Source organism: Xenorhabdus thuongxuanensis, from assembly GCF_001908095.1.
Classification (GTDB): domain Bacteria; phylum Pseudomonadota; class Gammaproteobacteria; order Enterobacterales; family Enterobacteriaceae; genus Xenorhabdus; species Xenorhabdus thuongxuanensis.
This window is the reverse complement of sequence record NZ_MKGR01000002.1, coordinates 235564-292896: the sequence shown is the minus strand read 5'-3', so window position 1 is coordinate 292896 and position 57333 is coordinate 235564. Positions and strand designations below refer to the sequence as shown.

Below are 57333 nucleotides of genomic sequence, written 5' to 3'. Positions count from 1 at the left end.
AAGTTAAGTATCTAAACCGTCAGTTGGATAAGGATCTTGATACCACTCTAAAAGCAGCTTGATTTAAATATAATAAAGCCCTCCCCCTCGAGGGCTTTTCCCATCACGTCCCCACCTCCCCCTGCCTCACATTCCACACCGAATCTGCCGGCATCTGGACACGGACAGATATAGACCGACCAACAGGGACATCAATCGGGTCACCGTCAGCGTAGCCATCCCGTACATTTCTGGCGAATACCGGTGCGTCTGCGTGCTCTCGATGATACGTCATGATTTTGATGGCACCATCGGGTAGCACTTTGTAATCCACCCAAATCAACGGTAATTTATTTTTGCACAGGGGTATCTCAACCCCGCCATCGACCCCGCCCCATGCGGCGTCGGCATTAAATCCCAGCACGTTTTTGATGAGGTAAACCCCCTCTGATAAACGTTCAACGGTAGCGCCCTCGGATTCGTCGTTGGTGGTAAATTTACCATCGGCGTAGATCTGAATAATGGGGGACGCTTTTTTTAGAAAACCGTCGACGACGGTGGTGTTACCGGTATGCCAAATCCTCCACCATGGATTCCATGACTGATTATCACCATTATGCGTCCTAAATATCAATTGACGCCCCCCATTATAATACTCGGCTTGCATCATGAGGTTATAACTATTGTTTAGACTAGCAAAATGTATCCCTGGTCCAGTAACGCCGCCTGCGTTTTTTCCATGGATATAGCCAAAAAATGTCTGGTTAATTGGCAAATTATCATAATCAGAGTTTAGTACATTATTCCGCCCTTTTTCTGGCGCATTAACAATGGCGTTATTGTCTATTAACGCACCAATATTCTGTGCAAATGCCAATTTATCCAGAATATCCGCCCCGTTCTTGGATTTTTCGAGGCGGTTATTGACATCCGTCTGTTCGGCCTTTGTTCCTAATTCTTTCCTGATATGGGTAATGCCGTCATACAGCGCCTTAATCGACTGCAACGATACCGTCTGACCATTCGGCAATGTCACATCAACTACACCATTCTGTGACAGCATGGTTAGGCTCTTTGGCCTGTACCTGCATAATGATCACGTCACCCACCTGCAATTCACCCCTGCACTCCACAAAGCCAGCCGCCGCATAGTTCGTCATATACAGGTTTTCGCCACGTTCCCACCAGCCATCTGAGCGCTCAAAATTAGGAATATCTATGTTACGTTCCAGTCGATACCAATCGCGCACGATGGAATAGCAGTCCCAAATACCATGTACAAACGGGCGGCCCAGCAAAGGCTTGATACCCTCCGTTGGCATGATGGTACGAATATCCCCCTCCGGCCACGACACGATAACCCACGGAATTTGTGATAGGTCACACTGCGCAATATCTAATTGGCTGGGTTGCGTTGTTGCATCGGGATGACTGTGGACAATAGCAACAATAGTGCCCACATCCTCAGCATTGGCATAATCTTCGGGGTGAATGCTGAATTGCTCTGTGGGTGAAGGCGCGGTATTACGACAGGGGATATATTGTTGCTTGTGGCTATTTTGAATCACCAAACCGCAACATTCATTGGGGTATTCTGATTTGGCGTGTTCCATGATGGATTGGGTAATACGGGGGCGCATATAGGCTCCTTCATATAACAAAAAACCTGCCGAAGCAGGTTAGGTTATATTTAAATTTTAATTAATTTCTTAGAATCGATAACCAACACCGATCACCCATGTGCCAACCTTGACCTCACCGATTTTTGAATATTCATATGATGCATCAATGGCCATATTAGGAATTGGGTTAATCTGTAAGCCTGCGGCATAAGCAAGTTCAGTTTTGCTTTCACTATGTGAATATCCACCTGATTTAGCTTCTGCTTTACCATGAGCCGAGCCAATTAAGCCGTAGGCGCTCACATATTCATTAATACGGTATGCAGGACCGGCAGTCAAAGAGTAATAATCTAAATCAATAGTAGCCGTTTTGTATCCATCATAATAATATTCATACCCTTGGTGAGTGTATACGAACGAACCAATCACACTCCAATCATTATCGAATTCATAACGATATTTGACGTTGAAACCTTTTGGATTTTCGTCTAGCTTATCGCCCGTAATCTTGACATGACTCTGCGCATAGCCTACTGAAATAGTACTTTCGCCAGTGGCATACACGTTCATAGATAAGGCTGATATTCCTACTGTAATCAATGTTGCTAAAACTAATTTTTTCATAAAAAACCTTTAGTAATTAAAAAAGCATAAAAAGTATAGGAAAATTATTTTTTTTATCCTTTTGTGTTTCCTAAAGCTTGATCTGAGTCACTATGGATTTTTCACCGTCTCAGCAACGCCGACCCCGGAAAACCCCCGAACGGTAATTGAGCGTCCTCTCCATGTCGAGCCTTGCAGTCGCTCATTAATCCACCACATGCATCTTTAGATGGATCATCGGTTGGGTTGCCCTCTTCATCAAAATACTTCGTTCCTGTGTAGTTGCAGGGGGATTTGCGATACAACCCCCGCATACACCATGTACACAGGCTGTGAATTTGACGAGTCGGGATCTGAATACCCTGCAAATCAGCCGGGGAAGATAAAGCAAACTGGACGCTTTCATTGTCTTCATGTGTTTTGCTGTCGATGTAGAAAACGTCTATTTTTTCCTGTGTCGGGTCAGCCTCTGGATTTCCTTCCGGGAAGTTACGCGCATCCAGATAATGCGCAAATGTCATATGGATAGTGACACGTGCCTGCACCATATTTTGGTAAGCCAGACACAATGCACTGATAGTTCCGTCCAGATTAGCAACCCGGAGTTCGGGTGATACCGTTCTGCCGTCACTGTTAACTTCCAGTCCTTCAATTCTGACAGGCCACGGCTTATACTCTACGCCCTGCCACCAGATAGATTTAATCGGTAAATTACCTATATCATCTTCCAGTTCCTTTTCTGTATAAGGAATCGGGTGGTTATGAAAATACAGCTCTGGCCCACCAAATACTGAACCATCAACAGTAAACAACAAAATTTTATTTCCTGCCTCCAACGCTTGGAGGTCTGCATTAATTTTCATGCGCTATGTGCCTGTTCAAATACGGCTGATATTCTCATGACTCCACCAGACATCGGGATCATGGTTATTGAGTCCGCCTTGACTCGATATAAGCCTTTCTCTCCATATGGAGTTGTCCAGATAAATGATTTCAACGTGTGATTGCGAATAAACTGAAAGATGGGCTTTACCTCTTCTTTTATGCCGGTATTTAACCACCTCAGGCGGCAGTGGTTTCTCATGTACCCCTACAGTGAGAAATCGGTTAGAATAAATTCCCCACCTCAATGAGAATGAAATTTAATCAATGAGTAAGAAACGTCAGAAAAGAATGAATTTTGATGAGAAAATTAATAAATTTGCTCAGTCATGGGGAATCGTTCTGGTGATTCTATTTTTTCCTGAGTCACTCAAATTATGGCTTAGCCAGCATACTCCCGATTTTTTACCTGTATTTGTAATTCAATGTGCTGCATTTATCCTGATTCACATGATAGTGATTGTTATGCCATTAAAACTGATCAATCATCTGAAAAAGAAAAATACTAACCCCTCGCACTAACCCCGCCCGATTCCAGTCTACGGCGGGATTTGGTTTTGGTTGAAATTGGTTTTTTCGATGGGGCGCTATTTACTGTCGTAATGAATTTGGTTAATGCGTTAACAGTGTCGCGCTCCTGCGCGGTCATGCGTTGTTTGGGTTGGCGGTTATTTCTAAAATTCTCGCATTGTTTCTGCCGAGACTGAAAAAAGAAATTGTCGAGAGTATTTTCCAGCCAGTAATCTTTATCGTTCATGAAATTTCTCCGTTAATTAACTCACCATAGGCCACTCATTGAATGACCTACAGTCAATCAACCACACTCTCGCAGTGGTCGCGCTCATGCCCTTGAGTCCGTAGTCAGGGGTATCTCCGCGAATCCCTCACCTCTAATCCCCGTGAACGCGGAACATTGCTCTGTTTAATTCACTCCGAAATCAGTGAGGCAATGGAGGGGGAACGTAAAAATCTGATGGATGATCATTTGCCTCATCGCCCTATGGCTGAGGTGGAACTGGCTGATGCTGTCATTCGTATTCCCGTTGGCTAATGGGACTGCCAACAGAGTGGGACGATTGCGCGCCTATGGAAATGCCATCGTCGCGCCGGTCGCGGAAGAATTTATAAGGGCATATGCAGGAGGTTTAGGTGAGTAATAAAAATGATGATGTATTCCCTCTCTACCGCCACCCCAACAAATAGCGAGAAATAACATGGATATTATCGACGCAGCGAATGAATTAAATGAGCTGAATATATCTCATGCCCTCCTCTGCCACCCGCACCCAAAGTGGCAGAAATAAAGATAACACCAATAAAGAAAGGTAACAGCGTAAGACGGGGTAAAAAATATGAAAGGTAAATTACTACCTGTGGTTGTCGGTGTTGAGATTCCTCTTGATGAATTCGGGCGTTACAACCTGAACACACTGCATAAAGCCAGTGGAGAGAACGAAAATAAAGCACCTAACCAATGGTTGAGAACCAAGTACGCAAAAGAGCTTATCGCAGAACTGGAAGCTAAGTTATTGAAAAACAATCAGACGGCATATTTGCAGTCTGGTCAAAAAGCAGTCGATATAAATAATGGTGGTTCTTCACCGGGCACTTACGCACATGAGCTGATAGCCGTTTCTTATGCGGGATGGATTCGACCTGACTTTCAACTTGACGTGAACCAGGCATTTATCGATTTCAAATCGGGAAATTCAGGTATCGGGATTAACGCTCTTCCTTCTCTCGATCACATGGTTGGAAGATTTGATGAGTTACGCCACCAGCTCGCACGGGATGAAAAAAACGAAGCTGAGTTACTTTCTGTATGAACGCACGAAAAAAGACCAAAGGGAAGCGCCAGAAAATGATTAGCGCACTGGAAGAAGCAGGCCAGATGGCTATCGACCTTAATAGCGGAGAAGAACAATGATCAGCATCGATAACGCACAGAATGAAATGGGTTTATCGGAACGTTTGTACCGCGAACAGGGCGTCGATACAAAAACATTACTCGGTCATAAGAGCCAGTCAATGACAGATAAATACCATGATGATAGAGGTAAAGATTGGATTATTTTGGCGGTGAAATAACGGTCAAATTATAACCGGTTTTGCAGAAGAATTTTCATATCGTTAAAAACAACGGGAACCATTAAGCCCCCGTTATCTATTTTAATCAGTGACTATTACATGTGAGAAATAATAGCATCACCGAATTCGCTACATTTCAGTAGTTTAGCACCTTCCATCAGGCGCTCAAAATCGTATGTGACAGTCTTAGCAGCAATTGAACCTTCCATCCCCTTAACGATAAAGTCTGCGGCTTCGAACCATCCCATGTGGCGTAACATCATTTCAGCGGAAAGGATCACAGAACCAGGGTTGACTTTATCCTGACCCGCATATTTAGGTGCAGTACCGTGTGTTGCTTCGAACAGCGCGCATTCGTCGCCAATGTTTGCGCCTGGAGCAATACCGATGCCACCTACCTGTGCAGCCAGGGCATCAGAAATGTAGTCACCATTCAGGTTCATACAAGCGATAACATCATACTCAGCCGGACGCAGCAGGATCTGTTGCAAGAAAGCATCTGCAATGACATCCTTAATGATAATATCTTTGCCATTTTTAGGATTCTTGATCTTAACCCACGGGCCACCATCCAACAATTCTCCGCCGAACTCAGTGCGAGCCAGTTCATAACCCCAATCTTTGAAAGCACCTTCGGTAAATTTCATGATATTGCCTTTATGAACCAGAGTGACTGATTCACGGTCATTATCAATGGCATATTCAATCGCGGCACGTACTAAACGTTTAGTACCTTCTTCTGAACAAGGTTTTACACCAATACCACACTGTTGAGGGAAACGGATCTTATTAACACCCATCTCATCTTGCAGGAATTTAATTACTTTGTCCGCTTCCGCTGAACCCGCTTTCCACTCAATACCCGCATAAATGTCTTCAGCGTTTTCGCGGAAAATCACCATATCGGTCAGTTCAGGCTGCTTAACAGGACTTGGCGTGCCTTGATAGTAACGAACCGGACGCAGGCAGACATACAGATCCAATTGCTGACGCAGTGCGACGTTCAGCGAACGGATACCACCACCTACTGGTGTTGTCAGGGGGCCTTTGATAGCAACACGGTATTCACGGATCAAATCTAACGTTTCATCTGGCAACCAAACATCTTTACCATAAACATGCGTGGATTTCTCACCTGTGTAGATTTCCATCCAGGAAATTTTGCGCTCACCGCTATACGCTTTCTGAACCGCAGCATCAACAACTTTTAGCATGACCGGCGTAACATCAACACCAATGCCATCCCCTTCGATATAAGGGATAATAGGGTTATTCGGAACACTTAATTTACCTTTGGCATCAATAGTAATTTTTTTACCTTCCGCCGGAACAACTACTTTGCTTTCCATTAACCTCTCCTTTCAAATAAGCGCAATGCCTTGTTAATTTTTTGTAAGGGACGTGTCAATACTACTTGAATATTCTGCAAACGCCAACGGTCACAGATTTAAGGTATAATACGCACCCTAATTTTTAACTATGGCTTATCATGACAAATATCTCTTTTAAAAAACGTAAACTTAACCGATTCAGCCAGAGAAAAAATAACAGAACCATAAAAAAATCAATCGGCCCTCGTCGCGTATTGATTTTTAACAAACCTTATGATGTCTTACCCCAATTTACCGATGAGATGGGAAGAATAACGTTAAAAGATTTTATCCCGTTTACTGATGTCTATGCTGCCGGTCGTCTGGATCGTGATAGTGAAGGTTTGTTGGTGTTAACCAATGATGGAAAATTGCAAGCCAAATTGACTCAACCCAATAAAAAAACCGCTAAAGTTTATTATGTTCAAGTCGAGGGCATTCCTGATGAAACTGCTCTGAATAAACTTCGTAGCGGCATTTTATTGAAAGATGGCCCGACTTTGCCCGCCGGAGCTGAATTAGTGGAAGAGCCGGAATGGCTCTGGGGGAGAGTCCCCCCTATCCGTGAACGAAAAAACATTCCAGTCAGTTGGCTTAAAATTACGTTACATGAAGGACGTAACCGGCAGGTACGTAGAATGACCGCCCATGTGGGTTATCCTACACTGCGCCTAATCCGTTTTAGTATGGGTTCGATGCAATTAGACTCACTATCCCCTGGAGAATGGAGAGAAATTAATCTTGTTTAGTCCACATGTTACAGTTGCCTGCATTGTTCATGCAGAAAATAAGTTTTTAGTTGTAGAAGAGTTGATCAACGGCAAGCCTCTGTGGAATCAACCCGCAGGCCATCTTGAAGCTGATGAAACATTACTGGAAGCTGCTGAACGGGAATTATGGGAAGAAACTGGAATTCGTGCGCAACCACAAGCATTTTTAAAACTGCACCAATGGATTGCACCGGACAGAACCCCATTTATCCGTTTTCTATTCTTGGTTGAAATGGAAAAAATCCTGAATACCAATCCACAAGATAACGATATCCATTGCTGCCACTGGTTAAGTGCAGAAGAAATCCTTAATAGTTCACAGTTACGCTCTCCGTTGGTCGCCGAAAGTCTTATCTGCTACTTAGAGCACAAAACTTATCCACTATCGATACTGGATTATTATGGTTCACCTTTCGTCAAATGAAGACGTTAGGTGCACCTTGGTTGCCAACGTGCTAAAGTATTGCGTTTGTTTTTTTCCGCAGTGAGATATATCCATGTCAGATAACAGCCAGAAAAAAGTCATTGTCGGCATGTCCGGCGGTGTTGATTCATCCGTTTCCGCCTACCTTCTGCAACAGCAGGGCTACCAGGTTGCTGGCCTGTTCATGAAAAACTGGGAAGAAGACGATAGTGAAGAGTATTGCTCGGCTGCCACCGATCTTGCCGATGCCCAAGCCGTTTGTGACAAACTGGGCATAGAGTTGCATACCATCAATTTTGCAGCCGAATATTGGGATAATGTATTCGAACATTTTCTTGCTGAATATAAAGCAGGCAGAACCCCAAATCCGGATATTCTTTGCAATAAGGAAATCAAATTCAAAGCATTTTTGGAATTTGCCGCAGAGGATTTAGGGGCTGACTATATCGCAACCGGACATTATGTCCGTCGTCGGGATGTGAACGGCACTAGCCAATTGCTCCGTGGCCTGGATGACAACAAAGATCAAAGCTATTTCTTATATACCTTAAGCCACCAGCAAATTGCCAAGAGCCTGTTTCCTGTAGGGGAGTTGGAAAAACCCGAAGTACGCCGCATTGCCGAAGAAATTGGCCTGGTCACTGCAAAGAAAAAAGATTCGACGGGCATCTGCTTTATTGGTGAGCGTAAATTCCGTGATTTCCTTGGGCGCTATTTACCCGCCCAGCCTGGCCCAATTATGACCGTGGATGGACAAACCATCGGCCAACATACTGGCTTGATGTACCATACACTCGGCCAGCGCAAAGGATTAGGGATTGGGGGAACGAAAAATGGCAATGAAGAACCCTGGTATGTCGTTGATAAAGACGTCGAGAACAACATACTAATTGTTGCCCAAGGCCATGAGCATCCTCGCTTAATGTCTGTCGGTTTGATTGCTCAGCAACTTCATTGGGTTAATCGCCAATCCCTGCAAACAGAAATGCGCTGTGTAGTCAAAGCACGCTACCGTCAGCATGATATTCCCTGCACTGTCGTCCCTCTGGGCGAAGATAAAATTGAGGTTCGTTTTGATAGCCCTGTTGCCGCTGTCACCCCTGGTCAATCAGCCGTGTTTTATCAAGGTGAAGTCTGTCTCGGTGGTGGCGTGATCGAACAACGTATACAGGAGTAGTTGTGGCTAAAAATTATTACGATATTACACTGGCTCTGGCAGGTATCTGTCAGTCAGGCCGTCTGGTACAAAAACTTGCCCACGAAGGTCAGTGTGATACTGATGCTTTTGAGATCATGATCAACAGTATCCTGAACATGAACCCAACATCCACACTGGATGTCTTTGGCAATAATGCCTGCAACCTGCGTATTGGCCTTGATGCCATGTTGGGAATGTTCAATGGTTCACATAGTGGCGTTTCTGCCGATCTTACCCGCTATATGCTGAGTTTGATGGTATTGGAACGCCGCTTGAATAAAAATCAATCTGGCATCAACCAATTGGCAAACCGCATTGAACAATTAGAACGTCAGCAAGCCTATTTTGAACCTATGTCAGAGGGAATGCTCAACGCCCTGGCTGGAATTTATGTCGATGTCATCAGTCCGTTGGGGCCACGCATCCAGGTGACGGGTTCACCTGACGTATTACGTAATACATTGACTCAGGCAAAAGTCAGATCTGTGTTACTGGCCGGTATCCGCAGTGCCGTTTTATGGCGACAAGTTGGTGGTGGCCGCCTGCAAATCATGTTTTCGCGTCAGCGCCTGATCCGACAGGCAAAAGAGATCCTTGCTAATTGTTAGATAAAGACCATTAGCTAAAAACTGTTAAACCAAAGCTGTAAAGCATAAATTGTTAAATAAAATCCGGGAGTTGCTACCAATGGAATTATCCTCACTGACCGCTGTTTCTCCAATTGATGGCCGTTACGGCGATAAAGTCAGCGCACTACGCTCTATTTTTAGTGAGTTCGGCTTACTAAAATTCCGTGTGCAAGTCGAAGTACGTTGGCTGCAAAAACTGGCCGCAACAACAGAAATCAAAGAAGTTCCTGCCTTTGATGCCAACGCAAACGCTTACCTTGATGAAATTATTGCAAATTTCAATGAGCAGGATGCATTGCGTATTAAAGAAATTGAACGCACAACCAACCATGACGTTAAAGCTGTTGAGTATTTTCTGAAAGAAAAAGTCGCGCATATCCCTGCCCTGCATCAAGTTGCAGAATTTATTCACTTTGCCTGCACATCAGAAGATATTAATAACTTGTCACATGCATTGATGCTTAAAACAGCCCGTGAGGAAGTTCTGCTGCCTCAATGGCGCCAAATAATCGATACTATGACACGCATGGCACATGATTATCGCGATCTGCCACTGCTATCACGTACCCACGGTCAACCTGCCACACCTTCGACTATCGGCAAAGAATTTGCTAATGTGGCCTATCGTATGAAGCGTCAATTCCGTCAGCTTGAGCAAGTAGAAATTCTGGGTAAAATCAACGGGGCGGTCGGTAACTACAATGCGCATTTATCAGCCTATCCACAAGTTGACTGGCATCAATTCAGTGAGTCATTTGTGACCTCTTTAGGTATTCAGTGGAATCCGTATACCACTCAGATTGAACCCCATGATTACATTGCAGAACTGTTTGATTGTGTGGCACGTTTTAATACCATCCTAATTGATTTTGATCGCGATATCTGGGGCTACATCGCCTTGAACCATTTCAAGCAAAAAACCATTGCAGGGGAAATTGGTTCTTCTACTATGCCACATAAAGTCAATCCGATTGATTTCGAAAACTCAGAAGGAAACCTGGGCCTGGCAAATGCGGTTCTGGGGCATCTTGCCAGCAAACTGCCTATTTCTCGCTGGCAGCGTGACCTGACAGATTCAACGGTATTGCGTAATCTGGGTGTAGGTCTGGGATATGCACTGATTGCTTATCAATCCACTATGAAAGGGTTGAATAAACTGGAAGTCAATGAACAGAACTTACTGGGTGAACTGGATAGCAATTGGGAAGTACTGGCAGAGCCTATCCAGACTGTTATGCGCCGTTATAGCATTGAAAAACCGTATGAAAAACTGAAAGAACTGACTCGTGGTAAACGTGTTGATGCTGAAGGAATGAAAACGTTTATTGATGGCCTTGAACTTCCTGAAGCGGAAAAAGAACGTCTCAAATCCATGACGCCAGCAAATTACATTGGATACGCTATTTCGTTGGTTGATCAGTTAAAATAATATCTGTTTATTCATATAAATGGGCGGGCTCTGTCCCGCCCATATGCGATTTTCAGGCTACAATTTCACACCAACTGTGTAGTCTCAACAAACTTCTTGCTACCTCGTAGCAACTTGAATGTTATTAATTATATGAACTTATATAGAAGTTAAATAGATTGTAAATTTATTTACTATTTCAACCTAACTATTTGTTTTTAAATAGACCAATCATTAATATACCAACAAAAGCTAAATAGTTACTATACTTAGTTTACTCATAATTATATATCTATAATTTTACCTAATCTTTATTGACGAAATTGATTACTTAGCTATTTTAAATTTATTTGATAAACATTACTGATTAGCATAAGGAATCATTATGCGGATATTGATCGTTGAAGATAACGCGCTACTTCGCCATCACTTAACCGTACAATTGCGGGATATCGGACATCAAGTTGATGCTGCGGAGAATGCTAAAGAGGCAGATTATTATCTTAAAGAGAGTCACCCTGATATTGCTATCGTTGATTTAGGGTTACCGGGAGAAGATGGCCTTAGCATGTTACGGCGCTGGCGCAGTGAGCAAATTAATTTACCTATTCTTGTCCTCACCGCCCGTGAAAGCTGGCAAGAAAAAGTCAACGTGCTGAACGCGGGTGCAGATGATTATGTTACCAAGCCCTTTCATCTGGAAGAAATTAATGCCCGCATACAGGCATTAATGCGGCGCAATAGTGGTTTGGCATCACAACTAGTTGAGATATCACCATTTTTAATCAACCTCTCAAGAAAAGAGTTTTCTATCCATGATACTAATATTAAGTTGACCGCCTTTGAATACATTATTATCGAAACCTTAATGCGCAATAATGGTAAGGTTGTCAGTAAAGAAACACTAATGCGCCAATTGTACCCAGACGCTGAATTACGCGAGAGTCATACAATTGATGTATTAATGGGGCGTTTGAGGAAAAAAATATTGCATGAATGGCCGGAAGAGGTCATTGTCACTGTTCGTGGCCAAGGGTATCGCTTCGATGTGAAATCTTATGATGCTTAAGTTTTCTGAAAAACCTTTTTCCTTGAGAACGCGATTTCTCATGGCTACGGCTGCTATTATTCTTGCACTGACGCTATCATATGGAATTGTTGCTATCGCCGGATATTTAGTAAGTTTTGATAAAACAAGCTATTCCATACTCCGTAGCCAAAGTAACCTATTTTTTACCTTAGCCAGATGGGAAAATAACAAGCTAGAAATTCTTGTTCCTAAAGATTTTTCCATGAATTACCGCTCATTAGCACTGATCTATGATAATGATGGGAATATTCTTTGGCGCCAGAATAATGTACCTGAATTGGAAATAATGATTGATCCTGATTGGCTGAAAAAAGATGGCTTATATACACTAGAAGCGTATTTTAAAGAAAAAGGGGATTTTTTCTATAATCCAACAGCAACACCAAATCAAGATAATTCAAAAAAGGCAGAAAACAGTAATGACGTGTTATTAACCTACTCAGTTGCTGTAAATATTTATCCTGCCACTGACAAACTACCTGCCATGACCATTGTTATCATTGACACCATTCCACAAGATGTACAGGAATCAGCAAAAGTATGGGAATGGTTTGGATATGTACTAATTGCTAACTTGCTTCTAATCATTCCGTTAATCTGGCTTGCTGCTGACTGGAGCCTTAGGCCAATAAAATCCTTAATTACCCAGATCAGTTCACTAGAAAATGGCGAAAGGAAAGAACTGGACGAGAATCCTCCTACTGAGTTAAAAGGACTGGTCAGAAACTTAAACAACTTGCTATCCAATGAACGTAAACGCTATGCAAAATATCACACGACACTCTCGGATTTGACGCATAGCCTGAAAACACCTTTAGCGGTATTGCAATCAACTCTGCGCTCTCTACGCCCCCCTCAAAAGCTGACCATTGAACAAGCTGAACCCATTATGCTTGAACAAATTGACCGAATATCTCAACAAATCGGCTATTATCTACACAAAGCCAATATGCGCAGCGACCATAGCTTACTCCTAAGACAGATTTCTTCTGTCCCAATCTTGCTGGATGGCCTAATCAGTGCCCTAGCCAAGGTATATCAGCATAAGAGCATCAAAATTATGCTAGATGTCTCTCCAGAAGTGACATGGCTGGGAGAAAAAAATGACTTTCTGGAAGTGATGGGAAACATTCTGGACAATGCCTGTAAATATTGCCTGAAATTGGTCAAAATCACCGCCACAATGGGAGAAAATTCAGTCACTATTATTGTCGATGATGATGGATTAGGTGTTCCCCCTGATAAGCGAGAAATGATTTTTCAGCGTGGCTTACGAGCTGATACATTGCGATCAGGTCAGGGCCTTGGATTATCGATAGCCTCTGAAATTGTCGAAGAATATGAAGGTGATATCAGCGTTAGTGATAGTCCACTTGGTGGTGCCAGAGTGAGAGTGATATTTGGCACCCAACACACTAATTAAGTAATTGCTAGCACACCCTCGAAATATTTCAACCAAATCTGATATCGTCATTGACTATTCGTTATAATAGCGCGAAATTCACTTCTCACTTCAGGATGTCACCATGGATTATCAGCTAAATCTGGACTGGCAGGCGTTTTTGCAAAACCATTGGCAAAAACGACCATTGCTGATTAAACAGGGTTTCCATCAGTTTATTGATCCCCTTTCCCCCGATGAGCTGGCGGGACTGGCGATGGAAAATGAAATCGATAGCCGTTTGGTCAGTCAGAAAAATGGGCGCTGGGAAGTTTCCCACGGACCATTTGAAACCTACGACCATTTAGACGAAAAAAACTGGTCTTTGCTTGTACAAGCTGTTGACCATTGGCATCTCCCCTCTTCTGCGCTTATGAAACCATTCCGTGTACTGTCTGATTGGCGCATGGATGATTTGATGATCTCTTTCTCAGTACCCGGCGGTGGTGTTGGCCCACATCTTGATCAATATGATGTTTTTATTATTCAAGGAAAAGGGCGCAGACGCTGGCGGGTAGGTGAAAAAATTCCTATGAAACAACATTGCCCTCATCCTGATTTATTGCAGGTTGACCCCTTTGAAGCAATTATTGACGAAGAGATGTTACCGGGCGATATACTCTATATTCCACCAGGTTTCCCACATGAAGGTTATGCTATTGAGGATTCACTGAACTATTCAGTAGGGTTCCGTGCTCCCAATGCCCGTGAATTATTCAGTGGATTTGCAGATTATATTCTGGCAAACGAGCTAGGAAGCCATCGCTACAGCGATCCTGAACTGACATTCCGTGATAACCCAGCCCTGATTCAGGCAAACGAGCTAGACACACTGCGTTCAATGATGCGTGAATTGTTAGAACAACCAGAAACTTTCCAAAATTGGTTTGGTGAATTCATCTCCCAATCGCGCCACGAATTAGATTTGGCACCACCAGAACCCCCTTATGAGAGCGACGAGATTTATGATTTATTGAAACAAGGCGAAGAATTAAGTCGATTGAGTGGCCTACGCGTCCTGCGGGTTGGCGATCAATGTTTCGTCAATGGGGAGTTGATGGATACTCCTCATACCCATGCCACTGATGCCCTTTGCCAATATGACAAAGTCAATGCTGAGCTTCTAGGTAATGCTATCGATGATGTCAGATTCGTCAGCCTGCTCACGGCTTTAGTTAATAGCGGTTATTGGTATTTTAATGATTAATTTGAATAAAGGGGCATTTTTTCTATGCCAGTCAGCTTAACTGACTGGCATGAAGTATCTTTATTTCTTTTTGAATCTGCGGATTGTTACTTAAAGACTCGCCGCGATACCAGATAATGAATTTCCCCAGCGAATAATACTCTTTCTGCTGGGGAAGCCAAAAGCTATACCACCCTATCTGCAATATCCCAAAAAAGCTATTTCTCTGTCCAGTTACCATGAATCCTTTTTTGCAGCCTTTGTGGTATACATAGTCAGTATCCTAAAAATTTTTATCTCTTTATCGTGCTATCGTGCATTTCTTCGGATTTAAAATAACCATCTTTATTCCTGTCAGCAATAATCACACTTATACCTGAGCTCTTTGCTAATCCAGAAATGATAATGAACATATATGAATTTCCTTTTCTGACCAATTCGTATATTTTATTCATGGTAAATACCGTGTAAAACTGACCAAGGATTCAGAAGCAGGAATTTCATAAATCTAATCAATAAAAAGCAGCACAATGAACTAGCACAATAATTAATTTTTGCTATTCTTAAGTCATTTCTGATACTAAGGAGATATTCTTCACGTGCTACCTGACTGAATTCTGGACGGCGATACAGCTCATTGATTTCATCAGTTTTAAGGATTTGTATCCGGCTTTGGCGCATTGGCTACATGGTTTTCCTCTGATAGAGCCTTTTTCCAAAAAAATTTATCGAAATAGTTCACGGTGAATACTGATAGTATGTACTCATACGGAATAACAGACAAACAGCAGGACTAAAATTTCATTATCGTTTAATGTGAGCACAGATGTTTTTAAATTTGAGCAGTTACAACTATTATTAATCAATATATTGGTATAAGTGATGCTGAGTTAACAACTGGTATGAATCCTTATGAGGTATTTATAAATGTTTTCATATGTAAGAAAAATCATTGTTTTTTACACGTTATTTATGATTATCTCAATGAGTAATGCTTCCGAAGTGCATAATATAAATCCAGAGAAGCCGGATGCACATTTAAAACAAACGCATAATACCACCGAAGCTGATATATCACATATCCTTGCTGGTAATATCCAAACATTTGGGAATGTTTTATCATCACCTTCAAACCTTGCAGAACAAGCAAAATCCTATGCATTGGGTAAATTTAACAGCACTGTATTTTCCGAAGCTCAAAAATGGCTATCGCAGTATGGGACAGTGAGAATTCACTTTGGATTAGACAGGAAATGGACTCTGAAGAATAATTCAATCGATATCTTACTGCCAATTTTTGATAACAAAGCAGATTGGCTGCTTTTTTCCCAGTTGGGTTATCGTAATAAAGACAGTAGAAATACGATTAACCTAGGTGTAGGTGGTCGCTATTTTTATCAGAATTGGATGTATGGATTAAATACTTTTTATGATCATGACATTACTGGAAAAAATCAACGTTTGGGGCTGGGAGGAGAAATTTGGGGCGACTATATCAAACTTACCGCTAATACCTATTATCGTCTAAATGACTGGCAAGAATCACAAAACTTTCAAGATTATTATGAACGCCCCGCCAACGGTTATGATATTAATGGAGAGTTTTTCTTGCCTGTTTACCCTAATCTGGGAATGAAACTGACATATGAGAAATATTTTGGTGATAACGTAACTTTATTTAACCATGACACCAAACAGAAAAACCCCAGCTTGGCTAAATTAGGCCTGACTTATACTCCGATCCCACTATTCACCATGGGTGTGGACTATAAACAAGGGAAAAGTGGCCATACTGAAACACAGTTTTTGGCAAACTTAAATTATAAATTTGGGGTTCCCTTTAGTACTCAATTGTCACCCGTTAATATAGCTTCGATGCGGACATTAGCAGGTAGCCGTTATGATCTAGTGGAAAGAAATAACCATATTATTTTAGATCACTTAAAAAGAGAACAAGAAATGTTGATCGCGTTAGAGCCTATTGTTGGATATGGACAGCAAGAGATACCCGTTAATGCACCTATCCAGTCTGATACAAATATTAAACACATTCGCTGGATTGTGACAGATAAGGCATTTACAGATAATCACGGGAAACTCTCTTCTGATTCGGGAAAAAGCATTGTTATTACACTTCCCAGTTATCAGGAAACACATAAAAGCGATTACAAGTTGGATATATTAATCACCTATAATCAAGGAGGAACCAAAGTTATTCAGGTTCCTATAAAAGTCCTTCCTTTTTTGATCAATGGAAAAGTAAATATTATTCCACCTGAATATCCGGTAACAACAGGCCATGAAGAAAATGGGTATACATTCAGCGATCCCATTATTACTTATCAGGGTTTACCCGCTGGAAAGTTTGTCAAGAATGCCAAAATTGATAAAGTAACTTGGACAACTGAACCCGCTTTAGGCGATGAATCTGGCTTAAGTTTCAAATGGAATGATTTGCCGGCCCAAACGAATGAAAAAGGAGAATTAACAAATAAAAAAGGGCAATTAATGCCCAACATTTTAGTCAGTAAAAAAATACACCAAGAGGTCGTTGTTTACATACAGCTAGATGGTGCTCCACGGCAGAAAATAGGTAAGGTGACATTTAGTGACTATAAAATAAAAGGCAACGCACTGAATGTGATGCCCGATCTTAAAAAAACACTGATTTCTGATGGTATTCAAAAGTTCACTTACACGGCAGAGATCACGTTCAGTAACAATTTACCGGTGGGGGAAGTGAATATTAATCATGTGAAGTGGAACGCGGTTGGCAAAGATTCTATAGGAAATGAAATGAAAGATATTTTTGTCGATGGCCCAACCGGTACGGTTAAGACGAATCAAGGGAAATTAGAAGCAACATTAAGTAGCAAAATTCAATTAACTGATGTCGTGGTAACACTTTCTATTGAAAATAAGGAATCAGCCTCAGCCAAGGCGGTTTCTTTTGTGTCTGAACCGAAAAGGTTCTATGTCAGCCAAATCGCAATTGATAAGCCAGGCCCGCTGATAGCCAATGGAGAAAATGCCTACACCTACACGGCCTATATCGTAGATCAGGATGGAAAGGCCGTTCCCGAAGACCAGGAAATTTCCAGTATTCGCTGGAGCCTAGACGATAAGAATAAGGGCAATAAAAACCTTGAGTTTAAAGCCAAAGGGAATACTGCCGGAAAAGGCGGCACACTGACTGCCACACTGGACAGTATCGACGCGGTGAAGGATGTCGTCGTTTCGCTGGCGGTGGAAGGACAAGAAACACCCAAGGAAGCCAAGGCGGTTTCTTTTGTGGCTGATCCGAAAAGGTTCTATGTCAGCCAAATCGCAATTGATAAGCCAGGCCCGCTGATAGCCAATGGAGAAAATGCCTACACCTACACGGCCTATATCGTAGATCAGGATGGAAAGGCCGTCCCCGAAGGCCAGGAAATTTCCAGTATTCGCTGGGGCCTGGACGATAAGAATAAGGGCAATAAAAACCTTGAGTTTAAGGCCAAAGGGAATACTGCCGGAAAAGGCGGCACACTGGCTGCCACACTGGGCAGTATCGACGCGGTGAAGGATGTCGTCGTTTCGCTGGCGGTGGAAGGGCAAAAAACACCCAAGGAAGCCCAGGCGGTTTCTTTTATACCAGATATACAAGATTTAGATATAAATATCAGCATATCTCCGACAGGATCATTAATGGCTAATAATTCTGATACATATATTTATACAGCTACAATTACTAATAAGAAAACAAATAGTAACGTATCAAATTATACGTTTGATTCAGTAGAATGGGCTGTGCCAGAAAATATAGCAGATATGACTGTAACTAAAGATTCAGACGTTACTGATATACAAGGGAATTTAGTTGCAAGGGTAAAAAGTGATGTAGGTATTGATGATTTTAGCGTAACGTTGACCCTCAATAAAAAAATAAGCAAAACTAGCGATAAAAGAACTTTTAATCCTGTTCCCAAAAAAGCAGAAATATTTCTATATAATAACCAGAATCCCTCGGTTAATAGTGATAATAAAAACATAATCTTTTCTAATTCACCTGCACCTGTTAATGCCTTTAGTTCTTTAAGTGGGGTATTAAGAAATTCGAATGGGGAAAAAATTACCAAATCAAACAATCACTCAGTTATTTTTGCTTCAACCAATCCTGATATAACTTCTATTGATGTAGATACTGGTGAAATATCTTTTTATAAGCCAGGTAACGCGACATTGTCTGCGACAATAACAAACACAAGCAGTGGCATAAAAAAGTTATATGTTTATACGACAAAAGTTAAAAGATATTTCGAACAAGATCAAAACAATATGGATTTACAATGGGGTGGTAGGAAAAACTGTGAAAATAATGGCCTTATTACACCAAACTTAAAAGCAGACATTTTTAATAATAATGACGCCACAGTGTTATCGACAGAATTTCCAGATATTAGTATATGGAATTTGCTACTAACGAGTGATGACATTAATAATCCTACAGGTAGTCATACTACAGTCTTTTTAGTTTTGGATGATTATAATGATTATCTAATCTATAACTCGTTGGATCATAGTACAAATCCGGTTAGTTTAGGAGGAGGATACCTACTTTGTGTAGTTAAGTAATGTTGATAGTTTGTTGCACTAATGAAACATATCATTAGTGCAACAAAAGCTAAATATATCTATCTTTAATACTGTAGAATCTGTCATTAATTTATATTAACCTGATCATCTTGGTCATAAGTAAAACGAACATCTTCACTCTTATCCCTGGGGAAGATTATTTTTATGATAGGTAGCAGTATACCGGTAGATTGATAATAATCTTTTTGATCATGCTGTGCATCTTGTAATCCATCATTTTGATAAAAAAAAGCTTCTATAGGTAATTTTTCAGGAATATCTTGGTCCCAGACAGCCAAAAGTAATTCATTGTTTAATGGCAAATCAATAAGTGAGTTAACTTTTATAGCCTGCATAAATATATCTGCACTGTTATCACCAGTCACATCAAAACCACATTGAGCATTACGATCAAAATGATTAACATTTATGTAATTATTAACCCATTGTTCTGCTGTAGTGATATTTTGTTGTTGACAAGATCCACTATTAAGATACCCTGAATAAGAACCACATCCTTTATCATTTCTAGCATCGGTGCCTCCATCCGTAGGAAAATAACAGAGGATTTCAGGATTAATTTTAGGGTTATTTGTATTATCAAAAATTTCAAGATAGGGAGAAAAAATGTAACCATTATGATGTTCAACGGCTAATTCAACAATTTTAACGTCAGATCTTAGATAAGAAAATGAAACACTTCCCTTTCTTTGAGAAGTTGGGCTAGGATTCCATGAGTGATATTTATCTGACGCAACAGTTCCCCTTATTAATACTCCTGAGCATAAAAATACCGGAAGCCCATCATCCCCACAATATATTTGATTATCAAAATACCTTTGAGTTATTTTTTGCGCAACATCGTACCCTGTATCTGAATTAGCATTAGCGATAGGTATAATAAATGCCATATACAAAAATATTCTAATAATTAAGTTTACTCTTTCCATAACATTCGCCTATGTTTTTTCAATTCTGATGAAATAAGTCAATATTTTAAAAAGACATTGGCGCATAGGAATATAGATAATTAAAGCAATAATTATGTCTATCAATCCCAATATTTCCTTTATTATGCACCAACGTCTTATTAAAAATATTATTTTTTAAAAGTATATTACTTGTTATAGAACTTGCCTTAATACCTCAGAAAAATCATACTCTACTCCCGGATAAATGCTTCCTACTGCATAATCAACCAGTACAATTTGTCCCTTATTTTCTTCTACCCAATCAGCTGAAAGCCGTGCACCCATTTGTTGTACATCATCAACGGGTTTATAAGAAGTTTGTATCATTGTTTTTCCAACTGCACGTATTTCTACTGTTTGATCTGGTGTCATATTAGGGTATTCAATGATTACGTGAACAGTTCCATCACCTCGATAGAAAAGTCTGGGAGGCGGTAAATTAAGTTTTTGCCCTGCAATATCCAAGGATAAAGTCCCTGAGTATACAGAGGCATTTTGGTTTAATCCACCAACTTTAAACCGGATTTTTGCTGTACTACCAATACTATTAATAAACTCCATCCGGGGAATATGAAATTTCAGCGGAATAATTTCATCTATTTCTTGTGATGCTGTTGAGTAAGGTGGTATATTATTACGACCTTGCCACAAAACTTGAACAATTTGCCCTGAAGTCATGCCGGTATAGACGGGTACAATTACCTTTAAATTATCCAACCTATAATAATCGCTTTTTTTTAATAGTGTCCCATGATTACCTGTGGCTTCTGGAACGGCAGGAAAATAATCAGGCAAACTGGATAACACTGTTTCAATATTTACCGCTGCTATTTTAGATTGTGCCGTATTACCCGATAGTTTTGTTACAGTATAATGTCCTGTATATTCTCCATCTGTTGAAAAATCATCTATAGAAAATACAACTTCAAAGAAATTAGAGGGAATAATATTAATATTAACAGAATAAGGAAATGAAGGTATAGTATTACCTTTGTTGTCTGTAAAGTAACCAACAATTCTGTCGCCAGATTTTTCATCACCATAACCTGGAATTAGCATTGTTATGTATCTAGCCCCTTCAGTTTTTTGAGCATCTATATCAATCACACCTCCTGACGCTTGTGGATAGGAGGGTGGATTTAATTTATATTCATATGTCATATTTAGTATGTAAATGCATCCCATTTATATGAATTTTTCCATAATTTTCAGCATTTACCCTTTTTTCAGTTATTGGAAGTATTTTATTAGCCGTCTATATTTATTAAAAATGATAGACGGACTGGTTTATAATTAAAAAGAATAATTTATATTTAAATGTCAATTAATTCCTCCTCCAGGCAGAACAGTGTCTATATATCCCTGCCAATTATGACTGTATTTAACATTATCTACATCCACTTTATAATATAAAATATAAATAACAGCGCTCCCGCCGGATATCCTTGAATCAACATCTCCTGTTATAAAAATAGGGATAGATATATGCCCTTTCGATGTTGTAGCAGGAGAAGTTACTTTAGGTAATTGAATTGTCTTCTTATAGGATATATCACCTCTATTTGAGGACTTAATGAATACCTCAATCTCAACAGTATCTCCAGGATTTACTTTCTGATTATCTGCTGAGTCAGCTTCAATTTCCACATAAAGGGTATCTCCCCCATTAAATCTATATTGATTAATTGTAGTGAAATTAATCCCATACCCTGGGTTTAAAATAGATTCTGGATTAATTCCATAGCTTGAATATATTTTAGGAAGATCAAAAACTCTATTCTTATCGGAGTCTGGTGGACCATACTGATAACCATCATACTTAAAAAGAATACCATCTGAATATCTAATATTTGAGTTTTCCCTTGCAATAATATAACTAAATTTAATTTCCTTTGATATGGGTAATATTGAGAATGGCAACTTATAAGAATAATTATCTAAGTTTGATAAATCCGAAACTTCAATATAGTTTCCCACTACGTTATCATTAATGAGATACAAGATAAAATCTGTTTTTCTTATACCATCATAAGGAGGAATTTTTATATTAAAATCTTCTTCATTACTTAATGGTTTTAAGGTATCACCATATAATTCTGCTATATCAGGAGCTACTAGATGTTCTTCAAACTCAGCACTTACTAAATCTAAAATAAATAAAGGATTTTTAGATTTTCGTTCAACAGATAAACCTTCTATTGAACTATAGAAAGCTAATACAACTGGCTGATTTTCTTGAGGAAATACATAAAACTTCAAATTACCCTGAGAATCCGTGGTTAATGTAAATTGTTGATATTTTTCAAAATTATTAGTATTAAGCTGTAATGGATGACCATCAGCATCCATTACAGCAACTTTTGATAAACTGTCTAGACTATTTGCTGATATATTAACACTTAAATTTGGAATTACTGTTCCTGTACTGTTTTTCACAGTTGTTGTTATTGTTACCCTATTAAGATTTGTCTGGACTGGCTTGTTTTCACCAGAAGGTGTTTCGATATAAAATTTATCTGTTGTTAGTGATAAAGTATCCTGATTTATATCTGAGACTTTACAACTGAAATTCTGAGGTTTATAACCTGTATTTGATGTTTTTACCGTAAAAGATTGTGAAGTATTGAAAAATTTTTTGTCTTTACTAACTTTAATAAAAACCTCAACACTAGCATGTGTAGGCATAATTGTAACTTGACCTTCTCTAATAACTGTTATCCAATCATCAGTTGGATTAAGCGTTATCGTATCTGTATCTTTAAAATCTTTCTCTCCTCCTGATAAATTAATTGTTAATTTCAAATCTTGATCAGAAATTAATGTTGGATTTTTAGATAGGTCTGTTCCATTATCTTTTGTTACTGTTATTTTTTGATTGTTAGATGGCATTTTTTAATTTTCCTTCTTATCAACGTGGTTTAGATTTTGATTTTTAAAATATCACTATCAACAACAAACTTCATAATATCCCCATCAAAATAGAATAGATGTTTACTTTATCATAACGTTACTTTTCACAATCAATTGTATTTTTTACCCATCACATTGGTTGATTTTTATTTTTATGTTATCATCTCAATGAGTAATTACCTTACCCCTAATTTTTAGTTTAAAATCCTATTTGTTTATTTTCTGACAGTATCTTAGATTAAAATCATAAATGCAATATATACATTAAAAATGTGACTTTATACTAAAATAACCATTTTATAGTATATTTACTCGCTTTTTATTGGCTATTTATTATTAATTTTGTTTTTTGTATTATTTTTTACTGAAAAATCAGGTTATGATCCCAATTTATTGATCTTGATAAGTATTTCAAATAATATCCAATGATTCTGTCATACATTTCAACGTATTTTGAAAAAGATAGCGTTTTGCAAGTGAACCTTGCTAAGAGCTGACGAAGGTTGGAGAGTATAAGCGAGACTTCTTTAGAGGCTTTTCACTATATCATTCAGATCGCTTAAGGATGGCATGATTTTACATATCTACTCGCATATTTATTAGAAAATCACTAATTAAATTATATTTAATTATGGAATTCCCTAAAAAATCAAAATAACCGAAATAATCCAATTTTTTATTATGTCATAACTTGTTAATAATACATTATTTATTATGACCATTAACCTAACAGATATATTGTATTTATCGTTCTCTGTTAGGTTTATTTAGGTGTACTAGCCGCAACTCGAGCTAACAGTTACTCATGACTCCCGTGACTTACTGTCAGTTCAGCAATCCGCATAATTACATTAACTGCCTGTTCCATACCTTCCAGTGAGATAAATTCGTGCTTGCTATGGTAATTATATCCACCTGTGAAAATATTTGGACAAGGGAGGCCACGATAAGATAACTCTGCGCCATCAGTCCCACCACGGATCGGCTGGATTATCGGCTCAATGCTACAATCCAGCATTGCTTGTTTAGCAATGGCAATAACATGGGGATATTTAAGTATTTCGCTATGCATGTTGTAATAATCATCTTCAATCGCCAGATCAATGTAGCAGTCTGGATGCAATCCTTCTCCGACATTTTCCGCAATGGAAATAAGTTTTTTTTTGCGCTTTTCAAAATTAGCCCTGTCAAAATCCCGGATAATGTAGTGCATCTCGGCACGCTCAACGGTACCTTTCATGCTATACAAATGATAAAAACCTTCATAGCCTTCTGTCTGTTCAGGTGTCTCTTCAACAGGCAAGGCATGGTGAATGCGCATAGCTAATGTCAATGCGTTAACCATGACTCCTTTGGCACCGCCCGGATGAGCCATATTACCCACAATCTTGATGACCACGGATGCAGCATTGAAATTTTCAAATTCCAATTCCCCCACACCACCTCCATCAACGGTATAGGCCCATTCTGCGCCGAAAGCTTCTATATCAAAATAGTGCGCTCCCTTGCCAATTTCTTCATCTGGCGTAAACGCAATCCGAATATCGCCATGTGGAATATTTCCCTGTTTTAAGCGCACCATTGCGGTAATGATTTCAGCGATCCCAGCTTTATCATCGGCACCCAACAGTGTCTTCCCATCGGTCGTAATTAATGTTTTTCCTAATAAGCTATGTAATGCAGGGAACATGACTGGTGACAACACTTCATCCCCTATCCCTAATGCAATATCACCGCCACGATAGTTTTCCACAATCTGGGGATTAACATGTTTACCAGAAAAATCCGGTGAGGTATCAAGGTGGGCAATAAAACCAATGACAGGAACTGGCGTTGCAACATTTGATGGCAATGTTGCCATAACACATCCCCGTTCATTGAGAGTAACATCGACAAAGCCAAGCTGGAGCAGCTCCTCGTATAATACCTTAGCAAGATCCAATTGACCGTTGCTACTGGGAATAGTTTTTGCGGATAATTTTGATTGGGTATTAAATGCAATATATTTAAAAAAACGCTCTAATAATCTATCCATCTTCTCCTCCCTAATTCAGGTAAATGTATTATGAAAAAGATGGATAGCGTAGGCATTGCGTCAAGTCAGCTTTTTTCTGCCTTCATCTGCTGAATTATTAAGGATTGAACATATTGCGTAACTATTTTACTGGCATGACCATAATGTTTTTCATCAAACAGATTTTCGACCTGGCTAGGTTCAAGATTCAACTCAACAGTATGTGCGCCAGACAATTTAGCTTCATATACGAAACCTGCTGCCGGATAAACATGGCCCGATGTTCCGATAGCAATAAAAATATCGGTATCAGCTAAAGCAGAATAAATCTGTTCCATCCCCAATGGCATTTCCTCAAACCACACTACATGAGGACGCAATGGAGACGGGAACTGGCAACAATGACAACGATCTTCTATCGTTAGATCAGTTTTCCACTCAACGACTTGTCCAGATTGACAACACCGAGCTTTCAGTAATTCACCATGCATATGCAGAACACGATGACTTCCCGCACGTTCATGCAGATCATCAATATTCTGTGTCACCAATAAAAAATGGTCGCCAAGCTCATGTTCGAGTTCGGCCAGAGCATAATGTGCAGCATTAGGCTGGATAGCCGGTTGCTGTAGTTGCTTTCGACGTGCATTATAAAATGCCTGAACCAGATCAGGATCACGCTGAAAACCTTCCGGCGTCGCAACATCTTCGACACGATGTTCTTCCCACAGGCCATCAGAAGAGCGAAATGTTTGAATACCTGACTCAGCAGAAATTCCTGCTCCCGTCAGTACCACCACATAAGGTTTTTCTATTTTATTTGCCAATCGAATATCCCTGTAAAAATTTTGTCTATGTGATCGTTGACGTCGTAATCGCCTAATTCGGTAAAATTTGCTGTGCCGATGAAGAACCCGCATAGATGATTTCCTTAATGTGTTTTAAGTATGTTCTTTCAGCCGATCCATTTTACCGATTAAACGCTATACAATAGCGTGCCTGGATACGCGTTGATACCCCGATATACTATTGTCCACTCAAAATTCGCGCTGGATCAAGTTTACTGGCCCGACGAGCAGGATACCAACTAGCCAACAAGCTTAATACTAATGCCGTTAACAGAACATAAAACACATCCATAAGATGCAACTCTGACGGCAGAAAATCGATAAAATAGATATCTCCTGAAAGGAGTTGGTGTCCAAGCAGCTTTTCTAACCCTTTAATGATAGCCGTCAAATTTAATGATATGAAAATCCCAACAACGGCACCGATTATGCTGCCTATCATGCCAGTCAGTAATCCATACCATAAAAAAATTGCCCTAATATGGCTATCCTTAGCTCCCAGTGTACGCAGAATAGCGATGTCACTGCTTTTATCCCTCACAGCCATAATCAATGTTGAAATAATATTAAAGCAAGCAACACCAATCACCAGAACCATCGCCAAGTACATAATGCTACGTACCATCTGGATATCGTTGTACATATAACCGTAATCTTTTATCCATGTGCTGATATATACATATTTTCCTGTCGCGTTACCTGCATCCCACACACGCTGCTCTGCGGCAAAAACCTTATCTGCTTTAATGGCAATACCTGTGATTGCATTACCGTAATCCAGATAGTTCTGGGCATCAGGCAAGGGAACAAGAGCCAAACTGTGATCCAACATGCCACTCAACTGGAAAATACCCGCAACGTGTAAACGAATACGTTTAGGCTGCAAAAGTTTTAGGCTTGCATCATTATTGGGGATCATGACAGTCACCCAATCGCCTTGTTTAACGCGTAGTGAATTAGCCACCCCCTGCCCTAAAATCACCTGATTTTTTCCCGCCCTGAACGTTTTCCAGGCCTCATTACGCACAAACTGCGGCAGAGTACTCACATTCATCTCGGTATTCAGATCGACTCCACGTACCTGTATAGCATGAAGTTTTTCACCTCGTTCCATCAGACCAGTAAACTCAATATAGGGAGAAGCTCCTACAATACCTGGTGTCTGTCTTACCTGTTTAAGGGCAGTTTCCCAATCCTGAAAAGGTTGCTCCACAGCATAAATTTGCCCATGTGGAACAACAGAAAGTATCCGATTTTTCAGTTCTCGTTCAAAACCGTTCATGGCACTCAGGCCAATAATCAGTACCGCTACACCCAGCATAATGCCCAGCGTTGAAATGACAGAGATCAGGGAAACCATTCCTGAACGACGTCGACCACGACTAAATCGTAATGCGGTAAATAATGCAAGGGGCGGATTTACCATTACATCTCCCCCGCCGTCAGGGTTAATTCATCCTGTAAATATCCATCACGCATTTCTACCTGACGTGCCAGTTGATTCGCTAATTTCAGATCATGGGTGACAACAAGAAATGCAGTACCTTGCTGTTGATTCAATTCTTGTAAAAGCTGAAACACACTGTCTGCATTTCGTTGGTCAAGGTTACCCGTTGGCTCATCTGCCAATACCAAAGAAGGTTCGTTTACCAATGCGCGGGCAATTGCGACACGTTGGCGTTCTCCCCCTGACAGTTCAGATGGCCGATGATGCGCCCGATTTTCCAGCCCAACCGCCGCCAGCATATCCAACGCTTTTGGTTGAGCACGGCGTTTCTGGCCACCAATCAGGAGTGGCATCGCAACATTTTCCAATGCCGTAAAATCAGGCAATAAATGGTGAAACTGATAAATAAAACCAATTTCTCTGTTACGTAATTCTGCCCGTGCCGATGAAGACATTTGGTTGAGTGATTGCCCTTTGAAAAGGACTTCACCAGACGTCGGTGAATCCAGACCACCAAGCAAGTGCAAAAGCGTACTTTTACCAGAGCCAGAACTACCGACAATGGCCATTATTTCTCCTTGTTGCATGGAAAAAGTGACATTCTTAAGTACTTCTGTAGAAATTTTTCCTTCCTGATATTTTTTGCACAGTTGATGACACAGTAATAAAGGGTGATTACTCATAACGTAAAGCCTCAGCAGGTTGGGTAGCAGCCGCGCGCCAGGAAGGGTATAGCGTCGATATTAAGGAGATCAGCATGGCACTGATGGCGATCAATATGACTTGCGTAGTATCAATCGCAACAGGTAATTGAATACCCTCAGACAACAAACCGATAATTGGCATGAGGTTATTTAACTGACTGGAAAGTAATATTCCCAATCCCGTTCCCAGTACAGCGCCAATAATACCGGCTCCCGCTCCTTGGATCATAAAAATGGTCATTACCTGGCGACGGGTCAGCCCTTGTGTTTGCAAGATAGCAATTTCGCCCTGTTTTTCCATCACCAACAAAGAGAGAGAGGTAATAATATTAAACGCAGCGACAGCAATGATCAGGCTCAACAATAATCCCATCATGTTTTTCTCCATGCGAACCGCCTGAAAGAATTCCCCTTTGCGTTCACGCCAATCTTTCCATATCAGCCCTTTTGGCAGGGTTTGCTGGCTCAACTCATCTACTAATAATGGCTTATTAAGAAACAAACGCCAGCCCGTAATATTACCAACGGGATAGCGCAACAATCTGGCCGCATCCTGTTGATTAACCAACATTTCTGTACTATCAACTTCACTGTTGGCGAAAAATGTACCCGCTACAGTAAATAAACGCTGGCTGGGAATTCTGCCCATTGGTGTTAACTGGCTAGCACTCGGCACGATAATACGGATTTGATCACCACGTCTTACCCCTAATTTGGCCGCCAATTTTTCTCCCAGAATGACAAAATAACGTCCGGGTTGTAGTTGGCTTCGATCAATATTAACAAGATGTTCTGCTAATGGTGCATATTCGTCATGGTTAATACCTAACATGACACCAACTCCAACATTATGGGAGCTTTGTAACACAACATCCCCTTGTACGATGGAGGTCATGCGATTAACGCCCTTTAATCCCGCAAGCTGGCTACCCGGATGTTCAACTGGATTAATAGAGCCTTTTTCCGATGTAATGATAGCCTGCGGCATAAAACCCAAGATGCTACTTTCTAATGAACGCTCAAAACCGTTCATTACTGACAATACCGTGATCAATGCTGCCACGCCTAGCGTAATGCCAATCGCTGACAACCATGAAACAAAACGGCCAAATTTATCGACCGCCCGCCCGCGCATATAGCGCAATCCTATAAATAATGAGACAGATTGAAACATGAAATCTGTTACGCCCCTGTTGCCAAAGCAAAGTGTTCGGGGATAATAAAGGGTAGCAATACTTTATGGAACCACCCGTATCCCGGTTCTGTGGTTTTTTTTACTTTCTCTCAACCTGCCAACGTATTTATTGTAAGGCTACTGGGTCAAAAATGTGTTGGGAATGGACTGAATCTTAGAGAACACATCAAACGCTTATGTCAGCAAAATATCGTTATCAACTTCCTGAAAGCCGCGGTGATACCCGCTACTTAGGCCATTTGACAGGCGCAGCCTGTGCCGTTGAGTGTGCCGAAATCATTGAACGTCACCCAGGGCCAATTCTGCTGGTGACCAAAGATATGCAAAATGCCCTACGATTGCGTGATGAAATTCAACAGTTCACCGACGCACCAATAAATATCATGTCAGATTGGGAAACTTTGCCTTACGATAGTTTTTCCCCTCACCAAGAAATCATCTCCAACCGCCTGTCCACGCTTTATCACTTACCATATATGACGAAAGGTGCATTAATCCTTCCCGTCAACACCTTGATGCAACGTGTCTGCCCACACGATTATCTCAAAGGACATGCTTTGGTCATGCATAAGGGGCAACGTCTTTCACGTAATAAACTGCGGGCAGAATTGGAACAAGCTGGTTATCGCAGTGTTGAACAGGTACTTGAACATGGCGAATTTGCGACACGCGGAGCCTTGTTTGATCTATTTCCTATGGGCAGTGAATACCCTTATCGCATTGATTTTTTTGATGATGAGATAGACAGCTTGCGCACTTTTGATGTGGATACCCAACGAACATTGGCAGAAGTGGAAAAGATCAGTTTATTGCCAGCACATGAATTCCCAACCGACCAAGATGCGATTGAGCTGTTTCGCAGCCAATGGCGCGAACAGTTCGAAGTCCGTCGTGATGCTGAACATATTTATCAGCAAGTCAGTAAAAAAATGCTACCTGCTGGCATTGAATATTGGCAGCCGTTGTTCTTTGAACACCCTTTGCCAGCTATCTTTGAATATCTGCCCGCGAATACCCTGTTGATTACCCAGAATTTGGTCAGTGCAGCGGAGCGTTTCTGGCAAGATACGAAACTACGCTTTGAAAGCCGCAAAGTTGATCCCATGCGCCCGTTACTCGCTCCTGAACAGCTCTGGTTGCCTGTCAATAAGCTGTTCTCGGAATTGAAAAATTGGCCTCGTATTGAAGTTGATAATGAACCCCTTCCCCAAAAAGCAAGGAATACCAACTTAGCCTATCATCCTCTGCCTGATTTATCAGTTGCTGCACAGCAAAAAGAGCCATTGGATAAATTACGCCGTTTCATAGAACAATTCAGCGGCAAGATAGTGTTTTCAGTGGAAAGCGAAGGACGCCGAGAATCCATACAAGAGTTATTATCTCGCATCAAAGTCAAACCGAAAAAAATAAACCAGCTAACTGACGCCAATAATTCTGGTCAGTATTTGATGGTTGGAAACGCAGAGCATGGTTTTGTTGATGCAGACAACAATCTCGCCCTGATTTGTGAAAGTGACATGCTTGGCGAACGTGTTATCCGTCGTCGTCAAGATAATCGGCGTACTATCAATACCGATACATTGATCCGTAATCTCGCTGAATTACGACATGGACAACCTGTTGTGCACCTTGAACATGGCGTTGGGCGCTATCAGGGGCTAATAACGCTAGAGGCGGGTGGCATTAAGGCAGAATACCTTATCCTGACTTATGCCGGAGAAGACAAATTATACGTGCCTGTTTCTTCCCTTCATCTCATCAGCCGCTATGCTGGTGGTGCTGAGGAGAGCGCTCCCTTGCATAAATTGGGAGGTGAGGCATGGAGCAAAGCACGCCAGAAAGCGGCTGAAAAGGTACGTGATGTTGCTGCCGAACTCTTGGATGTTTACGCACAACGTGCCGTTAAACCAGGTTTTGCTTTCAAAAACGATCGCGAACAGTACCAACTGTTCTGCCAAAGTTTTCCATTTGATACAACGCCGGATCAAGAACAAGCCATCAATGCAGTACTTGATGATATGTGCAAACCCATTGCTATGGATAGGCTGGTATGTGGCGATGTCGGGTTTGGGAAAACAGAAGTAGCGATGCGTGCCGCGTTCCTGTCCGTCATCAACACTAAGCAAGTTGCAGTCCTTGTGCCAACGACCTTATTAGCACAGCAACATTATGATAATTTCCGCGACCGCTTTGCAAATTGGCCTGTGCACATTGAAGTAATGTCACGCTTTCGTAGTGCAAAAGAACAACAACAGGTCATTGATATGGCAGCAGAAGGCAAAGTGGATATCATTATTGGTACTCATAAACTCCTGCAAAGTGATCTGCGCTGGAAAGATCTCGGTCTGTTGATCGTTGATGAGGAACATCGCTTCGGGGTTCGCCATAAAGAGCGTATCAAAGCTATTCGGGCAGATGTCGATGTTCTGACTCTGACCGCAACCCCGATCCCTCGTACGCTCAATATGGCAATGAGTGGCATACGCGATCTCTCCATTATTGCCACTCCTCCTGCCCGTCGTCTGGCAGTAAAAACTTTCGTGCGGGAATATGATAGCCTCGTGGTACGTGAATCTATCCTGCGTGAAATTTTACGTGGTGGGCAGGTTTACTATCTATATAACGATGTTGAAAATATTGAAAAGGCAAAAGCCCGACTAGAAGAGTTGGTTCCCGAAGCCAGAATTGTTGTGGGGCATGGGCAAATGCGTGAGCGTGATCTGGAACGCGTTATGACGGATTTTCATCGCCAACGTTTTAATGTTTTGGTGTGTACCACTATTATCGAAACGGGTATCGATATTCCCAGTGCCAATACCATCATCATCGAACGTGCCGATCATTTTGGTTTAGCCCAATTACATCAATTACGTGGGCGTGTCGGGCGTTCTCATCATCAGGCCTATGCTTATCTGTTAACACCCCATCCAAAAGCCATGACCAGCGATGCGCAAAAACGGCTGGAGGCTATTGCATCTCTCGAAGATCTGGGTGCTGGTTTTGCATTGGCTACCCACGATTTGGAAATTAGGGGGGCTGGCGAATTGTTAGGTGAAGACCAAAGTGGGCAGATGACTAGCATCGGTTTCACTCTCTATATGGAATTATTGGAAAGCGCCGTTGATGCCCTTAAAAATGGGCGGGAGCCTTCGCTTGAAGATCTTACCAACAACCAGACTGAGATAGAATTGCGTATGCCTGTGCTTTTACCTGATGACTATATCCCAGATGTCAACATACGCTTATCTTTCTATAAGCGCATTGCCAGTGCGCAAAATAATCTCGAATTGGATGAATTGAAAATCGAACTTATTGACCGATTTGGTACTCTACCCGATTCAGGACGCCAACTGCTGCAATCTGCTTCTATTCGCCTGAGCGCCCAACAACTCGGTATCAAACGCATTGAAGCACATGAAAAAGGCGGTTTCATTGAATTTGGTAGTAATAATAAAGTCGATCCGAATTATCTAATTAGTTTGTTGCAAACGCAACCCAATGTTTACCGATTGGATGGCTCCTATAAATTGAAATTTATTACTGAATTAACTGAGCGAGCTACTCGTTTATCGTTTATCCAGCAATTATTAGAGAATTTCGATCTGCACAAGAACAAGCCACTTAAGTGATAAAAAGGCAATGCCATGATTGCACTATTTTGCCCAGTTCGCCAATATGCAACTTTATGTGAACGACAAGCGAAACAGTGCAATCATTTTTACCTTCAGTCTTCTACTAAGTGGTTAGAGAAACTCATTATTGTGAGTACGATTTCAGGATCAATTGTCCTTTCTCATTTAAAGGGATAGTGTCATCAGGTTTGTACGCTATCCTGACTTTTCCTGGTTGCTCGCCAATGACATAACTTACGTCATAGGCAACGACACGTGGTTTTTTAAAACTAAATTCTATGCAATTTTTTAAAACCGAGTGGATTAAAGCAGGATATTTCCTACTAGCTTTCAAGTGGTTAAGGAGAGTTAGAATACGATATTCATATTTAATCAAATGATTATGCGTAATATTTTTTACTGTATCAGGAATGGGAAATACTGCGATATGACAATAGGATTGATGAAAAACAACCGTTGATCTGATAGGGTCAGAAGATAATACATGCGCAACGCTGGGACGTGGGGATTCAAAATAAAACGTTGCGGCTGCCCCAATGATGGCAATAGTGATAATAGTCATTATAGAACTAATTACATACTGTCTTATCGTTAGCTTAACCACATAGCACCTTGATATATTAATAGTTTTCCACACAATTTTATTAAAAGAATATTTTGCAACTATTTTAAGTAAGCTAAAAATGCGTTAAGTTCATTATTGAGAAAAATCCTATTCTATTAAATCAGTAAATTCGTTAAGCACTTATCCATGTGGTCATCTATTATTGTGAATAGTTTCAGTATTGACTTTACGAAAAAAACAGCTTCTATACCTATTTCATTAAGAGTTAGTACATGAAGATTTATGTGGTATTTTCTCTATTCATATCACATAAGAATTTTTCACAATAAAAGTTTCCATGTAAAAAGTACACACAATACAAAAAATAAAAGATATATCTCCTAACACCATGATCCTACAAACTAAGCAAATTTGTGATGCCAAAATAACCTAACTAAAGCCGGCTTTATTATAACGATTAATTAAATCTGCTGATAAATTATTTGATTATCTATTAGGCAGTTATGCATAACTCAGTCAATTAAATTTATTTTGTATAACATATCAATATAATTACAGACCATTATTTTAAATAAATTACCACATATAACAATAATGGATTAATTAAAATGAAACCTGAATTTAGTTCAAATAATTTTTTATTCATTATAGTAAGTCACCAGAATAACTTTTATGATATGTATAATAATAAATATAAAGAGTAGATAAATGACTCACCTCAATAAATTACCTCAAGATGAGCCATTTTTTGGCTAATTAATGCAACTTCAAGCGTGGACGAATAACACGGTTAATTCCTCCAACCAGCATCATCAAACCTGTTTTAATATATCCATGCAGAGCTACCTGATGCATACGATACAAAGAGATATAAACCATACGAGCAATACGGCCTTCAACCATCATTGAACCACGCATCAAGTTCCCCATCAGACTACCGACAGTACTGAACTTGGATAATGAAACCAATGAACCATGATCTTTATAAACATATTCTTTCAATGGTTTTTCATTCAACAATGCCAAGATATTGTCATAGCAACGGCTTGCCATCTGGTGAGCAGATTGCGCACGAGGAGGAACAAAATCACCCTCTTTTTTCGGACATGATGCACAATCTCCAATAGCAAAAATATGATCATCCCGTGTGGTTTGCAAAGTTGGCTTCACAACCAATTGGTTGATACGGTTTGTTTCTAACTCACCAATATCTTTCATAAAGTCAGGTGCTTTAATTCCCGCAGCCCATACCATCAAGGAAGCTTTGATCTGCTCACCCTCTTTGGTATTCAACCCATGCTCATCAGCACTGGTCACCATTGTCTTGGTTAATACCTTAACACCCAGCTTAGTCAACTCTTGATGGGCTGCACTGGAAATGCGTGTCGGCAATGCAGGCAGGATACGCTCCCCCGCTTCAACCAAAGTCACATTAAGGGCATCTGAATTCAGGCTTTCAAAACCATAACTGTTAAGTTGCTTAACTGCATTGTAGAGTTCCGCAGAAAGTTCTACGCCAGTCGCACCACCGCCAACAATCGCGATATTCACTTTTTCTTCTGCACAGTGATTTGCAGAATATTTCAGGAACAGGTTCAACATTTCATTGTGGAAACGATGTGCCTGTTGCGGGTTATCAAGAAAAATACAATTTTCCTTCACACCAGCCGTGCCAAAATCGTTAGATTGGCTGCCCAATGCCATGACAAGAATGTCGTAAGCCAGTTCACGCTCTGGTACCAACAAATCACCAGTTTCATCACTGATCCCAGCCAGAGTAATTGTTTTTTCTTCACGATTGATATTCGTGAGTGTACCTAGCTGGAAATTGAAATAATGGTTACTTGCATGAGCCAAATAACTCAACGCATCAACGCCATCATCAAGAGATCCTGTTGCCACTTCATGCAATAGTGGTTTCCATAAATGGCTATTATTGCGATCTACCAAAGTAATTTCGGCTTTTTTCTTACGCCCTAATTTGTGTCCCAAACGCGTTGCTAGCTCTAAACCACCAGCGCCCCCACCAATGATGACAATTCTTGTCTTTGGCGTTGTCATGAATACCCCACTGAAAATACAACATAATGTTATGTAAGGCGCTAAGTTCGTTTCTTTGAGTAAAAAACCTTAAATAACGTCCTTAAATAACTTCAAGCTAAACAAATTTCATATTGCAAATATCTCCAGAATATCATGGCAGGTCAGTTGGTCATACCAAAAATAATCACAACCAAACTCTTTTGATTAATTAGACATCAATCACAAAAATTGCATGCTGATTTTCAATAAATTAGATGTGAATCAGATTTATGAGTAAATAATCCAATGATTATTCGCATCTTAGCCACTTTTCACACAAATCATGTAACGCCTGGTTAGCCTTTTGCCAACGTTCAGACTTTTGTAATTCTTCCAAACTAAGTTGTTTGCCTTGATGGTATAACTGTTTAACTTTAGGTGATTCAATTATCGGGAGGTTGTCCAACACACTGACCGCTCCTTCTCGATTGTTGCACACTAAAATCATGTCACAACCGGCATCTAATGATGCTTTAGCCCGTTCAGCATAACTGCCCATCACTGCTGCGCCTTCCATCGACAAATCATCGGAAAAAATAACGCCTTTAAATCCTAATTGCTCACGAAGTATGGATTTCAACCAATAGGGTGAACCACTTGCAGGACGGTGATCTATCTGAGGATAAATAACGTGAGCAGGCATAATGGCATCCAGCAGATTACGCTGGATAAAATCGCGGAAAATCACCATATCATGGCAACTAATAGCATCCATGGGACGGTTATCCCTTGGCGTTTCTTTATGAGAATCTGCCGTCACTGCCCCATGTCCCGGAAAATGTTTCCCTGTCGATTTCATGCCCGCAGAATGCATTCCTTTAATAAATTTTTCCGCCATTACCATCGCAGGTTCAGGTTCTTCGTGGAATGACCGTTCACCAATTGCTGTACATTTATGTCCCAAGTCCAATACTGGAGCGAAGCTGATATCGATATCCATTGCGATCATTTCTGACGCCATTAACCAGCCAGATTCTTTTGCCAGATGTGCCCCCATAAGCATGTCATGTACACAAGCAAAAGATTGTGCCGCAGGTAAACGCGTAAACCCCTCATGAAAACGCTGAACACGTCCTCCTTCCTGATCAACAGCCACCACTAAACGGTGTCGGGAAACTGCGCGAATTTGACGAACCAGTTCACGTAATTGCTCTGTATCGTGGAAGTTACGGGTAAATAAAATTAAGCCACCCACTAATGGATGCTGTAGAATTTCGCGCTCTTCATTATCCAATTCATAGCCAACAACATCTAACATTACTGGCCCCATAGCATTCCTCACTTCTCTTTATATTGGTTATTAGATTCATTACGACAATTTAAAAGCCTGGCGTAAGGGATGCGCCAGCGATAAAAATTGTTGTTCTCTCGTCTGCTGCCAGCGCACTTCATACCACATTAACATCATATAACTGACCCACGACTCCCATCGCTTAATTTGTTGCTGCAATAATTGGATATCTGAATATCCTGATGCCTGGGTACAATAATAATCTAAAAAATTTTTTTTCTGCACCTCATCCCATTGATTTACCTTGAATAGTACAGCCAGTGAAAAGCCGATATCGACATCCGCAGCATACTCCCAATCAATCAATTTTAACCCTTCTTCAGTCATTAATAGATTATCCGGATGAACATCCATATGGGCAGGAGCTATCTTTAGTACAGTGGGTAATCTGGTTGCCATAAAGGATTTGTGTAAGCGTAACCAACGAGGAGATAAGCGTCTTCTGTCAATCTGCTGCCATTGGAATGCAATTTGTTTTTTTAATTGAAGGGGATAACCCAATGGAGAGTGGCTATGAAGAATAGTAAGTGTTTGCGCCAATAGTTGCTGTAAAGTTGGCTGACCCAATGTACCAGGTTTTACTTTTGTCCCATTGAACCATTCAAGCAATAGCCAGGTTTCGTGCATAGCCATTACTTTAGGTGCAATACCGGTGGAAGACAACCGCCGCAAGATCTGATTTTCTCGTTGACGATCCACGCCGAGTATTTCACTCTGCGGTGTTTGTGCGCGTCCAACCATCTGACACACTTCATGTGTAGTTATATTAGCAATATAGTAACTTCCCTGTGTCAAACCTGTTAATGGCCTAATTTCCCAAGAGTCTGCGGGAATATCAGGCCATAACTGACACAATACCCTGAGCAAAGCGTTGTCGTTAGTTAACGTCACCACGACCTGACCAAAGTATTTCGCCAGTTTTAACCAGCATTAACTGCATTTCCAGCTCACGCTGACCATGGTTATTGGAGACAACAGAATAGAGAACATAATCGGCATGTAAATGACGCGCCAATCCAATGGATTTACTGCGCGATCCCAGGCTATCTTCCGATGATAACCCCAGCGCCTGTCTGGCTAAATGGATTTGAGATTTCGGTACAACCTGAAAAACCTGTTTATTGCTGATTACATTCGTGATCACATCTGTGGCTTTCAGGGTTCGCAATGAGCCATTAGTGTTATTCTTAACAGAATCAACAAGCAGTAATTTTTCCGCTTCCACACCATTAGCATTAATCATCTGATCAACTAACGGCTGAACAATACTGTCCCAATTAATAGATTGAATTTTAGGCGGTTGGGGAACTTTTTCTGATGGCCCTACCGACGGTTCCGGTTTTTTCTTTGGCTCCACCGGTGTAACAGGAGCAGGCTGCTGTGTTTCTGGAGCAACACAACTCGCCAGCAACATTGCCGATAAAATAACAAAGAGAATTCTTTTCATTAATCTACTCCGGTTACATCACTACTTTGTACCGATATACATAAATTAGGTTATTATTTTGCTAATAGCGGTCCCAATGGACGTCCACCCACTAAGTGCATGTGGATATGGAAAACTTCCTGTCCCGAATGGCGATTACAGTTCATGATCAAGCGATAGCCATCTTCTGCAATGCCTTCTTCTTTTGCTATTTTTGCTGCTACAGTAAACAGACGTCCCAAAGCAAGTTCATGATCAGCGGTAACATCATTAACGGTTGGGATCAATACATTAGGTATGATCAAAATGTGGGTTGGTGCCTGAGGGGAAATGTCGCGGAATGCAGTGACCAAATCATCCTGATAAATAATATCAGCAGGAATTTCTCGACGGATGATTTTACTAAAAATAGTTTCTTCTGCCATTTTACTTCTCCTGTTTGTTATGAGACCTAAAAACACCGTGTGACATGACTAACTTAGTTTTCTTTAATATTGATGTGAAACAGTCCACAAAAATTTCTTGTTGTCACCGCAGCCAACTCTTCAATACTGACACCTTTCAACACTGCCATATACTCAGCAACATCACGTACATAAGCTGGCTGATTCTGTTTACCTCGATGGGGAACCGGTGCCAGATAAGGTGAATCGGTTTCTACCAGAATACGATCTAGTGGCACATATCTTGCGGCTTCACGGATCTGCTCGGCATTACGGAAGGTGACAATACCAGAAAAAGAGATATAAAAACCCAAATCCAGCAGAGCCCTTGCCGTTTCTTTATCTTCAGTGAAACAGTGCAGTACGCCACCGCAATCTTGTACTTTTTCTTCCCGCAAAACCATCAATGTATCGTCTCTTGCGTCACGGGTATGCACAATCACTGGCTTATTTAATTCACGGCCAATGCGAATATGTTCACGAAATGAAGTTCGCTGGAGATCAGCATTTTCTTGCTGATAATAATAATCCAGGCCAGTTTCCCCCATTGCGACAACTTCTTCATCCGCAGCCAGTCGGGCAAGTTCTTCGAAATCGTAACCTTCATCCAAATTCAATGGATGAATGCCACAGGAATACGCTACGTTTTCCCGCTTACCAATCAATTCCTTCATTTGCCGGAAACCAGGCAACGTGGTTGCCACCGCCAGCATATATTTCACATCTCGTTCGGCCGCTTTCGCCACAACTTCATCTACACTTTGGTGCAGCGTTTCATAATCAAGGCAATCGAGGTGGCAATGCGAATCAACTAAAAACATAATATGCTCGTATTTAACTAGGTTACTGTGCAGGGCAAAATTGCCTTTCCCAATTGAGTAATTGTTCCGTTAGCAACAATTCCCGATTGACTCCCGCCACAGATAATAATTGATGACGACAATGTACCCAATCATCAACTGTATTTAATAATGTTTCCACACTTTGGCTAGAAGCAAGATAATGAATCAGAACCTGTTGATCCTGGTTAATACAGTAATTCTGCGCCTGCTGCTGCCATTTTACTGCATCAGATAATAAGCTAATCAACCAATGCAAAGATTGCTGCACATCATCACGATTCAGTAATGGTAAAAGTGACAGGGTATCACATTTATGCAATGCCTGTTCAATCGCCTGGCAAAATGAATTCCTCTGCTGCCATTTTTCAGTTTGGAGTAGTTGCTCCGCGGCCAATGGTGCTCCCTGAGAAAGTTTCAATGCTGTTTGTGCATCCAAAGAAGATATCGTTGGAAGCTGTTTTTGTAGCCAATAAAGCCCCGTCGAGGTTTCAGGGACTGGAATAAAATAGTAAAAACAGCGGCTGCGTAGTGTTGCCAACAAATTTATAGGGCTTTGACATTGCAACAAAAAGTAGGTGTTTTGCGGCGGTTCTTCCAACGTTTTCAATAAGGCGCTAGAAGCAGCATCCGTCAGGGATTCTGCGGATGTGATCCAGGCAATTTTGGCTCCCCCTTGCTGAGAATATTCATAGAGCTTCTCGCTGAGCTGACGTACTGCATCTACCCCAATGACATTTTTTCCCTTCTCAGGAGCAAGAACATGCCAGTCAGAATGCGTTTCCGCCAACATCAAATGACAACCGTGGCATTTGCCACAGCTTTTAATGCCCTGTTTATTCTGACACATTAACCAGCGACTCAAACCATACAATAATGCATCAGCTCCCATTCCTGCATGAGCATGAAGCAAAATAGCATGATGCCCACGCCCCTGTTGGTGGAGTTCAACTAACTGGCGGTATGCATGATTGAGCCACGGATACCAGTTTTTGTCTGAATTTCCTGTGCTTTTAGTCAATGTTATTTAACCGATATTCTTTAACCAGGCAAGTAAAGTATGGCGAATATCACCCTGCACTTTTTCCAGTGGTTGGGTTGCATCAATCTTTTTGATACTGTCATCTTTCGCCATAAGTTCGAGATATTTTGTACGGGTGCGGTGGAAAAAGTCTAAGGATTCCTTTTCAATCCGATCCAATTCACCGCGCTCAAGAGCACGTTGTAAGCCCACTTCTGGTGGTACATCAAGATAAAGGGTTAAATCTGGAGAGAAATCGCCCAATGCAGCGTTGCGTAGTGACACCATCAAATGCTGATCGATACCTCGGCCGCCCCCCTGATAAGCCTGGGAAGAGAGATCATGACGATCACCAATGACCCAAGTTCCTTTTGCCAAAGCCGGCTTGATAATATTTTCCACCAATTGAACTCTGGCAGCATATAACATTAATAGTTCTGCTTTATCTGTCAGTGATTCTCCTTCAACCCCTTGCTTAATCAGCTCACGTAATTTTTCTGCTAACGGTGTCCCGCCAGGTTCACGGGTAAGAGTCAAATCAGAAACACCCTGCTGTTGCAAGGTTTCAACCACTGTTTGGATTGCTGTTGTTTTTCCAGCACCCTCAAGCCCTTCAATTACAATAAATTTGCTACTCATTTATCCTGCTTTAACCTTTGGCGATAAAGACTTACTGCCTTATTATGTGCTACCAGATTGGTGGTGAATGTGTGCCCCCTATCGCCATTCGCCACAAAATATAAATATTCTGTGACAGCAGGATGTGCTGCGGCCTTAATTGAAGCCAAACCTGGCATGGCGATAGGGGTTGGTGGCAACCCATCAATCATATACGTATTGTATGGTGTAAATGTGTTGAGATTGCTGCGAAAAATCGTACCCGTATATTTATCTCCCAATCCATAAATCACTGTTGGATCAGTTTGCAGTTTCATCTTTAACCGTAGACGATTCACGAATACAGAGGCAACTTTGGTTCGTTCAGATTCAATTGCCGTCTCTTTTTCAATAATAGAAGCCATGATCAACATTTCATAGGCACTTTTATATGGCAGATTCTTTTCCCTGCTTTCCCATTCCTGCCCGACAACTGTTTTCATTTTGTTATGGGCTCGTTTAAGCAACTCCACGTCACTCGTGCCTGCTGTATACAAATAGGTATCAGGATAAAACCAACCTTCCAGTAATTTGCCCTCTTGCATGCCTAAAGCGTCAAGCAGAGCTTTCGGTGTCTTATTTTCTATTTCATGTTTTAAGTATGGCGCATTCTGCAATATTTTTGTCCAATCAGAAAGGCGACTACCTTCAACAAAACGAATGGCAAACTGCGTTTCTTTGCCACTGGCAAACAGTTGCAGGACAGACTTCAAAGACATACCTTTTTGCAAACGGTAAGTTCCAGCCTTAAATTTTGCCAGCTCTGGTTTAAAGCGAAATAGCCATGGCAATAATTGACTATCTTCAATCAATTTATCCTGGGTCAGTAAGGCTTGCAGTCCAGAGCGTCCAGTTCCCGCCGGCACAGTAAATATAAGCTCCTGGCTAAGATTAATATTTTGATCAGCAAAGTTCTCTATTTTCTTCATAAAAGAAAAAAATACGATCACAGCGAACGCAATAAACAAGCCAGGCAGAATGAAAATGCGCTTTTTTAGTTTCATCCGGTCATCACTTTTATTTGTGCTTCTGAATACTGACACGCTAAGGTTTTAAACATTCAGGTAATAAATATTCATGCAACTCTCTTGATTGATATTTCCACGCAGGTTGATTTTTATGCGCTTGAATTTGACTTACTGGCAATACTGGCATTAAGGAATTACAGATAATCACTTCGTCTGCATAAGCCAAAGCTTCGGGATAGCGCATAACATATGATAAGCTATAATCACTTGTCGCCAACAATTCGATGATCTTTTGTCGCATGACTCCTTCCACCCCACACTGGCTAAGGTCAGGCGTATAAACATTTTTTCCTTTTCGCCAGAAGATATTGGCGGTACCGCATTCAACTAATAAGCCATCACTATCAAGTACCAGGGCTTCATCAGCTCCAGATTGTTCAATGAACCGTTTGATTAAAACCTGCTCCAAACGATTTAAGTGCTTAATACCAGCCAGATAGGGATTAATTCCCATTGGAATGGGACTAAGAGTTAATGACACACCTTTTTGACGCTGAGTTACATATCGTTCAGGATATGGACTCAAAGACAAGATATGGGTAGGCGTAATCGTGTCAGCAAAACTATAGCCACGGCCTCCCGTACCTCTGGACAGAATGACTTTCAAAACACCGGATTCACACCCTTTCACTACCTGTTTAATATGGTTCTCAAGTTGGAACCAACTCAGTGCTGGCATAAAGAGTTTTTCAACACCTTTCTGCAACCGTTTTATATGCAAAGGTAGCAAAGCCGGTATCCCTTGCTCAACCCTTATTGTGGTAAAGCAGCCGTCGCCAAACTGTACCGCACGATCATTAACAGGTATATGATCGCACTGATGACCATTAATCCAATACGTCATGTTAACTTCTTATTTTTGATAAAAAAGCCCCAACATGTGTCGGGGCTTTTTATAAACACAAAGTGATTTTAGATCTTGCGGAAAATCAATGACCCGTTGGTGCCACCGAAACCAAAAGAGTTACACAATGCATATTCCATTCCTTCAACGTTGCGCGCTGTACCTGGAACTAAATCCAAACGACAATTCTCAGCCTGATTCTCCAGGTTAATGGTTGGAGGAATAATCTGATCACGCAGAGAAAGAATAGTAAATATAGATTCAATTGCGCCTGCTGCACCCAACAAATGGCCTGTCATCGATTTGGTTGAACTCACCAATACTTTAGTGCCTTCACCAAAAACAGCCTCCACTGCACGTGCTTCAGCAATATCACCAACTGACGTTGAAGTACCATGAGCATTGATGTAACCCACTTGCTCTGGTGAGATTCCCGCATCTTTCAGGGCATTTTGCATTGCTAAAGCAGCACCTGCGCCATCTTCAGGAGGTGATGTCATGTGGTAAGCATCACTGCTCATGCCAAAGCCAACAACTTCAGCATAGATTTTCGCGCCGCGTTTTTTCGCGTGCTCATACTCTTCAAGCACGACAATACCTGCACCATCGCCCAGAACAAAACCATCACGATCTTTATCCCAAGGACGGCTTGCACCTTGAGGATCATCATTACGGGTTGACAATGCGCGTGCAGCACCGAATCCAGCAACCCCAAACTCAGTACTCGCTTTTTCTGCACCACCGGCCAGCATAATGTCAGCATCATTATAGGCAATAATGCGAGCTGCATGACCGATATTATGTACGCCAGAAGTACAGGCTGTTGCAATGGAGATGCTCGGACCACGAAGACCATACAAGATGCTCAAATGGCCCGCCACCATATTGATGATGGTTGATGGTACAAAGAATGGGCTGACCTTACGAGGCCCTGCCGATAACAGTGTACTGTGATTTTCTTCGATCAGGCCCAATCCACCAATACCAGAACCAATAGCAGCACCAAAGCGGCTAGCATTGGCTTCTGTTACTTCGATTCCTGCATCTTCAACAGCTTGTTTGCCCGCAGCAATACCATACTGAATGAAGAGATCCATCTTTCGTGCTTCTTTGCGCGAAATATTGAAATCTTCATGATTAAAATTCTTCACTAAACCTGCAAACTTCGTTGCATGGTTAGAGGTATCAAAATGTTCGATAAGGCCGATACCACTCTGTCCGGCACAAACAGCGTTCCAAGAAGACTCTACTGTATTGCCGACAGGAGATAACATGCCTAGTCCGGTCACGACTACTCGACGCTTAGACACGGTTATCCTCCAGGGAGGGAAAAAATTTGGGACGAAAAACATAGGCGGTCGAACGACCGCCTAGGTATGTGTGCTTATTTACCTGCGTTTTCAACGTAGTCAATAGCAGCTTGAACTGTAGTGATTTTTTCAGCTTCTTCGTCTGGGATCTCGATATCGAACTCTTCTTCCAGAGCCATTACCAGTTCAACTGTGTCAAGAGAATCAGCGCCCAAGTCATCAACAAATGAAGCTGTGTTCACAACTTCTTCCTCTTTAACACCCAGTTGTTCAACGATGATTTTCTTAACGCGTTCGTCGATAGTGCTCATACTATTAAATTTCCTATCAAAACTCGCTTTTGCGATGGTTTTCGTAGTTTATAAAATACAGGAAAAGATGCAACCAAATCCCGGCTGGTCGAACCACAATCTGCTTTTTTTGTATAAAAAATACATCAAAAACAGTAGGTTCGCTCATTTTTAGATCATGTACATGCCACCATTGACATGCAATGTTTCACCCGTGATGTAAGCGGCCTCGTCAGAAGCAAGAAACGCTACAGCACTGGCAATTTCCTTTGCATCACCAAGACGATTAGCAGGTATTCCAGCAGCAATGCCCGCACGTTGTTCGTCTGTCAACGCTTTAGTCATATCAGTTTCGATAAAACCAGGTGCAACAACGTTAACAGTGATGCCACGGGAAGCGACTTCACGAGCCAATGATTTACTAAAACCAATAACCCCTGCTTTCGCTGCCGCGTAATTCGCCTGTCCCGCATTTCCCATTGTTCCAACAACAGAGCCAATGGAAATAATACGTCCATAACGTTTTTTCATCATAGAGCGCATTACTGCTTTTGACAGACGAAAAATCGAAGAAAGATTAGTGTCAATAATATCTTGCCACTCATCATCTTTCATGCGCATCAACAAGTTATCACGAGTGATGCCTGCATTATTAACTAAAATGTCTATTTCACCAAATTCAGCACGAATATTCGATAGTGCATTCTCAATGGATTCTGAATCTGTGACATTTAGTACAAAACCTTTGCCTTTATCACCAAGGAAGGCACTGATTGCTTCAGCTCCCTTCTCACTGGTTGCGGTGCCAACAACACGTGCACCCCGCTCAACCAATAATTCTGCAATCGCGCGACCTATGCCACGGCTCGCACCAGTGACCAGTGCTATTTTTCCATCAAAGCTCATGTTTTCCCCAGTTATTTGTTCAGAGCAACTGTGAGTGATGATACATCATTTACTGCTACAGCACTTAAAGTATCAACAATACGTTTCGTTAACCCAGTGAGTACCTTACCTGGCCCGATTTCCAACAATTGTTCAACCCCAAGCTCTGCAATACATTCAACTGATTCTGTCCAACGCACAGGATTATACAACTGACGTACCAAAGCGTCTCGAATAGCATCAGCAGATTTTTCTACTTTTACATCGACGTTATTCACGACAGGGAATTGTGGCTGGTTAAACTCAACGTCTTGCAATGCAGCTGCCAGTTGCTCAGCAGCAGATTTCATCAATGCACAATGCGAAGGCACACTAACGGATAATGGCAATGCCCGTTTTGCGCCCGCGGCCTTACATGCCGCTCCCGCACGCTCTACAGCCTCTTTTTCACCTGCGATAACCACCTGCCCAGGTGAATTAAAATTAACCGGCGAAACAATCTGACCTTGTGCTGACTCCGCACATGCCTTTGCAATGGATTCATTATCTAAACCGATAATGGCATACATTGCTCCCTGCCCTTCTGGTACAGCTTCTTGCATCAACTTCCCACGCAACTCAACAAGTTTAATGGCTTGCTGGAACTCAATCACACCAGCACAAACCAGTGCAGAGTATTCGCCAAGGCTATGACCTGCCATTATGGAAGGCGCCTTACCGCCTTTCTCCTGCCATACACGCCAAATCGCCACTGAAGCTGCCAGCAATGCAGGTTGAGTTTTCCAGGTTTTATTCAGTTCTTCTACAGGTCCTTGCTGAATCAACGTCCATAAATCATATCCCAAAACCGCAGAAGCCTCTGCGAACGTTTGCTCAACCAGTGGAAATTCTGCGGCTAAATCAGCCAACATACCAAGAGATTGAGAACCTTGACCGGGAAACACCATTGCAAAATCAGACATGTTTATTTTCCTGTTAAATTAAAAACGTACCAGCGCTGAGCCCCAGGTAAAGCCACCGCCAAATGCTTCAAGTAAAATAAGTTGGCCGCGTTGGATTCTTCCATCACGTACCGCTTCATCAAATGCTGTCGGAACAGATGCTGCCGAGGTGTTGCCATGACGATCCAAAGTCACAACCACCTTATCCATTGTCATATCTAATTTCTTGGCCGTTGCCGCAATGATACGCAAATTCGCCTGATGAGGTACTAGCCAATCAAGCTCAGAGTGAGGCACATTGTTGGCTTCTAATGTTTCATCAACAATATTCGCTAATTCACGAACGGCAACTTTAAAGACTTCATTGCCAGCCATCGTCACGTATTCTGGTGTATCGCACTTCACTCGGCTTTGATGAGGCAATGATAGCAATTCCCCATAACGACCATCAGCATGAAGATGAGTGGATAAGATGCCAGGTTCCTCTGAAACCCCGACTACCATCGCTCCTGCTGCGTCGCCGAAAAGAATAACTGTACTGCGATCTTTAGGATCTACAACTCTTGAAATAATGTCAGAACCGATCACCAGTGCATGTTTAGCCGCACCCGTTTTAATAAATTTATCTACAACGCTTAATGCGTAAGTGAAGCCGGCACATGCTGCCGCAACGTCAAAAGCCGCAATGCCTTGAATACCCAACAATTGCTGAATTTGACAAGCTGCACTTGGAAAAGCATGGGTTGAGCTGGTTGTGGCAACAACGATTAAGTCAATTTGTGCTTTATCGATGCCTGCCATTTCAATGGCTTTTTCAGCAGCCTTGAAACCCAAAATTGCAACATTTTCATCTTCAGCCGCAATACGGCGCTCACGAATGCCCGTCCGAGTGACAATCCACTCGTCAGACGTATCTACCATTTTTTCTAAATCTGCGTTAGTACGCACCTGCGCAGGCAAATAACTGCCCGTACCTAAGATCTTTGTATACATTTTATGTTTATTCACTCTTGGGTAATACTGCATCCAGCCGGGCAGCAATTCTATCTGGAACCTGCTTTTCTATAGCTTGAATGGCTTGATCAATAGCAGCTTTGAAAGCATGTTCATTGGCAGCACCGTGACTTTTTATGACGATGCCACGCAATCCTAATAACGTTGCTCCGTTATACTGGTCAGGGTTTAGATGGCCAAATCGTTTAGTTATCTGCCTTAGTAACCATTTTTTAACTATCTTCATCTTGAACAGTTTCATCAACCAAGATGATTTTTTCTGCTGACCATCAGGTGACTTTACCAGAGATAGGATCACTCTGATCGCACCTTCCATCGTCTTCAGCGTAACATTACCTGCGAAGCCGTCACATACGAGCACATCCGTTTTTCCCGTCAGTAACTCATTTCCTTCCACATACCCGATGTAATTAATCGTTGGGATACTACGCAAGGTTATAGCGGCTTCGCGGATATTATCCAGCCCTTTGGATTCCTCTTCCCCGATATTGAGTAACGCAACACGTGGGTTATCCACACCAGCAACATACTCTGCCATTACGGCGCCCATAATCGCAAACTGAACTAACATGCTACTATTACAATTAATATTAGCGCCTAAATCTAATACAACTGTCTTCTGTTGTTTTAGATTAGGTATCACTGTCATCAATGCAGGCCGTTCAATTCCTTCAATGGATTTCAGCATCAATTTAGCCAATCCCATCAAAGCACCTGTATTTCCCGCACTAACACAAGCCCGTGCTTTACCTGATTTAACTAAGTCTAGTGCTATACGCATTGAAGTACCGTGACTGGAACGGATGGCCTGAGATGGCCTTGCATCGTTGGAAACGATATGTTCCGCCGGGACAATTTGTAAACGGCTAAGCAGCTCGGCATTTTGATTTGCAAGCAAAGGAGAGATGGTTTCGGGATTGCCGACCAACAATAGCTTCAGTTGTGGATTAGATGCCAGTGCCTGCAATGCAGCAGGCACTGTAACGCAAGGACCAAAGTCCCCACCCATAGCATCTAACGCTAAGGTTAGATTAGCCAAGATATCAACTTGCTAATGGTTAGCTGAAATTACTTGTTGATTACCTTGCGGCCACGGTAGTAGCCATCAGCAGTCACGTGATGACGCAGGTGAGTTTCACCAGAAGTTTTGTCTACAGAGACAAGTGTTGCAGTCAGTGCGTCATGAGAACGACGCATACCACGCTTGGAACGAGTTGGTTTATTCTGTTGTACGGCCATTGACCTTACTCCTTAAGTACTTTTCTTTAAACTGGCTAATACGGCAAACGGGTTTGGTTTTTCTGCTTCAGGAGGCAGTGTACCAAACACCATGTCCGCGTCGGACACTTCACAGTGTTCAGAATCATGTACCGGAACCACCGGCAGAGATAGAATTATTTCATCTTCAATCATTGCCAGCAAATCTATTTCGCCAAATTCGTTAACGTTTATTGGCTCATACTCTTCCGGTAATGCCTCAGCCTGCTCATCATTGACGACCGGGCTAAAACAATACGTTATGTGAACATGATGACTGAAATTACTGCCACAACGCTGACAGGCAAGCGTAACATCCACTTCGGAATGCCCTTTTACAACTGCCAGACGCTGATTATCAATTTCAAATGATAATGAGCTATCTACATCACCATCCACACTGACCACGGATTCTGCAAGACGAGAAACTTGCCCAGCAGAATGACTACCATGGTAATCCAATCTTTTCTGGGCTGCTCGAAGTGCATCGATGGTCAGGGGTAATTTTACCTTTTGCATAAGGCGCGCATATTATCTTTGTAATGAGACATAGTCAAAGAAAAAGGCCACACATCTGCACCTTTCCGTCAAATATTCGCTTATTAAGCGGCGTATAGTTTAAAATGCCTACGAATATTTCTCTACGTATTTTATGGAAAAAAAGATGCTTCCGATTGTTTTATCGTCAACTTCCGAATATCGCCGCCTATTACTAGAAAAGTTGGGATTACCTTTTACCTGTGCTTCTTCCAATATTGATGAAAGCCCACTGGAAAACGAAAGTCCAAAACAATTGGTAATGCGGCTATCACAAGCAAAAGCCTGCGCATTACAGCAGGAATATTCTAGCCATCTAATTATAGCGTCAGATCAAGTTTGTGTTTTAGATGACAAGATTACCGGCAAATCCCATAATTTTGATAATGCTTTCTTACAATTGAAAAAAGCCAGTGGAAAATGTGTCACTTTTTATACTGGCATTACCTTATTCAATAGCAAAACAGGGGTAGTTGATACTCGTTGTGAGCTATTTCAGGTCTATTTCAGAGATCTGACAGAAACAGAAATTATTTATTATCTGAACAAAGAAAAACCCTTCAATTGCGCTGGTAGTTTTAAAAGTGAAGGCTTAGGAATTACATTATTCGAAAAACTTGACGGCAAAGATCCAAACACACTTATCGGCTTACCATTAATAACTTTAACAGAGATGCTTATCCGTCAGGGGATAAATCCACTGACGGAATGCTCTCAATGATTATTATTCCGCAATATTCTTAAACATTTTCGCAAACTATCATCCATTGGGGCTTCGAAACGAAGCGTTTCCCCCGTGGATGGATGGGTAAACTTTAATGAGCTGGCATGCAAGAACAATCGGTTAAGACCTGTTTCTGCAAGCTGGGCATCAAATGTTCTGTCACCATAACGATCATCGAACGCAATGGGATGACCGGCATGTAAAGTGTGCACGCGGATCTGGTGAGTTCTCCCCGTCACTGGGCTTGCTCGCACCAATGTCGCAAACGCATATCGTTCTTCAACTTTAAAACGTGTTTCAGACGGTTTGCCTTCTTTATTGACTTTAACCACCCTTTCCCCACTTTGCAGGATGTTTTTCAACAAAGGTGCTTCTACTACTTTACAATGGGATTGCCATTGCCCACGCACTAGCGCCAAATAGTCTTTTTGCATCTGTTTCAAGCGTAATTGTTCATGCAATGCTCGCAATGCAGAACGCTTTTTCGCAATCAACAAAATACCCGATGTATCGCGGTCAAGCCGATGTACCAGTTCAAGAAAGCGTGCTTCAGGACGCAAAGCCCGTAATCCCTCTATCACACCAAAACTCAGACCACTGCCCCCATGAACTGCGGTTCCTGAAGGTTTGTTTATGACTAAAATATGGTCATCTTCATACAAGATACACTCCGCCAGAGCCGCAACCTTATCCAGCTTGACAGAGACAGGTGTTTCTTGTTTTTCTGCAACTCTAATCGGCGGGATCCTGATGACATCACCTGCTGTCAATTTATATTCAGGTTTGATTCTTCCTTTATTAACTCGAACTTCACCTTTACGCAAGATCCGATAGATCAGGCTCTTAGGTACACCTTTTAAACGTGTCAGTAAAAAGTTATCAATTCGCTGACCGGCATATTCGTCATCAATCGTGACAAACTGTACAACTTGATTATCTGTTTTCATGGGCAAGATTCTAATAATCCAACCAACAGAGCGCCACTCATTTTTAACTATGTCTAAATAATATCCATTTTTCCTATTTTATTGTTTCAAGTGACTTAGGATAAAGACTAAATATTAACAACTTATCACTATTTCCTAATAAAAAGACCGTAAAGCGATAAAGTCACCTTGCTATCACCCCAATAGCAATGGAATAATGCTTTCTGGCCACGGTTTACTAAACTATGAATGGCAAGATTGAAATTGTTTGTTATCTGTTTGATCGAGCAAAAACGCAGCAATGGCATAAGACGTAATGTTCTATCAAATAATTTATGGGCTGCGGGTGGCAGCTTACTGGATTGGGCAAAATCTGTACCTATTTATTACAGCATCCCAATAAAGAGCACTGTGTTCAAATGAAATTCAGACTCGCCGACAAATAGGCGCCTCTATACAAACGATAGCCGTGAGGCTGGCGGTTTTGTAAAAGACACGAGGCCATCGGTAACTAGTAGCTCACCTCTTTTTTACTCGCAGCTCTATATTAATGTAAAAATAATGAGTAAGTTAGAATGAAAAGAATGTTAATCAACGCAACCCAGCAGGAAGAGTTGCGTGTTGCCCTTGTTGATGGGCAGCGTCTTTATGATTTGGATATTGAAAGCCCTGGACACGAGCAGAAAAAGGCAAATATATATAAAGGTAAAATTACTCGAATTGAACCTAGCCTGGAAGCTGCTTTCGTTGATTACGGAGCGGAACGTCATGGTTTCCTACCCATAAAAGAAATTGCTCGCGAATATTTCCCAAGTAATTATCACTCTCATGGTCGCCCTAATATTAAGGATATCCTTAAAGAAGGCCAAGAAGTCATCGTTCAAGTTGATAAAGAAGAACGAGGTAACAAAGGAGCCGCTTTAACAACCTTTATTAGTTTAGCTGGCAGCTATTTAGTCCTAATGCCAAATAACCCAAGGGCAGGCGGAATTTCTCGCCGCATTGAGGGTGATGATCGCATCGAATTAAAAGAAGCGCTTTCCTCTCTGGAAGTTCCAGAAGGCATGGGGCTTATTGTTCGTACCGCAGGTGTAGGCAAATCTGCTGAAGCTTTGCAAGGCGACTTGAACTTCCGTCTAAGACATTGGGAAGCAATCAAAAAAGCCGCAGACAGCCATCACGCTCCCTTCCTAATCCACCAGGAAAGCAATGTTATAGTGCGTGCATTCCGTGATTATCTGCGTCCAGATATTGGTGAAATTTTAATCGACAACCCAAAAATCCTTGATTTGGCACGCCAACACATCACTGCACTGGGACGCCCAGATTTTGCCAGTAAAATCAAACTGTACAGTGGTGAAGTTCCTTTGTTCAGCCATTATCAAATAGAATCGCAAATCGAATCGGCCTTCCAGCGTGAAGTTCGGTTACCTTCCGGTGGTTCTGTAGTCATTGATACTACTGAAGCTTTAACGGCTATCGATATCAACTCATCACGCTCAACTCGTGGTGGTGATATTGAAGAAACGGCATTTAATACCAACCTGGAAGCTGCTGATGAAATTGCACGCCAGTTGCGTCTGCGTGACCTCGGTGGTCTTATTGTTATCGATTTCATTGACATGACTCCAGTGCGTCATCAACGCGAAGTTGAAAACCGGCTGCGTGATGCTGTGCGACAAGATCGTGCCCGCATTCAAATCGGCCGAATTTCCCGCTTTGGCTTACTTGAGATGTCGCGTCAACGTTTAAGTCCATCTCTGGGTGAATCCAGCCACCATGTCTGCCCGCGTTGTAGTGGCACCGGAACTATTCGTGATAACGAATCACTGTCCTTGTCAATTCTGCGTTTAATCGAAGAAGAAGCGCTGAAAGAAAACACACATCAGGTTCATGCCATTGTTCCTGTACAGATCGCTTCCTACTTACTGAATGAAAAACGTCAGGCTGTCAGCGCTATTGAACATCGTCAAGGTGGTGTTGGAGTTGTCATTGTTCCGAATGATCAAATGCAAACTCCACATTTCTCTGTTTTACGTGTACGTAAAGGCGAAGAAATTTCAGCTTTGAGCTATCTGCTTCCACAACTGCATGAAGCGGAAATGACAAATGCTCAGGACGATACTCAGCATGAACGCAAACGTCCAGAGCAACCTGCCATTTCAACTTTTGATCTGCCAACAGAAGCAGCAGCACCGGCAGCAACAAAAATAAGAACAAAAGAGAAAAAAGTCGTCACCAATAACCAGAAACAGACAGAAAAACCAGGTTTGCTCAGTCGATTCTTGAGTGCCCTGAAAAAGATGTTCAGTGGTGAAGAAGAAAAGCAAACCCAAGAAAGAGGCAAAAAATCGTCTGGCAATGATAATCGTCGCTCATCAGAACGTCGTAATCCACGCCGTCAGAATCAGCGTCGCGAAAGTGAAACACGCAATAACCGTGAACGTGATGAACAACGTAAAGGCCGTAATATCCAACAGAAAAATAATGTTCAGGATAGCACTGCGCTGGATAACGAGGCTCGTGAAGCACAGCAACAACAACGCCGTGAACAACGTGCTGAACGTCAACGTCGTCGTCAAGAAGAAAAACGGCAGCAGCAACTGGAAACTAAGGCTCAGCAGACAATTAATCGACCTGACATTGTCGAAGAAGAAATTGAAGAGCGTCAGCCTGTCATGCCTCGCCGTCAACGCCGCCAGCTTGAGCAAAAGGTACGTATCACCGATGAACTGAGACAAGAAACTAACATTGTGGCCTTACCCGCTGTGATGTCTGAACCTGTATCAGAAAACGTTCATAAAGAGACAAAAGCGTCTGTACCAGCCGTTATTGATACTCATGTTGAAGCAGCAGCTAACCAACCTGAAATACCACAAAATGCAGATTCACAAAACTCTGTATCACAACCCACTGTTTCACAAACTGTTATTTCACAAAACAATGAACAGCAAGAAAACATAATGCCTCGTCGTTCCCGCCGTTCTCCACGCCACTTACGTGTCAGCGGTCAACGTCGTCGTCGCTACCGTGATGAACGCAATCTGACTCAATCGCCAGTACCGTTGAACATGGCTGTCGTATCGCCAGAACTGGCATCGGGCAAAGTGTGGGTTCGTTATCCTGTTATTCCTGTGACCATTAATGAACCTGAACTCACTGTTTCTGTTGATGTAATTAGAGAAACGGTAGAAGAAAAAACAATATCTGTACAGCAGGAAAAAGTTATTCTGATGCCATCAGTCACAGAATCAGCACCAGCTACGACAGTGCCTCACGTCGAAATAGCAGAACTGAACGTGGCAGAACTACAAGACAACATCACTCATGATAATAATGCGAAAGATTCTGTTGATAGCGTTTCCATCGTGATACCTGTAGAACCGGAAATAGAAAAAACTAAGGTTTCGGAACCAGCTAGCGTGGAAGCTGTCATCAATCATGATGAAAAACATTGGTCAGAAATTTTAGGGGATGAAGAATCACATATTCTAATATCACATGATTCTGAAAAAATGCGTCACACAGTGGCTCCCATCGTTATGACGTCGATTATTGAACAGGAACATCATGAAGAACAGCCATCTGTCGCAACGGAAACATGTTTTAAGGCAGAGGAAGTTAAAACGGAAGAGAAAAAAATTGTTGAGTCTTCGATTATCGTGGAAAAAAATCATCATGCTTATTCCCCAATGACGAAGGCACCAGCACCAGTAGATATGATGACCAAGCCAGTGATTATCAATGAATGGCAACGCCCTGCTTATCCATTCAAAGGCAAAGGCGGTGCAGGCGGGCATTCTGCAACAAGTATTGCAACTTCTGCTATGTCTAAACCACAGCCATTTGAATAATTGGATACTGTGATTTGAATTAAATGGCTCCCCTGAACTGGGAGCCATTTTTTTGTATATAGAAAAACAACCACGCCATTAGGCGTGGTTAATACCTTTTCAGACAACTAAAACTTACTTAACTCCACCATCCATTGCCTTAAGTTTTTTGGATAACTCACGGCGTTCTTTAGATAGCTCGGCATTTTTGATGATATATTCATCAACGCGCTCTTCATAATCACTGCGCATATGGGCAATAATTCCTTGAATATCTTCAATCGACATTCCTGGTTTTATGTAGTCACTCAGATTATCAAGCAGAAGTACACGTTTTTGGTTATCTCGGATCTTTTTCTCATTGTCTACAATTTCGCGCTGTAATTTGTTTTTGCGACGAAATATACGCACAAACTCCAATACATTTTGGAATGTTGGTTTATTTGTGTTGTCCATTTTTTACACCTTTTTAATCAGACCGATAATTTTTTATGCTAACTACACAATACAATTTCAAGTGGTGCATAGACAAGTCAGTTTCAACAATTTATTGATATAAACTACCTTTCAGATACATTTCTTGATCAAATTTCTTTTCCCATCTATCTGGTGAACAATAACCTCCATTGCCACGGTAAGTTTGGGTTTGGATAGCCATACGAACTACTTCGCTCAAATCTTGTTATGGTTTACCATGTATGACAACGTAATTTAATGCCATCGAGAATGAGCGCCTTTGGTGTACAGCCTAGCGAAGAGTTAGATAAATGTGATACCAATGGAAATAATAATTCATTGATTAGTAGTAATTAAATTGGCGATAGCGGAGAATACACAACCTTGAATACCAATAAAGAAAACCAAAGTTTCTACTTTCATGATTATGAAACTTTTGGTAAACATCCGGCCTTAGATCGCCCAGCACAATTTGCAGGAATTCGTACTGACAGTGATTTCAATATCATTGAAGAACCTTTAGTGGTGTATTGTGCTCCCTCTGATGATTATCTTCCCGATCCTGAAGCTGTCATGATCACAGGAATTACCCCCCAGTTGGCATTGAAAAAAGGCGTTAATGAGGCCGAATTCTCCCGACAAATCCACGAAGCATTCAGCAAACCCAATACATGTATTCTTGGGTATAATAACATTCGTTTTGATGACGAAGTTAGCCGTAATATCTTCTATCGTAACTTTTACGATCCTTACGCCTATAGCTGGCAAAAAGGCAACTCCCGCTGGGATTTGCTCGATGTATTACGCGCCTGCTATGCATTGCGTCCAGAAGGCATTGTCTGGCCAAACAATGAGGAGGGATTACCTAGCTTCAAATTAGAACATCTGACAAAAGCCAATGGAATTGAACATACTCATGCTCATGATGCCATGTCGGATGTTTATGCCACTATCGCAATGGCAAAGCTGGTGAAAAAAGCTCAACCTAAACTGTTTGATTACTTTTTCCAGTTAAGAAATAAACAGAAAGTCAGCCATCAAATTGATATTCCACAAATGAAACCTCTGGTTCATGTATCGGGTATGTTTGGGGTTTTGCGCAGCAATATTAGTCTTGTCGCCCCCTTAGCGTGGCATCCGAGTAACCGTAATGCAGTTATCATGTGCGATTTGGCTGGCGATATCGCTCCACTGTTAGAACTCAGCGTAAATGAATTACGCGAGCGCTTGTATACCCGACGGGATGAATTACAGCCAGATCAAAGCCCAATACCAATTAAACTCGTACACATTAATAAATGCCCAATCATTGCGCCAGAAAATACCTTGCGGCCAAAAGATGCAGAGCGAGTAGGATTAGATCGCAACCGATGTGCACAAAATCTGGCTATCTTGCGTAATAATCCGCAAATCAGGGAGAAAGTTGTTGAACTGTTCTCCCATCCAGAAGCGTTTCCAGAATCGGATAATGTCGATACTAAACTATACAGCGATTTTTTCAGCGATGCAGATAAAACTGCAATGGAAATTATCAGAGAAACATCTCCCCAGAACTTGCCTGCCTTGGATTTAACGTTCCAGGATGCACGCATTAAGCCACTGTTATTCCGCTATCGGGCGAGAAATTATCCAGCGACATTGGATGATGACGAACAACAACGTTGGTTACGTCATCGGCAGGATACATTAACACAGGAAAATATCAGCCAATACCTTGCAGCTATTGAAGAGCTTTTTATTGAATATCAGTCTGATGAAGAAAAGTGCCGCCAGTTAAAAGCATTGGTTGATTATGCAATCCAAATAGCCGGATAAGGTTTTTATATAAGGTTCTCTGTCCAATCAGAACCACCCGCATAGCGGGTGGTTTGCTCTAGCCCTATAAGGGCATGTTACCGACTGCGCCTAAATGACGCGGCTTTCTCTTCGTTCAAGCTAA

The 57333-nt window shown here is 41.5% G+C and carries 50 protein-coding genes and 3 pseudogenes; 17 read left to right on the top strand and 36 right to left on the bottom strand.

What is annotated here, in order from left to right; genetic code table 11:
* Window positions 1-103: 103 nt before the first annotated feature.
* The 4 genes from Xentx_RS02855 to Xentx_RS02840 all read right to left on the bottom strand — a co-directional run bounded on the left by Xentx_RS02855 (window position 104) and on the right by Xentx_RS02840 (window position 3067).
* Window positions 104-1042, bottom strand: coding sequence for a phage tail fiber protein (locus tag Xentx_RS02855; RefSeq protein WP_074018762.1), 939 nt, complete (start codon window positions 1040-1042; stop codon window positions 104-106).
* Window positions 1017-1619, bottom strand: coding sequence for a C40 family peptidase (locus tag Xentx_RS02850; RefSeq protein WP_083600853.1), 603 nt, complete (start codon window positions 1617-1619; stop codon window positions 1017-1019). The genes Xentx_RS02855 and Xentx_RS02850 overlap by 26 nt, the downstream gene beginning before the upstream one ends.
* Before the next feature lie 69 nt (window positions 1620-1688).
* Entirely contained in the window at window positions 1689-2225 is a 537-nt protein-coding gene (locus Xentx_RS02845) for an Ail/Lom family outer membrane beta-barrel protein (RefSeq protein WP_074018761.1), read from the bottom strand.
* A gap of 101 nt (window positions 2226-2326) precedes the next feature.
* Window positions 2327-3067: a phage minor tail protein L gene (locus Xentx_RS02840; RefSeq protein WP_074018760.1), complete on the bottom strand. Its 741-nt coding sequence runs from the start codon at window positions 3065-3067 to the stop codon at window positions 2327-2329.
* Between the two features lie 286 nt (window positions 3068-3353).
* Between Xentx_RS02840 and Xentx_RS02830 the strand changes: the two genes are divergently transcribed.
* On the top strand, window positions 3354-3608 hold the full coding sequence (locus Xentx_RS02830) for a hypothetical protein (protein WP_074018759.1): 255 nt from the start codon (window positions 3354-3356) through the stop codon (window positions 3606-3608).
* Here Xentx_RS02830 and Xentx_RS02825 read toward each other — a convergent pair.
* Window positions 3592-3843, bottom strand: a complete 252-nt coding sequence (locus tag Xentx_RS02825) for a hypothetical protein (RefSeq protein ID WP_074018758.1) — start codon at window positions 3841-3843, stop codon at window positions 3592-3594. The two genes, Xentx_RS02830 and Xentx_RS02825, sit on opposite strands and share 17 nt — an antisense overlap.
* 280 nt (window positions 3844-4123) lie before the next feature.
* Between Xentx_RS02825 and Xentx_RS19495 the strand changes: the two are divergent.
* From Xentx_RS19495 to Xentx_RS02815, 3 pseudogenes are all read left to right on the top strand, one after another.
* Window positions 4124-4243 (top strand): annotated as a pseudogene (locus Xentx_RS19495) (DNA cytosine methyltransferase); the annotation flags it as partial.
* Window positions 4244-4438: 195 nt separating this feature from the next.
* Window positions 4439-4792, top strand: a pseudogene (locus Xentx_RS02820) (KilA-N domain-containing protein); the annotation flags it as partial.
* A gap of 244 nt (window positions 4793-5036) precedes the next feature.
* Window positions 5037-5174, top strand: a pseudogene (locus Xentx_RS02815) (integrase); the annotation flags it as partial.
* A gap of 95 nt (window positions 5175-5269) precedes the next feature.
* Here the strand turns inward: Xentx_RS02815 and icd are convergent.
* Window positions 5270-6523, bottom strand: a complete 1254-nt coding sequence (gene icd / locus Xentx_RS02810; RefSeq protein ID WP_074018757.1) for an NADP-dependent isocitrate dehydrogenase — start codon at window positions 6521-6523, stop codon at window positions 5270-5272.
* 140 nt (window positions 6524-6663) lie between these two features.
* On the opposite strand from icd, the gene rluE reads away from it, so the two are divergent.
* The 9 genes from rluE to Xentx_RS02755 all read left to right on the top strand — a co-directional run bounded on the left by rluE (window position 6664) and on the right by Xentx_RS02755 (window position 19304).
* Window positions 6664-7293 (top strand): 23S rRNA pseudouridine(2457) synthase RluE, encoded by a 630-nt coding sequence (gene rluE / locus Xentx_RS02805; RefSeq protein ID WP_074018756.1) that lies wholly within the window; start codon window positions 6664-6666, stop codon window positions 7291-7293.
* A complete protein-coding gene (locus Xentx_RS02800) occupies window positions 7286-7738 on the top strand; it encodes an NUDIX hydrolase (RefSeq protein ID WP_074018755.1) in 453 nt (150 codons plus the stop codon). The genes rluE and Xentx_RS02800 overlap by 8 nt, the downstream gene beginning before the upstream one ends.
* Before the next feature lie 73 nt (window positions 7739-7811).
* Window positions 7812-8915, top strand: a complete 1104-nt coding sequence (gene mnmA, locus Xentx_RS02795) for a tRNA 2-thiouridine(34) synthase MnmA (RefSeq protein ID WP_074018754.1) — start codon at window positions 7812-7814, stop codon at window positions 8913-8915.
* Window positions 8916-8917: 2 nt separating this feature from the next.
* Window positions 8918-9544 carry a high frequency lysogenization protein HflD gene (gene hflD, locus Xentx_RS02790; RefSeq protein ID WP_074018753.1) on the top strand — a complete coding sequence of 209 codons (627 nt, stop codon included), beginning with the start codon at window positions 8918-8920 and terminating at the stop codon, window positions 9542-9544.
* A gap of 79 nt (window positions 9545-9623) precedes the next feature.
* Window positions 9624-10994, top strand: a complete 1371-nt coding sequence (gene purB, locus Xentx_RS02785; protein ID WP_074018752.1) for an adenylosuccinate lyase — start codon at window positions 9624-9626, stop codon at window positions 10992-10994.
* A gap of 364 nt (window positions 10995-11358) precedes the next feature.
* Window positions 11359-12042, top strand: a complete 684-nt coding sequence (gene phoP, locus Xentx_RS02780) for a two-component system response regulator PhoP (RefSeq protein WP_074018751.1) — start codon at window positions 11359-11361, stop codon at window positions 12040-12042.
* Window positions 12035-13486, top strand: a complete 1452-nt coding sequence (gene phoQ / locus Xentx_RS02775) for a two-component system sensor histidine kinase PhoQ (protein ID WP_074018777.1) — start codon at window positions 12035-12037, stop codon at window positions 13484-13486. The genes phoP and phoQ overlap by 8 nt, the downstream gene beginning before the upstream one ends.
* Window positions 13487-13589: 103 nt before the next feature.
* The gene (locus Xentx_RS02770; RefSeq protein ID WP_074018750.1) at window positions 13590-14711 is read left to right on the top strand and encodes a ribosomal protein uL16 3-hydroxylase; all 1122 of its coding nucleotides are present in this window, start codon (window positions 13590-13592) and stop codon (window positions 14709-14711) included.
* Between the two features lie 906 nt (window positions 14712-15617).
* Window positions 15618-19304: an inverse autotransporter beta domain-containing protein gene (locus Xentx_RS02755; protein ID WP_074018747.1), complete on the top strand. Its 3687-nt coding sequence runs from the start codon at window positions 15618-15620 to the stop codon at window positions 19302-19304.
* An 86-nt stretch (window positions 19305-19390) separates the two neighbouring features.
* Here Xentx_RS02755 and Xentx_RS02750 read toward each other — a convergent pair whose 3' ends face one another.
* The 9 genes from Xentx_RS02750 to lolC form a co-directional block, all read right to left on the bottom strand.
* Complete coding sequence (locus tag Xentx_RS02750) at window positions 19391-20254, bottom strand: hypothetical protein (RefSeq protein ID WP_074018746.1); 864 nt, start codon at window positions 20252-20254, stop codon at window positions 19391-19393.
* Window positions 20255-20428: 174 nt separating this feature from the next.
* Entirely contained in the window at window positions 20429-21382 is a 954-nt protein-coding gene (locus Xentx_RS02745; protein ID WP_139292415.1) for a hypothetical protein, read from the bottom strand.
* A gap of 213 nt (window positions 21383-21595) precedes the next feature.
* Window positions 21596-23164: a hypothetical protein gene (locus Xentx_RS02740; protein WP_074018744.1), complete on the bottom strand. Its 1569-nt coding sequence runs from the start codon at window positions 23162-23164 to the stop codon at window positions 21596-21598.
* Between the two features lie 382 nt (window positions 23165-23546).
* Entirely contained in the window at window positions 23547-23699 is a 153-nt protein-coding gene (locus Xentx_RS02735) for an IS1 family transposase (protein WP_083600851.1), read from the bottom strand.
* Between the two features lie 285 nt (window positions 23700-23984).
* Complete coding sequence (gene pepT / locus Xentx_RS02730) at window positions 23985-25220, bottom strand: peptidase T (protein ID WP_074018743.1); 1236 nt, start codon at window positions 25218-25220, stop codon at window positions 23985-23987.
* A 65-nt stretch (window positions 25221-25285) separates the two neighbouring features.
* Window positions 25286-26119, bottom strand: a complete 834-nt coding sequence (cobB, locus tag Xentx_RS02725; RefSeq protein ID WP_074018742.1) for a Sir2 family NAD+-dependent deacetylase — start codon at window positions 26117-26119, stop codon at window positions 25286-25288.
* A gap of 106 nt (window positions 26120-26225) precedes the next feature.
* Window positions 26226-27473, bottom strand: coding sequence for a lipoprotein-releasing ABC transporter permease subunit LolE (gene lolE, locus Xentx_RS02720; protein ID WP_074018741.1), 1248 nt, complete (start codon window positions 27471-27473; stop codon window positions 26226-26228).
* Window positions 27473-28177, bottom strand: coding sequence for a lipoprotein-releasing ABC transporter ATP-binding protein LolD (gene lolD / locus Xentx_RS02715; RefSeq protein ID WP_074018740.1), 705 nt, complete (start codon window positions 28175-28177; stop codon window positions 27473-27475). Before lolD ends, lolE begins: the two co-directional genes overlap by 1 nt.
* Window positions 28170-29372: a lipoprotein-releasing ABC transporter permease subunit LolC gene (lolC, locus tag Xentx_RS02710; RefSeq protein ID WP_074018739.1), complete on the bottom strand. Its 1203-nt coding sequence runs from the start codon at window positions 29370-29372 to the stop codon at window positions 28170-28172. Before lolC ends, lolD begins: the two co-directional genes overlap by 8 nt.
* A 197-nt stretch (window positions 29373-29569) precedes the next feature.
* Between lolC and mfd the strand changes: the two genes are divergently transcribed.
* Entirely contained in the window at window positions 29570-33022 is a 3453-nt protein-coding gene (gene mfd / locus Xentx_RS02705; protein ID WP_074018738.1) for a transcription-repair coupling factor, read from the top strand.
* A 127-nt stretch (window positions 33023-33149) separates the two neighbouring features.
* Here the strand turns inward: mfd and umoD are convergent, their stop codons facing one another.
* The 19 genes from umoD to yceD form a co-directional block, all read right to left on the bottom strand.
* On the bottom strand, window positions 33150-33629 hold the full coding sequence (gene umoD / locus Xentx_RS02700; RefSeq protein WP_074018737.1) for a UmoD family flagellar biogenesis regulator: 480 nt from the start codon (window positions 33627-33629) through the stop codon (window positions 33150-33152).
* 717 nt (window positions 33630-34346) lie between these two features.
* Complete coding sequence (locus Xentx_RS02695; protein WP_074018736.1) at window positions 34347-35651, bottom strand: NAD(P)/FAD-dependent oxidoreductase; 1305 nt, start codon at window positions 35649-35651, stop codon at window positions 34347-34349.
* Window positions 35652-35922: 271 nt separating this feature from the next.
* Entirely contained in the window at window positions 35923-36942 is a 1020-nt protein-coding gene (nagZ, locus tag Xentx_RS02690) for a beta-N-acetylhexosaminidase (RefSeq protein WP_074018735.1), read from the bottom strand.
* A 39-nt stretch (window positions 36943-36981) separates the two neighbouring features.
* Complete coding sequence (locus Xentx_RS02685; RefSeq protein ID WP_244149806.1) at window positions 36982-37857, bottom strand: phosphotransferase; 876 nt, start codon at window positions 37855-37857, stop codon at window positions 36982-36984.
* On the bottom strand, window positions 37841-38410 hold the full coding sequence (lpoB, locus tag Xentx_RS02680; RefSeq protein WP_074018733.1) for a penicillin-binding protein activator LpoB: 570 nt from the start codon (window positions 38408-38410) through the stop codon (window positions 37841-37843). Before lpoB ends, Xentx_RS02685 begins: the two co-directional genes overlap by 17 nt.
* A gap of 53 nt (window positions 38411-38463) precedes the next feature.
* Entirely contained in the window at window positions 38464-38814 is a 351-nt protein-coding gene (gene hinT, locus Xentx_RS02675; RefSeq protein WP_074018732.1) for a purine nucleoside phosphoramidase, read from the bottom strand.
* A gap of 53 nt (window positions 38815-38867) precedes the next feature.
* Window positions 38868-39653, bottom strand: coding sequence for a metal-dependent hydrolase (locus Xentx_RS02670; protein ID WP_074018731.1), 786 nt, complete (start codon window positions 39651-39653; stop codon window positions 38868-38870).
* A 22-nt stretch (window positions 39654-39675) separates the two neighbouring features.
* Complete coding sequence (gene holB, locus Xentx_RS02665; protein WP_074018730.1) at window positions 39676-40692, bottom strand: DNA polymerase III subunit delta'; 1017 nt, start codon at window positions 40690-40692, stop codon at window positions 39676-39678.
* Window positions 40693-40698: 6 nt separating this feature from the next.
* Window positions 40699-41331, bottom strand: a complete 633-nt coding sequence (gene tmk, locus Xentx_RS02660) for a dTMP kinase (RefSeq protein ID WP_074018729.1) — start codon at window positions 41329-41331, stop codon at window positions 40699-40701.
* Window positions 41328-42353, bottom strand: a complete 1026-nt coding sequence (gene mltG / locus Xentx_RS02655; RefSeq protein WP_074018728.1) for an endolytic transglycosylase MltG — start codon at window positions 42351-42353, stop codon at window positions 41328-41330. Before mltG ends, tmk begins: the two co-directional genes overlap by 4 nt.
* A 40-nt stretch (window positions 42354-42393) precedes the next feature.
* Entirely contained in the window at window positions 42394-43221 is an 828-nt protein-coding gene (gene pabC / locus Xentx_RS02650) for an aminodeoxychorismate lyase (RefSeq protein WP_074018727.1), read from the bottom strand.
* 68 nt (window positions 43222-43289) lie between these two features.
* Entirely contained in the window at window positions 43290-44531 is a 1242-nt protein-coding gene (gene fabF, locus Xentx_RS02645; protein WP_074018726.1) for a beta-ketoacyl-ACP synthase II, read from the bottom strand.
* 74 nt (window positions 44532-44605) lie between these two features.
* Window positions 44606-44842: an acyl carrier protein gene (gene acpP, locus Xentx_RS02640; protein ID WP_012989255.1), complete on the bottom strand. Its 237-nt coding sequence runs from the start codon at window positions 44840-44842 to the stop codon at window positions 44606-44608.
* 150 nt (window positions 44843-44992) lie between these two features.
* On the bottom strand, window positions 44993-45727 hold the full coding sequence (gene fabG / locus Xentx_RS02635) for a 3-oxoacyl-ACP reductase FabG (RefSeq protein ID WP_074018725.1): 735 nt from the start codon (window positions 45725-45727) through the stop codon (window positions 44993-44995).
* An 11-nt stretch (window positions 45728-45738) separates the two neighbouring features.
* Window positions 45739-46668 carry an ACP S-malonyltransferase gene (gene fabD / locus Xentx_RS02630; protein WP_074018724.1) on the bottom strand — a complete coding sequence of 310 codons (930 nt, stop codon included), beginning with the start codon at window positions 46666-46668 and terminating at the stop codon, window positions 45739-45741.
* A gap of 18 nt (window positions 46669-46686) precedes the next feature.
* Window positions 46687-47640 carry a beta-ketoacyl-ACP synthase III gene (locus Xentx_RS02625; RefSeq protein ID WP_074018723.1) on the bottom strand — a complete coding sequence of 318 codons (954 nt, stop codon included), beginning with the start codon at window positions 47638-47640 and terminating at the stop codon, window positions 46687-46689.
* Window positions 47641-47647: 7 nt separating this feature from the next.
* Window positions 47648-48700, bottom strand: a complete 1053-nt coding sequence (gene plsX / locus Xentx_RS02620) for a phosphate acyltransferase PlsX (RefSeq protein WP_074018722.1) — start codon at window positions 48698-48700, stop codon at window positions 47648-47650.
* A gap of 29 nt (window positions 48701-48729) precedes the next feature.
* On the bottom strand, window positions 48730-48900 hold the full coding sequence (rpmF, locus tag Xentx_RS02615; protein WP_004253223.1) for a 50S ribosomal protein L32: 171 nt from the start codon (window positions 48898-48900) through the stop codon (window positions 48730-48732).
* 12 nt (window positions 48901-48912) lie between these two features.
* Window positions 48913-49437, bottom strand: coding sequence for a 23S rRNA accumulation protein YceD (gene yceD / locus Xentx_RS02610; protein ID WP_074018721.1), 525 nt, complete (start codon window positions 49435-49437; stop codon window positions 48913-48915).
* Window positions 49438-49582: 145 nt separating this feature from the next.
* Here yceD and Xentx_RS02605 point away from each other — a divergent pair, with 145 nt between their 5' ends.
* Window positions 49583-50176: a Maf family protein gene (locus tag Xentx_RS02605; protein WP_074018720.1), complete on the top strand. Its 594-nt coding sequence runs from the start codon at window positions 49583-49585 to the stop codon at window positions 50174-50176.
* Here Xentx_RS02605 and rluC read toward each other — a convergent pair.
* Window positions 50170-51126, bottom strand: coding sequence for a 23S rRNA pseudouridine(955/2504/2580) synthase RluC (gene rluC, locus Xentx_RS02600; RefSeq protein ID WP_074018719.1), 957 nt, complete (start codon window positions 51124-51126; stop codon window positions 50170-50172). The two genes, Xentx_RS02605 and rluC, sit on opposite strands and share 7 nt — an antisense overlap.
* Before the next feature lie 554 nt (window positions 51127-51680).
* On the opposite strand from rluC, the gene rne reads away from it, so the two are divergent.
* Window positions 51681-54959: a ribonuclease E gene (gene rne, locus Xentx_RS02595; protein WP_074018718.1), complete on the top strand. Its 3279-nt coding sequence runs from the start codon at window positions 51681-51683 to the stop codon at window positions 54957-54959.
* A gap of 114 nt (window positions 54960-55073) precedes the next feature.
* Here the strand turns inward: rne and tmaR are convergent, their stop codons facing one another.
* Entirely contained in the window at window positions 55074-55394 is a 321-nt protein-coding gene (tmaR, locus tag Xentx_RS02590; protein ID WP_074018717.1) for a PTS system regulator TmaR, read from the bottom strand.
* Between the two features lie 384 nt (window positions 55395-55778).
* On the opposite strand from tmaR, the gene sbcB reads away from it, so the two are divergent.
* Window positions 55779-57209: an exodeoxyribonuclease I gene (sbcB, locus tag Xentx_RS02585; protein ID WP_074018716.1), complete on the top strand. Its 1431-nt coding sequence runs from the start codon at window positions 55779-55781 to the stop codon at window positions 57207-57209.
* Window positions 57210-57333 lie beyond the last annotated feature (124 nt).

Excerpts from the sequence above, each read along its gene's own strand:
- Xentx_RS02855 (WP_074018762.1), bottom strand. The coding sequence starts at position 1,042 with ATGCTGTCACAGAATGGTGTAGTTGATGTGACATTGCCGAATGGTCAG.
- Xentx_RS02625 (WP_074018723.1), bottom strand. The coding sequence starts at position 47,640 with ATGTATACAAAGATCTTAGGTACGGGCAGTTATTTGCCTGCGCAGGTG.
- yceD (WP_074018721.1), bottom strand. The coding sequence starts at position 49,437 with ATGCAAAAGGTAAAATTACCCCTGACCATCGATGCACTTCGAGCAGCC.
- Xentx_RS02750 (WP_074018746.1), bottom strand. The coding sequence starts at position 20,254 with ATGGAAAGAGTAAACTTAATTATTAGAATATTTTTGTATATGGCATTT.
- Xentx_RS02830 (WP_074018759.1), top strand. The coding sequence starts at position 3,354 with ATGAGTAAGAAACGTCAGAAAAGAATGAATTTTGATGAGAAAATTAAT.
- tmk (WP_074018729.1), bottom strand. The coding sequence starts at position 41,331 with ATGAGTAGCAAATTTATTGTAATTGAAGGGCTTGAGGGTGCTGGAAAA.
- Xentx_RS02755 (WP_074018747.1), top strand. The coding sequence starts at position 15,618 with ATGTTTTCATATGTAAGAAAAATCATTGTTTTTTACACGTTATTTATG.
- phoP (WP_074018751.1), top strand. The coding sequence starts at position 11,359 with ATGCGGATATTGATCGTTGAAGATAACGCGCTACTTCGCCATCACTTA.
- lolD (WP_074018740.1), bottom strand. The coding sequence starts at position 28,177 with ATGAGTAATCACCCTTTATTACTGTGTCATCAACTGTGCAAAAAATAT.
- lpoB (WP_074018733.1), bottom strand. The coding sequence starts at position 38,410 with ATGAAAAGAATTCTCTTTGTTATTTTATCGGCAATGTTGCTGGCGAGT.
- pepT (WP_074018743.1), bottom strand. The coding sequence starts at position 25,220 with ATGGATAGATTATTAGAGCGTTTTTTTAAATATATTGCATTTAATACC.
- rluE (WP_074018756.1), top strand. The coding sequence starts at position 6,664 with ATGACAAATATCTCTTTTAAAAAACGTAAACTTAACCGATTCAGCCAG.
- mltG (WP_074018728.1), bottom strand. The coding sequence starts at position 42,353 with ATGAAACTAAAAAAGCGCATTTTCATTCTGCCTGGCTTGTTTATTGCG.
- nagZ (WP_074018735.1), bottom strand. The coding sequence starts at position 36,942 with ATGGGGCCAGTAATGTTAGATGTTGTTGGCTATGAATTGGATAATGAA.
- hinT (WP_074018732.1), bottom strand. The coding sequence starts at position 38,814 with ATGGCAGAAGAAACTATTTTTAGTAAAATCATCCGTCGAGAAATTCCT.
- fabG (WP_074018725.1), bottom strand. The coding sequence starts at position 45,727 with ATGAGCTTTGATGGAAAAATAGCACTGGTCACTGGTGCGAGCCGTGGC.
- mnmA (WP_074018754.1), top strand. The coding sequence starts at position 7,812 with ATGTCAGATAACAGCCAGAAAAAAGTCATTGTCGGCATGTCCGGCGGT.
- Xentx_RS02605 (WP_074018720.1), top strand. The coding sequence starts at position 49,583 with ATGCTTCCGATTGTTTTATCGTCAACTTCCGAATATCGCCGCCTATTA.
- Xentx_RS02770 (WP_074018750.1), top strand. The coding sequence starts at position 13,590 with ATGGATTATCAGCTAAATCTGGACTGGCAGGCGTTTTTGCAAAACCAT.
- rpmF (WP_004253223.1), bottom strand. The coding sequence starts at position 48,900 with ATGGCCGTACAACAGAATAAACCAACTCGTTCCAAGCGTGGTATGCGT.
- acpP (WP_012989255.1), bottom strand. The coding sequence starts at position 44,842 with ATGAGCACTATCGACGAACGCGTTAAGAAAATCATCGTTGAACAACTG.
- cobB (WP_074018742.1), bottom strand. The coding sequence starts at position 26,119 with ATGCGGGTTCTTCATCGGCACAGCAAATTTTACCGAATTAGGCGATTA.
- pabC (WP_074018727.1), bottom strand. The coding sequence starts at position 43,221 with ATGACGTATTGGATTAATGGTCATCAGTGCGATCATATACCTGTTAAT.
- Xentx_RS02840 (WP_074018760.1), bottom strand. The coding sequence starts at position 3,067 with ATGAAAATTAATGCAGACCTCCAAGCGTTGGAGGCAGGAAATAAAATT.
- Xentx_RS02825 (WP_074018758.1), bottom strand. The coding sequence starts at position 3,843 with ATGAACGATAAAGATTACTGGCTGGAAAATACTCTCGACAATTTCTTT.
- phoQ (WP_074018777.1), top strand. The coding sequence starts at position 12,035 with ATGCTTAAGTTTTCTGAAAAACCTTTTTCCTTGAGAACGCGATTTCTC.
- Xentx_RS02695 (WP_074018736.1), bottom strand. The coding sequence starts at position 35,651 with ATGACAACGCCAAAGACAAGAATTGTCATCATTGGTGGGGGCGCTGGT.
- mfd (WP_074018738.1), top strand. The coding sequence starts at position 29,570 with ATGTCAGCAAAATATCGTTATCAACTTCCTGAAAGCCGCGGTGATACC.
- Xentx_RS02845 (WP_074018761.1), bottom strand. The coding sequence starts at position 2,225 with ATGAAAAAATTAGTTTTAGCAACATTGATTACAGTAGGAATATCAGCC.
- fabD (WP_074018724.1), bottom strand. The coding sequence starts at position 46,668 with ATGTCTGATTTTGCAATGGTGTTTCCCGGTCAAGGTTCTCAATCTCTT.
- purB (WP_074018752.1), top strand. The coding sequence starts at position 9,624 with ATGGAATTATCCTCACTGACCGCTGTTTCTCCAATTGATGGCCGTTAC.
- Xentx_RS02850 (WP_083600853.1), bottom strand. The coding sequence starts at position 1,619 with ATGCGCCCCCGTATTACCCAATCCATCATGGAACACGCCAAATCAGAA.
- lolC (WP_074018739.1), bottom strand. The coding sequence starts at position 29,372 with ATGTTTCAATCTGTCTCATTATTTATAGGATTGCGCTATATGCGCGGG.
- Xentx_RS02740 (WP_074018744.1), bottom strand. The coding sequence starts at position 23,164 with ATGCCATCTAACAATCAAAAAATAACAGTAACAAAAGATAATGGAACA.
- icd (WP_074018757.1), bottom strand. The coding sequence starts at position 6,523 with ATGGAAAGCAAAGTAGTTGTTCCGGCGGAAGGTAAAAAAATTACTATT.
- rluC (WP_074018719.1), bottom strand. The coding sequence starts at position 51,126 with ATGAAAACAGATAATCAAGTTGTACAGTTTGTCACGATTGATGACGAA.
- lolE (WP_074018741.1), bottom strand. The coding sequence starts at position 27,473 with ATGGTAAATCCGCCCCTTGCATTATTTACCGCATTACGATTTAGTCGT.
- tmaR (WP_074018717.1), bottom strand. The coding sequence starts at position 55,394 with ATGGACAACACAAATAAACCAACATTCCAAAATGTATTGGAGTTTGTG.
- rne (WP_074018718.1), top strand. The coding sequence starts at position 51,681 with ATGAAAAGAATGTTAATCAACGCAACCCAGCAGGAAGAGTTGCGTGTT.
- Xentx_RS02670 (WP_074018731.1), bottom strand. The coding sequence starts at position 39,653 with ATGTTTTTAGTTGATTCGCATTGCCACCTCGATTGCCTTGATTATGAA.